The organism is Actinoplanes sp. NPDC051343, from assembly GCF_044455125.1.
Classification (GTDB): Bacteria; Actinomycetota; Actinomycetes; order Mycobacteriales; family Micromonosporaceae; genus Actinoplanes.
Map to the genome: position 1 here is coordinate 1 of NZ_JBITEL010000017.1, position 46487 is coordinate 46487.

Below are 46487 nucleotides of genomic sequence, written 5' to 3' on the forward strand. Positions count from 1 at the left end.
CCATGATCCGCCGCCTCGACCGCGGCGGACCCATCAAACGCCAGACCCGACGCCTGCTGAACGCGCCCGAATAGAAGCACTCTCAAACACTCACTCAGATTCCACAGGTAGAGCAGGGCGGTTCCGGCCAGCAACACCAGGACCGGCCATCGGCGCTGCCGTGCCGGGGCCGCCTCGTGCGGCATTTCGAGCGCCGCCGGCTGTTCCATCAACGTCGTCATGGCGCCAACCGTGGGGGAGCGGGCTACGGCCGCCTTGTGTGATGGCTGTCCGCAATCTGTGAGGCGACGAGAAACACAGTCGATCTTCTTCGGGCTTGATTCGGTACGCGTTCTGCGGGCAACCCATTCGTGCCAGGATGGGGATGAGAGTCCGGGTTCGAGCGAGAGACAAGGCTGATGAGCGAACACGTTTCCGACAGCGCCGAGTGGCAGACGCTGCAGGGCCACGCGGAGAAGTTCTCGGCGGTGCACCTGCGCGACCTGTTCGGCAGTGACCCCGGCCGCGGCGAGCGGCTGACCACGACCGTCGCCGACCTGACCGTCGACTACAGCAAGAACCTGGTGACCGACGAGGTCATGACCGCCCTGTTCGCGCTGGCCGAGAAGGCCGGGCTGCGCGATCGCATCGCCGCCATGTTCGAGGGCAAACACATCAACACCACCGAGGACCGCGCGGTGCTGCACACCGCGCTGCGCCTGCCCCGCGACGCCCAGCTGGTCGTCGACGGCCAGGACGTGGTGGCCGAGGTGCACGAGGTGCTCGACCGGATGGGCGCGTTCAGCGACCGCGTGCGCTCGGGGGAGTGGACGGGCCACACCGGTCAGCGCATCAAGACCGTGGTCAACATCGGCATCGGCGGCTCCGACCTGGGCCCGGTGATGGCGTACGAGGCGCTCAAGGCGTACAAGTCGCCCGAGATCGAATGCCGGTTCATCTCCAACATCGACCCGACCGATCTCTACGAGAAGACCCACGACCTCGACCCGGCGTCCACGCTGTTCGTGATCGTGTCGAAGACGTTCGGCACGCAGGAGACGCTGACCAACGCGACCGAGGCGCGGAAGTGGCTTCTGGCCGGGCTCGGAAATGATCAGGCGGCGGTCGCGAAGCACTTCGTCGCGGTTTCGACGAACGAAAAAAAGGTGTCCGACTTCGGCATCGACACCGCCAACATGTTCGGTTTCTGGGACTGGGTCGGCGGCCGCTACTCGCTGCCGTCCGCGGTCGGCCTGTCGGTCATGATCGCGATCGGCAAGGAGCAGTTCGCCGACATGCTCGCCGGCTACCACCAGGTCGACGAGCACTTCCGCACCCAGCCGCTCGAGAGCAACGTGCCGGCCCTGCTCGGCCTGATCAACGTCTGGTACGACACGTTCCTCGGCGCCCAGTCGCACGCCGTGCTGCCCTACTCGCAATACCTGCACCGCTTCGCGGCCTACCTCCAGCAGCTGACGATGGAGAGCAACGGCAAGTCGGTGCGCCTGGACGGCAGCCCGTTGTCGTACCAGAGCGGCGAGGTCTTCTGGGGCGAGCCCGGCACCAACGGTCAGCACGCCTTCTACCAGCTGATCCACCAGGGCACGAAGCTGATCCCGTCCGACTTCATCGGGTTCGTCGAGCCCAACCACGACATCGCCGAGATGCACGACCTGTTCATGTCCAACTTCTTCGCCCAGACCGGCGCGCTCGCCTTCGGCCGCACGCTGGAACAGGTCGAGGCCGAGGGCACCGATTCCAAGGTCGCGCCGCACCGGGTGATGCAGGGCAACCACCCGACCACGACGATCCTGGCCCAGAAGCTGACGCCGTCGATCCTCGGCCAGCTGATCGCCCTCTACGAGCACATCGTGTTCACTGAGGGCACGATCTGGCAGATCAACTCGTTCGACCAGTGGGGCGTCGAGCTGGGCAAGGTGATGGCCAACCAGCTGGCGCCGAAGCTCACCGGGTCGTCCGCGCCGGCAACCGACGACGACTCCTCGACCAACAACCTGATCAAGCTGTACCGAGCCGGCCGCGGTCGCTGAAAAACGTCACACCCCGGCTCTAGGGTCGTCGGCATGGACAAGTCGGCGGCCCTCGAGCTGCGCATGCGGAGCCTGCTCCTGCGAGGGAGCCCGGGCCGCGTCGCCGCGATCGTCGAATGGTTCGGCGCGATGCAGGCGCAGGACGTCAACAGCGGCCTCTGGTCGCTCGGCGCGCGGCTGCCCGGCGCCAAAATCGACGACATCAACGCGGCCCTCGAGCGCCGCGAGGCCATCCGCACGTGGCCGATGCGCGGCACGGTCCACTGGGTGCCGCCGGCCGACGCGCGCTGGATGCTCGAGCTCATGGGCGTGCGCTCGCTGGTGGGGTCCGAGCGCCGCCGCCAGCAGATCGGCCTCTCGGCGGCCGACGCCGACCGGGCGGTCGAGCTCCTCGGCTCCGCCCTGGCGGGCGGCAAAAGACTGACGCGAGCCGAGTGCCTGCGCACGCTCACCGAGGGCGGCATCGCGGTGGGCGGTCAGATCGGTTACCACCTTCTGTGGTACGCGTGTCAGCAAGGTGTAGCCGCGATCGCCCCGCACGTGGGCAAGGAGCAGACGTTCGTGCTCCTCGACGAGTGGGCGCCCGAGCCACGCCGACCGGACCGCGACGAGGCCCTCGGCATCATCGCGCTGCGCTACTTTCGCAGTCACGGCCCGACGACGCTCAAGGACTTCGCGGGCTGGACCGGTCTGACGATGACCGACTGCCGAACCGGCATCGCGGTCGCCGGAAAGGCCTTGGCGCCGGTCGACGTCGACGGCGTCGAGATGCTCATGGCCGCGGAGCCGCCCGCGGTGGGTGGCGCCGCGGCGGACAGCGTGGCGGTGGGCGGCGTGGCTTCGGCTGCGGCCGGGTCGGACGGCGGGGGCTGGCTGGCGCTGCCGGGCTTCGACGAATATCTGCTCGGCTACAAGGATCGGTCCATGATGGGCACTCCGGAACAGCTGGCGGCGGTCATTCCGGGCGGCAACGGCGTCTTCCAGTCCACGCTGGTGCGCGGGGGACGGGTGATGGCGACCTGGAAGCGCACGATCCGCCGCAACGGCGTCACCGTGACCGTCCAGCCATTGGCGAAGTTCACTTCACGAGATCGTCACAATGCCGAGGCCGCGCTGCAGCCGTTCGCCGACTATCTGGGCCTGCCGCTGACTGTTAAGAACCCTTGATATTTACGCATGTGAACGCCACTATGTGGGTGTCGCACGTCACGTACGTATCGAGGGAGTCGCCATGGGTGTCCGACGTCGTCTCTTAGCTCTGGCCGTCGGTCTGGGGGTGGCCGTCGGTGCGTTCGCCGTGGCGGTCGCCGGTCCGGGCGGCGCCGCGAATGCCGCCGTGACGTGCTCCGGCACGGTGTGGGCCGAGGGCAACACCTACACGGCCGGCCAGCAGGTCACCTACCAGGCTCATCTCTACCAGGCGCTGGTCACCCACACGGCGTGGCCGGGCGCGGGCTGGAACCCGGCCGCGACGCCGACCCTGTGGACGGACCTCGGCGCGTGCACCGGCGGCGGCACCACTCCGCCGACGACGAAGCCCACGACACCGCCGACGACACCGCCGACGACACCGCCGACGACACCGCCGACGACGAAGCCCACGACGCCGCCCACGACTCAACCCACGACGGCGCCGCCGACCACGACGCCGCCCGGCGGCTCGACCTGTGCCACCAAGGGCCGGCCGGCGAGCAAGGTGCTGCAGGGTTACTGGGAGAACTGGGACGGCTCGTCCAACGGCGTACACCCCGGCCTCGGCTGGATCCCGATGAACGACAGCCGGATCGCCCAGCATGGTTACAACGTGCTGATGGCGGCGTTCCCGGTGATCCTCTCCGACGGCACGGTGCTCTGGCGGGACGGCATGGACGCGGGCGTGAAGGTCGGCACCCCGGCCGACGTCTGCGCGGCCAAGGCGGCCGGCTCCACGGTGCTCATGTCGATCGGCGGTGCGGCGGCCGGCATCGACCTCAGCTCGTCCGCGGTCGCCGACCGGTTCGTCTCGTCGATCGTGCCGATCCTCAAGCAGTACAACTTCGACGGCATCGACATCGACATCGAGACCGGGCTGACCGGCAGCGGCAACATCAACACCCTGTCGACCTCGCAGGCCAACCTCGAGCGGATCATCGACGGCGTGCTCGGTCAGATGCCGTCCAACTTCGGCCTGACCATGGCGCCCGAGACGGCGTACGTGACCGGCGGCAGCGTCACCTACGGGTCCATCTGGGGCTCGTACCTGCCGATCATCAAGAAGTATCTGGACAACGGTCGGTTGTGGTGGCTCAACATGCAGTACTACAACGGGAGTATGTACGGCTGCTCCGGTGACTCCTATTCGGCGGGCACGGTTCAGGGCTTCACCGTGCAGACCCAATGCCTCAACAACGGCCTCACGGTCCAGGGCATGACGGTCAGGATCCCGTACGACAAGCAGGTCCCGGGCCTGCCCGCCCAGTCGGGCGCCGGCGGCGGCTACATGGCACCGTCCCTGGTGTCGCAGGCTTACTCCAGCGTCAGCGGCATCAAGGGCCTGATGACCTGGTCGATCAACTGGGACGGCTCCAAGGGCTGGACCTTCGGCGACAACGTGAAGCGGCTCGAGGGCCGCTGACCGGTCCGGCCGGCACCGACCCGCCAGTCGGTGCCGGCCCCCGAGTCATCGGGCGAGCTGCGCCAGGGCGGCCAGCACCACGCCGGGCTGCTCGATGTGCAGGTATTGGTGGGTCGCCCCCTCGACGAGGATGTGCCGTCCGCGCGACGACTGCCCGGCGATCGTGGCGTGCAGCTTGTGGATGCCGTCGAGGGCCTGCCGGACCAGGGCGGGCGGGGCCACCGTGGCCCACGCCGGGTTGCCGGCGCCCGCGGTCAGCACCGTGGTCGGCACGTCGGGAACCGGCCCACCGGACCGCACCTCGGGGTAGACATCGGACTCCAGGCCGGCCGACTCCCGCAGCGAGGTGCGCCATTGCGAGAGGTGATAGTCGACGAGCTCAGCGCGTACGTCCGGGGGCCAGGCGGCGAGAAGCCGCGAGTAGGCCTCCCGGGCCGCTCGGATCTGCTCGGCCGTCAGGTCGGGCAGATCCGCTTTCAAAGCCTGGTTGAGCTCGGCCGCCTCGGGCGGCAGGTAGTCGAAGAGATCCTCGTGGCCGGGGTCGAGCAGCAGCAGCGCCCGCACGTCCGCCGGGAAGAGCTGGGCGAACCGGCGTGCGTAGACCGCGCCGAGCGAGTGTCCGACCAGGATCCACGGGCCAGGCGGCAGTGCCTGCTTGAGTTCGATCGCCACGTCGCCGGCCGAACGGGGGAGTGGCACGTCGTCGCTCCACCCGGTGCCGCCCCGGTCATAGAGCACCGTGTCGCCGGTGGCGATCGACCAGAAATCGAGCCCGACCAGGCCGGCGCCCGGCAGCACGACGACCGGCGCCCCGACCCGCTCCGCATCGAAGCCCTGATAGAGCGCGATCTGCCGTCCGCCCACGTCCACGAATGTTCTCATGACTGCGAACATTAGCAGCTGTGCGAACATTGGGAAATGGACCCGGTCGAGCTTCTCCTGCATCCCGTACGGCTGCGCCTGGTGCACGCGTTCGGCGGCGGGCAGACACTGACAACCGCCCAGCTGGCGGCGCGGCTGCCCGACGTCTCCCAGGCGACCGTCTACCGGCACGTGGCGACGCTGGCCGAGGCAGGCATCCTCGAGGTCGAAGGGGAGCAGCGCGTGCGAGGGTTCGTCGAGCGGCGCTACCGGCTGCGGCGAGCGGCGGCGGCGGTGACACCGGCCCGGGCCGCGACGGCAACCAAGGACGAGCACCGGAGGGCCTTCGCGACGGCGATGGCAGTGCTGCTCGCCGAGTACGAGCAATATCTGGGCCGCGAGGACTCCGACCCGGCGGCCGATCAGGTCGGCTACCGGCAACACGCGATCTGGCTGACCGACGACGAACGGGCCAAGCTGATCGAAGGCATGCGGGCGGCGATCCTGCCGGTCATCGGCAACACCCCGGACGCGGGCCGTACCCCGTACCTGATCAGCCCGATCCTCTTCCCGGTGGCTGACAGCGGATCAGCGAAGCTAGCTTGAGACGCCTGCCCGACGACAAGGATCACAGGCCGACCCACGAGCTCTCGTCGATGATCTTTCTCGCCAGGTGCTCGAATGCGTTGACCGTGCGCTCGTTGGCCGTGCGGTGGAGCCACACGTCGTCGTTGGAGATCAATTGTTCCTGCCACTGCAGTACCGGGTCGAGAGGTACCTCGCCGAGCAGATGAGCCCGGCCGGCACCACGGCTGCTGGCCAGTTCATCAAGCCTCCGATTGCACACATCCAGCCATGCGAGCTGCTCCGTCCGCAGGCCGGTGTCGGGTTGGCTCGGGTCCAGCACCGCCGTTCGCACGAAGCCGATCGCCTCAGCCAGCGCGGTCCGATCGTGGCCGAACCGCACGCCGTTATCCACGATGCCCTGCGAGCCGTGCACCAGCCCGCCGGCCGCGACGATGTGCTGCCGGGTCCAGCGGTGAAAGACGACCCAACGGCTCGGCACGCCCTGCAGCTCCGGCCGGGCAGTCGCGGCGAGCACGATCTCCGTGGCATACGACCTGCCAGCGGTCAGATCGACGATGACGAGGCCGAACTCCTCATCCATCCGGACCAGCGTTCGGTGCAGGCGTCGACGATCTCCGCCGTCGACTGAAATTCGCGCTTTCCGCTGTAGCCGGGCAACAGCATGATCCGCCCCGCTCCGGCCGGATGATAGCGAAGCGCCTCGCGCTGAGTCTCGGCCCAGACGTCGACCCGGCGGGGCTCGGGAACGTGGCCGAGCAGATAGCTGTGCATGCCTCCGTCGTCGACACCGAACCTGATTTCCTCCGGAAGGTCGAAGATCGTGCCCGAGGTCGGAGAACCGAAGTTGAAGTCGAGATAGGCGGAGTCGCCTCCCTGCAACGAGTGCCGGTAGGCCAGGTTCGCACTGGTCACCGATCGGCCGGCGCCGTCCGCGTCGGATGTCGCGAAGATCAGCATGGTCAGCTCCCGATGTCCGCGTCCCGGGCTGCCGAGAGCCGGTCCAGCGCGCGCAACACTTCCTCGGTCATGGCGACCGCCGCACCCGGCCGTTCGCGGCACAGCGAGCGGGCGCGGCGAAGTACGGTTCCAAGACGCTCCAGCTCGATCCGCAGTGTCTCGCCGCGCGTGGTGGTGCCCTGGAGCAGCTCACGGTCGTAGAGGTGATCGGCCTCGTTGAGCAGATCGGCCGCGACCTGGGCCAGCAGATCGCTGTGCACCGGCGCCTCATTGATCACCCGAGCCGCGGTGACCAGGCAGTCGACCACACGCCTCGTGTAGGACCAGGAGACGTTGGTGTGATCGCGAGTGAGGTGGCTGAAGACACCGGCCGGTCGATCCCATAGACCGCGGTCGTCGCCATCGCGGATCATGCGGTCGTGCAAGTGATTCCAGACTGCATCCGACAGGTGCAGCAATCGGCTGCGCGTGGCGTTGTCGGTGGTCATGCCGGCGAGATCCAGCGTGCGGCGGAAGAGGACGGGGGAGAGGTCGGCGACGGTCCAGGTCAGTCGGGGACCGCCCGCGTCCTCGCTGCCTTCGAGCGGAAAGTGCAGTCCCGGATAGTGCGCGGCGACTGCGGCTCCGGGCTCGCTGGACCGGCGCGTGATCCGGCTGCGGGCGGCCAGCTCTTCCAGCACGTTGCCCACGCGCAGGATCTCCGCATTCGACGGGCGGACGCACTGCATGTTCTGCATGACCATCCCGGCGACCGACAGAGTGAAGTAGTCGGACATCCTGCCGTCGGTGGTACACCAGGGAATGTCTTCCATCGCCCACCGGCTGGAGCCGAAGGTCGCAATCGTCGCCCAGTACGATCGGGTGAGCTCGAAACGCAGCTGCAGCGACTGTGCCAAACGGGACTGCTCCGGGTCGAGAAGACCGAGGAGGCGCGTGCGCTCCGACGACAACGCCTGAATCGCATCGAGCGCGACAGTGGTGAAGTAGAGGTACGGCGCGTCCTGCGCCACGCCGTCACGCTGCCGCCCGATGTCGGCGATCGTCTCGATCTTCGGCGCGTCGCGGACGACGCCCCACGACCAGCCACACTCGAACAGCCGGTTGGCAATGTCGAGTTCGCTGCCCTCGGCGGCACCGGAACCGATGATGACGTCGCCACTGAGCCGGACCCTGATCTCCCGCAAAGCCTCCTGCAGTTCCTCGACCACAGCCTGCGTCGGACCGCGATCCTGATTGACCGCACGGATCAGCTCTCGGCCGGACGCGCTGTCGGCCGGGAAGGCATTGACGGTGAAGCTCCGTAGGAGTCCCGCCATAGCTGCCGACAGGCGCCGGCCGGCGAGCCGCTCCAGATTGTCGACGTGCTCCCGCAGCGTCGGCCGGGTCACCACGGACCGGAAGACCTTGGTGAAGCCGATCGTTGCCAGCATCAGCGTCACCGAGATGGAGAACGAGTCGACCACGTCCAGCTCACGCTGAGCCGGTGAGATCTCTTGCGCCTCCACATCGGAGTCGAAATAGGTCCCGCCGGAGAAGACCGGCGTGCCGTCCGGGTCGGTATAGCGGTCGATGTACTCAGTCAGGGCACGCAGCAGGCGGTGGGGAATCTGAAGGCTGTCCCCCAGTGCGCCGAGTGCCGCGATGACATCCTCGCTGACGTTGTCCGGCCGGTCGAGCCGGAACATCGGCACCTCGGTCGCCGGCGACATGATGCAGAGCAACTGCTCCGCATCACTGATCGAATTGCTGCCGCCGCGGCCACCCGGGTTCCAGGCGCCGTCGCGATAGGAGACCCTTGTGGTGGCCAGCCAGAGATCGAGAAGCTGCTGGCGTGGCTCAATCTGCATCGGACCAGCGCACCTACCGTCCGTGGGTTTGCTGTCACCTCTTGAAGGCGCTAGCCACCATCATCCCGCAGCTGTGCTCGCCGGCTCGGTCTTACGTGCCGAGAATGTCCAGGACCGAAGCGGTGACGTCGTCGGCGCAACCCCATGAAAGGCTCACGCCGGAACCGCCGTGCCCGTAATTGTGCAGAAGGTGCCGCCCGCCGCCGAGATTCACCTGCGCCAGCCGCACCTCGGGCCGCGTCGGGCGGATCCCGACACGATGGCCGAGGATCTCCGAGCCCGCGATGGCCGGGTAGATGCGGCTGCACCGCTCCACGATTGCCGCCGCGATGTCGGCCGCCGGCCGGAGATCGGCGTCGCCTGTCTGCGCGCTGCCGCCGAGCAGTAGCAGCTCGCCGTGCGGCAACAGGTAGGTCAACTCGCCCGGCACATCGGTGCGCTCGGCGACGAACTCGTTCAGGCCGGGATTGCGTACGGCGACGAGCTGGCCTCGAACCGGCACCACATCGGGATCGGGCACCAGGTCGCGAGCGCCGAATCCGCTGCAGTTGACCACTACGTCGGCGTCCGCGAACGCCTCCTGCAACGAACGCAGCCGAATACCGAACTGCAGTTCGCCGCCCGCTGCCACCACGCGGTCGGACAGCGTTCGAAGGTAAGGCACCATGTCGATGATCGGGGCGCGATAGCGGTATCCGCTGACGAACCCGTCCGGCAATGCTTCCCGATCGCACTCGCGATAGTGGGGCAGGTGAGAGGCGTACGGCGGCGGTGGGATCGGCCTGCGGGACGCTTCGAAGGCGGCGACCATGCGGATTCCCGGTAGGCCGGCGGCGGCGAGCGCGGCGAACACCTCGTACGTGCGGGTGGCCCAGAGATCCCGGCGGGAATGCCGGGCGTAGGTCGGATCCCAGATCGCTCCGGCCGCGGCCGAGCTGGTCGCGGCCGGCCGGTCCTGGGCCAATATTCGCGGGCGCAGGCCGCTCTCGGCGAGCCGGACCGCCGTCGTGAGGCCGGAGACGCCGGCCCCGACGACGACGACCCGGCTGGAGGCCGCCCTTCGTGGCATTACTCCACCTCGTCAATCGCCCGTGCTCCTCAGCCGGGGGAGGTCTTGTCATGGGCCGAGACTCGTGGTCGGATCGGACCGCAACGGGACCACGATGGACCCACTTATCGTAGCTGTCTCATTAAGGGGCGATGTTGAAATTTGCTGATTGGTTGCAGACGATTTCGCTGATTGCCGTCGTCGTCGCACTTCTGTTGAATTACCGGCAGGCTCGCGAAACGGCTAAGCAGGCCACCGAGGCATCCAAGCAGGTCGCGATTTCGGTTTCCGTGATGAGGCAGGACGCATATCGTGAGGTTACCAACTACGGAGCGAACTTCAATTCCATTCTCTTCCAGTCGGGCGATGACCTGCTGTCCTGGTTCCTGTCCTCTCGGGGCGTCCGGACCGGCTCCCATGAATACAACCTACGCGCGATGTTCATGTTCGTCAGAATGGACGTGCATGAATCACTGTTCCTCTCGAATCGGGGCACCCTACTCGACGAGGATGCCTGGAACGCCTGGAAAAACGTCATTGAGGCGGACGCTTCGACGCCGGAATTCCGCGCGGTATGGCAGGTGGTGGCCAACCATTACGTCGCGAGTTTCGGGGAGTTCGTGAATTCGGTGATCCGGGCACAGGACGCTCCCGCCGGCGCCTCAGCGGGCGGAGACCGGTAGTGAGTGCTCTGTGAACGTAACGATCTGCTCCTGAAGGTCCCGGGACGTCGCGGTGCCGAACCGATCCAGCTCGCCCTGCACGAGGTGCATCGTCCGGACGAGGTCGTGGATCCGGTCGTCTTCCGGCAAGGCGAATACCGGCGTGAGTGACTCCGTGACCCCGTCCAGTTCGCCCCGCGACACCCGGGCGAGCGCCACGCTGATCCGGGCGTCCGCCTCGCAGGCGAAATCCCATGTCGGCTGGTCGTGGTCGCGGTAGGCCCGGACGGCCTCGACGGACAACCGTTCCGCGGTCGCCGACTCTTCCGGCAAGGTCGCCAGCGCGCGGCCGGCGTAGTAGAGATAGCGCGGCCAGGCAAACGTGCAGAGGCCCCCGATCGCGTCGAGGTCATCCGGCTGGGCCTGCTCACACGCCGCCTCGGCCTTGCCGATCAGGTCCCTCGCTCGTCGCGCGTTTCCGAGCGCTGACCAGGCCCGCGCTTCTCCGGCAAAGAGCCATGCCGGGGCCGAGCCGGAAGCAGCGTCGGCCGAGGGGACACCGAGTTCCGCATAGCGGAGCGCTTCGCGAGGGCGGTCGGCCCAGAAACAGATGAACGACTGCAGGGCCCGAACCCAGACCTGCAAACCATGATGGTCGGTGTAGGTGGCCCACCGGAATGCCGTCCGGGCATGCGTCAGGGCCAGTTCGGGCCGTCCGAGGTCGTTCCCCGCGTACGCGAGCAGGCCGGCGACGACGGCGGCCAGAAAGTACAACGACCGCGCATTCGCGGGGGTTTGACGTCGTTTCAGCAGCGCCAGGATGGTCGATTGCGTGGTGACCAGCCGACCCAGCACGGTCGGCAACGGCCGCACCGGATAGAGCGTTGCGAGTTCCCGTACTTCGTCGTGCAGTTGTTCGATCGCTTCGGCGCTCATCGGCAATTCGCCACCGAACGCAGCCGCGCGGGATTGCTCGGCGGCCAGGTGTAACAACTGCTCCGCCTCGGCGCGTGACGGCAGGAACCCGTGGCCGGCAGACATCCCTGTCCCGGCGTTCCAGGGTCGTAACAGCTCGCTCGCCGGGATCTTGAACATTGCCTGCAACACCCGCCGGGTCGACGGCGTCGTGCCGGTCCGTTCCCCGGAGGCCAGCCGTCGCAGGTGTCGTGCGCTGATGCTCAGACCTCGCTCGCCCAGGGATACCGCCAGGCGCTCGTACTCGGCGGCGACCTCCTCGTAGGTCCGGTCTTCCTGGCGCAGCACGTGCTCGAGCACCGTCCGTGGTTCCTGAGAATCTCTACCGGCCATGACGAGGTTTTCCCTGCGTGCTCACGAGCTTCATGATGGGCGTGATGCGGGCCGGCGGAAAGACCGGCGGGCCGCTGGTCCGTGCATGGTCCTGCACGGGTCCGGCTGTGACCCATGCCGCAGTCAGGTTCCTACAAATTTGAAATACCCGAGCGAGCCAGGCGGTTGAGACAACCGTAAGCCACCATCGGTTGAAGGAGCGGTCATGCAGTTCGGGATCTTCACCGTCAGCGACGTCACCACGGACCCGACGACCGGGCGTACGCCGACCGACGCCGAGCGGATCAAGAATGTGGTCACCATTGCCAAGCACGCCGAGGAGGCCGGTCTCGACGTCTTCGCGCTCGGTGAGCACCACAACGAGCCGTTCTTCTCCTCGTCGCCGACCACGACGCTGGCGTACATCGCCGCGCAGACCGACAAGCTTCTGCTCAGCACCGCGACCACGCTCATCACCACCAACGACCCGGTGAAGATCGCCGAGGACTACGCGATGCTGCAGCACCTGTCGGACGGCCGGATCGACCTGATGATGGGCCGCGGCAACACCGGGCCGGTCTACCCCTGGTTCGGCAAGGACATCCGGGCCGGCATCCCGCTCGCGATCGAGAACTACGCCCTGCTGCACCAGCTGTGGCGTGAGCACGTCGTCGACTGGCAGGGCAAGTTCCGTACCCCGCTGCAGTCGTTCACGAGCACCCCGCGCCCGCTCGACGGCGTCCCCCCGTTCGTCTGGCACGGTTCGATCCGGTCGCCCGAGATCGCCGAGCAGGCCGCGTACTACGGTGACGGCTTCTTCGCCAACCACATCTTCTGGCCCAAGGAGCACACCCAGCGGATGGTTCAGCTCTACCGGCAGCGGTTCGCCCACTACGGCCACGGCGGCGAGGACCAGGCCATCGTCGGCCTCGGCGGTCAGGTTTTCATGCGCAAGAACAGCCAGGACGCGGTGAACGAGTTCCGGCCGTACTTCGACAACGCGCCGGTCTACGGCCATGGCCCCTCGATGGAGGAGTTCACCGCCGAGACCCCGCTGACCGTCGGCAGCCCGCAGCAGGTCATCGACCGCACGCTCGGCTTCCGTGACTACGTCGGCGACTACCAGCGCCAGCTGTTCCTGATGGACCACGCGGGCCTGCCCCTGAAGACGGTCCTCGAGCAGCTCGACCTCCTCGGCAGCGACGTCGTTCCGGTGCTCCGCAAGGAGTTCGCCGCCCTCAAGCCGGCCCACGTGCCGGACGCACCCACCCACGAGTCCCTGATGGCAGCGAAGAAGGTAGCGGCATGACCGGGCGTTCCCTCGTAGTGGTCTCGGCCGGCCTCAGCCAGCCGTCCTCGACCAGGCTGCTGGCGGACCAGCTTGCGGCGGCCACCGCCGCCGCAAGCGAAAACCCTTTGGGCGTACGCGTCGTCGAGCTTCGCGACCTCGCCCACGACATCGCCAACCACCTCCTGACCGGCTTCCCGCCGCCCGCGCTCAAGGACGCCCTGGAAGCGGTGGCGTCCGCCGACGCCCTGATCGCCGTGAGCCCCATCTTCAGCGGCAGCTACAGCGGCCTGTTCAAGTCGTTCTTCGACGTGCTGGACAAGGACGCCCTGGCCGGCAAGCCGGTGCTGATCGCCGCCACGGCCGGCACCGCCCGCCACTCGCTGGCCCTGGAGCACGCGCTGCGTCCGCTGTTCGCGTACTTCCGGGCGGTCGTGGTCCCGACCTCGGTCTTCGCGGCCGCCGACGACTGGGGCGCCGACTCCGCCGACGGCCTGCTGCAGTCCCGCATCACCCGCGCCGCCGGCGAGCTGGCCCGCGAGCTGCAGCACCGCGCGCCCGTGCAGGTCACCGATCCGTTCGCCCTCACCGTGAACTTCGAGGACCTTCTGCACAGCTGAGTGAGGACCGCCACCGCTCAGGGGAGTGGCGTCCGTGCCGAACTGGCACTTGTGAGCCCTGATTTTCTGGCCGCCTCGCTGATCGTGCGGGACGAGGAAGCCAACCTTCCGTCCTGCCTGGCGTCGCTGGCCGGCGTCGTCGACGCGATCCACGTGTACGACACCGGTTCCGCGGACGCGACGGTGTCGGTCGCCTCCGAGCTGGGCGCTCACGTGACCCGGGGCCGGTGGGACGACGACTTCGCGGCGGCGCGCAACACCGCCGAACAGGACGTCTCGTCCTCGTGGATCCTGTCGGTCGACGCCGACCATCGCTGTGTCGTCCCCGACCCGGCTCGGCTGCGCGCCGTGCTGGCCGCCTCCGACGCCGACGTCTGCCGGGTCCAGATCGACAACGCGCACGACGAACTGCCGTACACCCACAACGAGGCCCGCATCTACCGGGCCGGCCGGGTGCGCTGGCTGGGGCGCGTGCACGAGCGGCTCGTCACCCCGGCCGGCTCCCGGCCGCGGGCGGCCGACCTGCCCCGCGACGTGATCGTGCTCGACCACCGCGGCTACGCCGACCGGCGCCAGCGGGTGGCGAAGTCGGTGCGCAACGCCGACCTGGCCCGCCGCGCGCTCGCCGAGGCGACGTCACCGGCGCAGGTGGCCCGTACGATGCTCGACCTCGGCCGGAGCCTGGTCGGTGCCGGCCTGCTGCAGGACGCGGTGGACACGTTCGAGAGCTTGCGGGACCTGTTCCCGGGTACGCCGGAGTGGTTGCAGGCCACCGACTTCCTGGCGCGGGTCGTGCTCGCGGCCGGGATGGACGACATCTGCCTGGTCCTGACGTCGCAGTTGCGGGAGGCGGGCGCCCCGAAGCCCTACTGCGACTGGCTGGCGGCCCAGGCCCTGGCCCAGCTCGGCGACGTGACGTCGGCGGCGACGCTGCTGGACGGCGTCACCGAGGTGGTCGACACGGCCGGGCGTCGCCCGGCCCCGCGGGTGCTGGACGAGCTGCGCGAGCTGGTCGGCCGCCTCACCGTCGCCGCCTCGGGGGCCGAGGCCCGCCTGGGCGACCTGGCCGGGTCGGAACTGCAGCAGTCGGGCTGGGCCGGGTCCGAAGGCTGACCGCCGCAGAAATTCGATCGCACGACCGTGCAGCTCGTGTGAGGGTCCTCTCGTGCCGCAACCTGTGCTGCGTACCGATCGCCTCCTGCTCGTACCCCTGGCCGACCGCCACCTCGATCTGGAGGTCGCGCTCGACTCCGACCCCGAGGTGCTTCGCTTCCTGTACGGGCGGGCCCGCTCGCGGGCCGAGGTGACCGGGTCGCACGCCGAACGTATGGCGCTCGGACGCGAGGTGGACGGCCTCGGTTACTGGATCGCGTGGGGCACCGGCGGCGGCCGGCCCGGGTCGGCCGCGCCGGATCGCGAGGAGAACGGCGAGTTCGTCGGCCTGATGATGCTGCCGCCCGCGCACAGCCCGGATCAGCCGTACGACCCGGCCGTCGGCGAACTCGGCTACCGTCTCGTGCGCCGGTTCTGGCGTCGCGGACTCGCGACTGAGGCGTCGCGGGAGCTGCTGCGGCATGCCTTCGACACGCTGGGCCGGCATCGGGTGATCGCCCGGACCATGGCCGTCAACGCGGGTTCCCGCGGCGTGATGCGGGCCATCGGCATGCGCTACGTGCGCACCTGTCACGAGCAGTGGGACGACCCGCTGCCCGGCACGGAGCTGGGCGAGGTCGAATACGAGCTGACTCGCGAAATGTGGCTGTCGAGGTAGGTGCCCGCAAGGGGCTGTGGACAGCGGGTGGCCGCCCGGGGCCCTGTGGACGATCACGCGCGGCCGGCGCGGAACAAGGGCAAGCTGGGACCCGTTCGGAAGGTTCGCCCGGGGGAAGGCCCAGGCATGTCTGAGGGAGTGGGAACCATGGGCGAGATTGTGCTGATTCGGCACGGGCAGACCGAGTGGAGCGCGGCCGGGCGGCATACGTCGTACACGGACCTCGAGCTCACCCCGGAGGGTGAACGACAGGCTCGGGAAGCTGGGAAACGCCTGGCCGGACGCAAGTTCGCGGCCGTGATCTCGAGCCCGCGCCGGCGGGCCCTGCGGACGGCCGAGCTGGCCGGGCTGGCCGTAACCGAGGTGACCGACGACCTGGCCGAGTGGAACTACGGCGACTACGAGGGCCTGACCTCGGCCACGATCCGCGAGACCCGGCCGGACTGGTCGCTGTGGACCGACGGCGCGCCGGACGGTGAGACGCCGGAGCAGATCGCCGCGCGGCTCGACCGGGTGCTGGCCCGGGCCCGCGAGCCGCTCGATGAGGGTGACGTGGCGCTGGTGGCGCACGGGCATTCGCTGCGGGTGGCTGGTGCGCGCTGGATCGGGCTGCCCGCCAGCGGGGGTGGCCTGCTCAAACTGGGGACGGCGACCCTTTCCACGCTCGGCTTCGAGCACGACAATCCGGTCATCGACACCTGGAACGCGTGATGCACAGGCCCGGCTCAGCGCTGACGCCGGCCCAGCGCAGGCCGTGCGGGTTGCTGGTTCCTGATTACCGCGGTGTTGGCGCTCGCTGGAGCACGGACAATGACCCGGCGAAGTCGCGCCGCGGCGGCAGTGACCTGGCTCAGTTCGGGGCTGCCGTTCGCGTGAAGGTTGCTCCTGGCGCTCGGCACCGACCGTCGCCGCGGCGTGTTCGTCCCCGACGTGGTGGCCGGGCTGGTTGTGGTTCAGTCGGTGATCCGGGCCTCGGGCAGGCGGCTCAGGATGCGCTCCACGGTCTCGGCCGGAGACTCGTCGGAGGTGTCGAGCCACAGCCCGATCCGCGGGGTCTCGTCGCGGAGCACCGCGTCGAGTGCCTCGACGGTCCAGTCGCCATAGCCGGTGTTGGCGTGCCGGGCTTCGCGCGCGGCGACCGCCGCCCGGCTCGGCGCGAGCACGACCAGGTGCCGCGGGCGGGTGCGGAGAAGAGCGAGGTAGCGGGGGACATCGGTCCCGAGGATCACATCCTGCACGATGGTGGTGAAGCCGCTCCGGGCGTACGCGTCGGAAGCCGCCGCCGAAAGGCGATAGCGCAACCACAACTGGTCACCGGCCCCGGCCGGGTCGCCGGGAGCCATCTCGACCCGGCCCGAGACGATCATCCGCCGGAAGACGTCGCCCCGGACGTGGGCGGACCGCGGGAAGCCTCGGCGAGCCCTTGAGCGACGGTCGACTTGCCGGCCGCCATCACGCCGGTCACCACGATGACTGTCATGCCGCCATATCTTTGCGGCATGAGACTGGGGCTGGTCGGTGCGGGGGAGGTGGCGTGGCGGCACGCGGCGGCCGCCGCCGAGGTTGACGGCCTGACGCTGATAACGGTTTTCGACCCGGTGCCCGCGCGCGCGGCGCGGCTCGCGGAGACGTACGGGGCCCGCGCGGTCGCCGGTTTCGACGAGGTGCTCGACGCCGTGGACCTCGTCGCGCTCGCGGTGCCGCATGCGCTGCACGAGAGTCTGGCGCTCCGAGCGCTCGAGGCGGGTCGCAAGGTACTGGTCGAGAAGCCGCTGGCAACGACCGTCGAGTCCTGCGACCGGATGATCGGCTACCGGCCCGGCCGCGCTCTCGTGCGCGGCGACCGAAGTCCGGATCGACCCGGCGAGGCCCGCGACGGTCGCGACGGTCGCGACGGTCGCGACGGTCGCGACGGTCCCGACGGTCCCGACGGTCGCGACGGTCGCGACGGTCGCGACGGTCGCGACGGTCCCGACGGTCCCGACGGTCCCGACGGTCCCGACGGTCCCGACGGTCCCGACGGTCCCGACGGTCCCGAGGGTGGCCGCGGTGGTCCCGAGGGCGGCCGCAGGGATGCGCTGATCGGGTCCGCAGCGTCGGAGTCGCCGGTCGGCGGATGGGCGGAGGCAGGGGAGGCGGCGCAGGCGGGCGAGGTCGCGGCCGGTGTGGTGTCGGGAGCTGCGGGGGCGCCTGCGATCGGAGGGGCGCCGGTGGGTGAGCTCGTCGTCGGGCAGCAGGGGCGGTTCTTCGGGCAGGTGCAGGCTGCGCGCGACGAGCTGGCGCGGCTCGGGGAGCCGTTGCTCTACGTCGAACGGCGCTCGGCCGACTATCGGCGGCCCGACCGGCCGGCGTGGTTTGCCGATCCGGTGCTGGCCGGGGGCGGGATCGTGATGCTGGTCGGGGTACACAGCATCGATCGCGCGAGCTGGCTGCTCGGCTCCCCGCCGGTTGCGGTCGCCGGGTCGATCGCCACGCCGGCGGGCTGGTCCGTGGAGACGTCGGCGGCCGGGACCGTCCACCTCAGCGGCGGGCTGCGGGCCCATCTCGCGCTGATCGACTCGCCGGAGTTCTTCCACGAGACGACCGTCGTGTGCTCGCGCGGCACGCTCGTCATCGACCCGTCCGGGCTCAGTGTCGACGGCCGGCGCGTGCTGACCGTCGACGCCGACCGCGAATACACGGCGTCGTTCCGACGCCAATACCAGGCTCTTCTCCGCGGCGACCCGATGGCGACACTCGCCGAGGGGCGGCTTGCGGTTGCGACCGTACGCGCGTGGTACCGGTCCGCCGCCGGCCGGGGCGTCCCGGTCAGCGTGTGAGGCGGCCCGTGACCAGCACGGTGTGCTTGCGGATGCGGAAGGCGCCGTCGGCGTCGATGCGTTCCTGGATTCGCCGGGCGGCCGCCGCCCGCTCGGCGCCGGTCAGAGGTGTCCAGCTGTCGAGGTAGGCGAGAACCGGCTCGCTGGTCGGGACGGCCAGGTCGCCGGGGTAGCGCTCGACCGTGACGTCGTCGAAGACGTCGGCCATCGCGGGCGGGGCGGTCTCGGCCGAGAAGCCGTTCAGCCGGAGCGGCGCGCGTCCCGGCGTACCGAAATCCTCCAGGTCGGCCATGTGGTCGCGGCCGTTGACCGCCACCGCGACGCGGCCGCCCGGCGCGAGCACCCGCGCGAACTCCCGAAGGGCGAGGCCGGGGTCGTCGACGTGGTAGAGCATGTGGTTCGCGATCACCGTGTCGAAGGCGTCGCCGGTGAACGGCAGCGCGCCGGCGTCGGCCCGCAGCACCCGGGCCCCGGGCAACTGCCGCAGCCGGGCGCACATCGCGGGCGAGAAGTCGACCAGGGTGAGCGGGCCGTGGGGCAGGTGCTGCCACAGCTCGCCGGTGCCGGCACCGACCTCGAGGACCCGGCCGTCCCGGGGCAGGCGGGGGGTCACCCATTCCCACCAGGTCTCGGGGTTGGTTCCGTAGCTGTGCAGCGCCATCCGGGCGGTCAGGTTGGCGGTCGTGGTCGCGTACTGGCGGCGCGCATGCTCCGAAACGAAGGACACGCCGCCCAAGCTAGTCGGCCGGGGGAATCAGTCCTGCCGGGTCGGGCGGACGACGATGTCGCTGATCTCCACGTCGTCGGGTTGCTCGATGGCGAACGCGATCGTTCGCGCCACCGCCTCGGGCGGGATGGCGAAGTCGGCCATGTTCTGCCGGATCCGCTCCCGCAGCTCCAGGTCGTGGATCGATTCGGCGAGCTCGGTGCGAACGTAGCCCGGTGACACCGACGTCGTGCGGATGACGCCGTCGGTCGACTCCTGGCGGAGGCCCTCGAGGATGGTCCGTACGGCATTCTTGACGCCGCCGTAGACCGCCATGGTCGGCGTGATCTTGAGCCCGGCGGTCGACACCGTCGTGACGAAATGTCCCCGGCCCTGCCGCCGGAAGGCGGGCATCGCCGCGGCGATGCCGTTCAGTACGCCGCGCAGATTTGCATCGATCATCGCCGACCAGCCGTCGGTGTCGAGGGCCGACATGGGGCTGATCCGGCTGATCCCGGCGTTGTTGACCAGCACGTCGATGCGGCCGAACTCCGTCACCGTCCGCGTCACCAGCCGCTCGAGGTCCGCGCTGCGGGTGACGTCGGTGCGGCAGGTGATCGCCGCGAGACCCCGGTCGCGCAGCCGGCCGGCGATGACGTCGAGCCGGTCGAGGCGCCGGGCGCCCAGGGCGACGGACGCACCGCGCTCGGCCAGCAGCCGCGCCGTCGCCTCGCCGATGCCGCTGCTCGCCCCGGTGATGGCCACAACCTTGCCGTCGATGCCTGCCATGATCTTCCTCCCGATAACCGGACACGTGTCCGCACCGGGAAAGCTAGCGGACACGTGTCCGGTTAGCAAGCTGTGGTACGACGTAGCGGTGACATCAGCACCGCGCCGGGCCGACGCGACCGAAAACCGGGCCCGCATCGTCGAAGCCGCCCGCGCGGAGCTCACCGAGGACCCCGACTTCCGGCTGAACGCGGTCGCGCAGCGGGCGGGCGTCGGCCAGGGCACGCTCTACCGCCACTTCCCGACCCGGGCCGACCTGCTGGCCGAGGTCTACCGCGCCGACGTCGACGAACTGGTCGCCGCGGCCGGCGCCCTGCTCGAGGAGCACGCTCCGGCGGACGCCCTGCGGGCCTGGTTCGACCGGGTCGCGGAGTACGCCCGGGTCAAGCGGGGCGTGTACGCGGCGCTGGAGGTCGCCACCTGGGAAAACCTGTCCGCCAGCAGCCTGGGCCCGATCGGCGACGCGATCACGCTGCTGCTCGACGCCGGGCGGTCGGCCGGCGAGATCCGTGACGACGTCGACGCACGCGACGTCGTCATCCTGATCGGCTATCTGTCACGCATGGACGCGTCCGAGTTCGACAGCCGCGCCCGGCACCTGCTCGGCATCGTCCTCGACGGCCTGCGCACCCGCCCCTGAGAGGCAGGCGGGCCCTGCGCGCCCGCCCCTGAGCCGGGGGCTGGGGCCGCCTGGTCGAGGGGCCGCCCGGTCGAGGGGCCGCCCGGCCGAGGGGCCGCCCGGCCGGGGGGCGGCAGAAGGAGTCGCCGTCAGGAGACGGACGCTCGGATGTCGCCCAGGCCGCGGGCGACCAGGAACGTGCCGCCGTCGGCAATGCGGGTCCATGAGCCCGACTCGGTGTCCCACTTGCGCCACATGCGGCGGTCGGTGCGGACGGTGACCCGGACCGACTTGCCCGGCTCGACGGTGACCGGGGTCCAGCCGACCAGGCGGACCGGCTCGTCGTGTTCGGTCGGGCGCAAGTAGACCTGCACTACCTCGCGGCTGGTGCGCTTGCCGGTGTTCTTCACCGTGGCGTGGATGGCCGGGGCGTCGCCGAGCACCAGGCGGACGTCGCTGTATTCCCACGTCGTGTAGCCGAGGCCGTGGCCGAGCCAGAAGACCGGGTCGGGGGCCCGGCCGCCGAAGTGGCCGCGGTAGCCGACGAAGCGGCCCTCGTCGTAGACCAGCCTGCCGTCGACCGGGGTGACCGTCCAGGCCGGGGTCTTGCCGTCGTCGGTCGGGAAGGTGGTGACCAGGCGGCCGGCCGGTTCGATGTCGCCGAGCAGGGCCGCCGCGACCGCGTGGCCGCCCTCCTGGCCGGGCAGCCCGGCCCACAGCACGGCGTCCACGCGGGACAGCCACGGCATGATGACCGGGGTGGCGGCGTTGACGACCACGACCGTACGGCGTGCGGCGCCGGCCACGGCTTCGACCAGGGCGTTCTGGGCGCCCGGCAGGTGCAGGGTGGACTTGTCGACCGATTCGGTCTCCTGCTCCTCGGTCAGGCCGACCACGACGACCGCCACGTCGGCGGCGGCCGCGGCCCGCACCGCGTCGTCGATCACGTCGACCGTCTCGCGGGAGGCCGCGTGGCCGATCAGGCCGAAGCCGCCGATGGTGAAGGTGTCGTCCAGGGAGACGGTCGCCTCGAACACGTCGCCGGGCGACACCGTCGCCTCGAACGTGTGGGCCGGCGGCGCGAGGATCTCCTCGCCGAAGCCGTTCCCGCTCACCCTCAGTGACACCGAGGAGGAGTGGCCGCCGACCGACAACTTCCAGTCACCGACGCCGATCACGCCGAGTTCGACCTGGGCCGGGCCGGTGACGACGCCGGTGAACCGGGCCGTGGCGACCCGTCCGGCGAAGTCGTCGTCCATCCCGATGACCGTGCGGGCTCCGGCCAGCGGCCGCCGCTCCAGTTCGTGGCCGGCCGCGTCGCACAGGACGACCTGCGGGGACGAGAAGAAGCCGTCGCGGGCGGGCACCGGCCGGGTGCGCACGTCGACGCCGTCGACCACGGACACCCGGGAGCCGAGCAGCGCGGTGAGCCCGGACGCCACGCTCACCTGGTAGGGCGGGTTGACCTGGGCCGATCCGCCACCCATGTCGATCGTCTCGACGGCGTGGCGGCCGATCAGGGCGACCGTCGCCGAACGGTCCAGCGGCAGGACGGCGTCATTGTTCTGAAGGACCGTCATTCCGCGCGCCGCGATGCGTGTCAGTTGCTCACGGCGTACGGAGGAGGCCGGCGCCGGCAGGCCGTCCGGATAGTCCCGGGGGGTGCCCAGGGCGCCGGTGCGCTGCGCCAGCAGCAGCAGGCGCCCGAGGTGATCGTCGATCACCGCCTCGTCGACCTCGCCCGAGCGCACCGCCGCGACCAGCGCGTCCCCCCACGGGCCGTCCGGTCCGGGCATCACCAGGTCGAGGCCGCCGTTCGCGGCCGGGCCGGCCGTCCTGGTGGCGAACCAGTCCGACATGATCAGCCCGCGGTAGCCGAATTCGCCCTTCACGATGTCGTTGTTCACGACGGTCTGCTCGGTGGAGGGCAGGCCGTTGACGTCGTTGTAGGCCGCCATGATCGTCCACGGGTCCGCGGCGTCGATGGCGATCTCGAACGGCAGCAGATAGACCTCTCGGAGGGTGGCCTCGTCGACGACGCTGTTGACCGTGTTGCGGTCGGTTTCCGACTCGTTGGCGATCAGATGCTTCAGGCAGGCGCCCACGCCCAGCGACTGGACGCCGCGCACATAGGCCGCCGCAATCTTGCCGGTGAGCAGGGGATCCTCGGAGTAGGCCTCGAACAGCCGGCCGCCGAGCGGGGTGCGGTGGAGGTTGATCGTCGGCCCGAGCACGACGTGGATCTGCTGGGCCAGGGCCTCCTCGGCGAGGAGGCGGCCGAACTCGTACGCCCCGTCCTCGTCCCATTGGGAGGACAGCAGGGTCGCGTTGGGGAAGAGGGCGACGACCCGTCCGCCGCTGAACTTGAGGCCGCGCACGCCGGTCGGGCCGTCGGAGAAGCGCATCTCGCCGAGACCGATCGACGGCTGAGGATGCAGGGTGAACGCCGACGCGCCGGTGAGCAGGCGCACCTTGGTGGGAAGGTCGAGTGACGTGAGGATGGAGACGAGGTCGTCGGACGTCATGAGCTCATGGTTACACGTGTAAGTTACGATGTCACCATGCCGGAATCGGGCACCCGACGAGTGACCAGCGCCGACGTCGCGCGACTGGCCGGGGTGTCCCGGGCGACGGTCAGTTACGTCCTCAACGACACCCCACGGCAGACGATCTCGGCCGATACCCGCAGCCGGGTGCGCACCGCCGCCGCCACGCTGGGTTACGCGCCCTCGGCGGCCGCCCGCACGCTGCGCACCGGGCGGTCCGACGTCGTGCTCCTCCTGCTGCCGGACTGGCCGATCGGCCCCGAGGTCGGCACGATGCTGGCCAACCTCTCGACCGGGCTGGCGCGCATCGGACTCACCTTCGTCGTGCACCCGGGCAACCGGGAGGACCGGCCGATCTCCGAGATCTGGAAGGCGATCACGCCGGCCGCGGTGATCGCGTACGCCGACTTCTCGCCCGACGAGATGGCCGCCATGCGGTCGGCCGGCGTCGCCCTGGTCGTGGCCCTGTTCGGCCGCGAGCCGCTGCACGGCCGCGAGCTGGAGATCCCCCAGCAGCTGGTCGGGCGGCGCCAGGTCGAGCACCTCGCGGCCGCCGGGCACACCCGGCTCGGCTATGCCAGCCCGGACGACGAGCGCCTGCAGTTCTTCACCGAGCCGCGTCTCGACGGCGTGCGGTCGGCCTGCCGGGCCGGCGGCCTCCCGCCACCGGCGGTCGAGACGGTTGCGCTGAGTGCCGAGGCGGCGGCTGATTCCGTACGCCGTTGGCGCGCGAGCGGAGTCACCGGCGTCTGCGCGTACAACGACGAGGTCGCCCTGGCCGTTCTCGCCGGCGTACGTCTGCTCGGCCTGACCGTCCCGGCCGACCTGGCCGTCATCGGGGTCGACGACATCCCGCCGGCGCGGCTTGCCGCGCCCCCGCTGACCACGGTGACCACCGACCAGTCCGCCGTCGCCGCCCACCTGGTCGAGACCGTCCTCGCGGCGACCAAGGGCGAGCCCGGACCGGTCTTCCAGGCCGCTGAGCTGGTCGGGGTCGTGCGCCGCGAATCGGTCTGAGCACACTACGGTGGGCCCATGTCGGATGAGAAGCAGGCAACCATAACCTCAGGCGCCCAGATCCTTACCCTGATCAACACGTACACGTGCGCCGACGCGCGGCAGGGTGAGCTGATCGCGGCGCTCGAAAACCTGATCGCCGAGACGTCCACCCTGGTCGACGGGCTCATCTCGTCGAGCGTGCACGCGAGCCTCGACCGCACCCGGGTGATCAACTACATGCAGTGGCGCAGCACCCAGGACTTCGACCAGGCCGAGCTGCACCCGAAGGTCCGCGAGCACCTGGCCACGATCATGACGATCGCCGAGTCGGCCGACCCGCGGCTGTTCCACGTCGCGTCGGTCCACTCGGCCTGACACCGAACGGCCTGACACCGAACGCCCTGACATCAAATGCCCTGACATCAAATGCACAGGCATCGCACACGGGCCGCCAAGGCTGCAGGCGTTTCGTGAGGGGGTAACCGACGCCAGTAGGAGCCCCGCCATGCTCGTGCAACTGAACCAGGCAACCACGCCCCAGAACTTCTCGATCACCGCGACGGGCCTGCCGGTCAACCCGTCGACCGTCCCCGCGCAGTCCCGCGGCCCCCGCCCGGTGGTGGCCGTTCTCGGCCGCCCGGGCCGGGTCGCCGGACTGTCCGCCCATCTGCCCGGCGGCTGGTCGCTGCGTTGCCCGGACGGGCTCGACGACGTACGGCCGGGCGAGATCGTGCTGCTGGCCGGCACCAACGTCCGCGAGGTCGGCATGGCCCGGGCCGTGCTGCCCGCCCGCACCCGGGTGGTCGCGCTCGTCGACGACGAGGCGCCGCCCGAGGTGGTCGCCGGGGTGCTCACCGCGGGCGCCGACGTCTGCGTGCGGGGCGGGCAGCCGGCGATCCTGGCCAGTCACCTGGTCGCCTGCCGCCGGCGCGACCTGGCCGCACGCTGGGCCCGCATCGACGCCGACCGGACCCCGGTCTAGGGTTCGGTCGGCGTCGATGCGGCTTCTCAGGCCGAGGGCGTCGGCGACGCGCTCTGCCTGAGCACCGAGCAGGTCTTCAGCGCCTCCTGCGTCTTCGGGTCGGCGCTGGCCGGGCGGCCGCCGTTCATGGTGACCCCGTGCTGCTGGAGGCAGTTGCGGTAGGCCGAGTTCTGGCCGCCGCCGTTGCCGAAGCCGCCGCCACCCGGGCCGCGGCTCGGCAGCGACGAGGCGCACGCCTGCTGGGCCTTCTGCCAGGTCGCGTCGTCGACGCCGGCCGGCTTCTGGAGGAACCCGCCGGCACCGCCCGGGACTCCGCCGCGCCCGCCGCCGAAGCTGCCCGACGGCCGGGGCTCACCGGAGGGCCGCGTGTAGTTGCCGGGGCCGCGCGAGGCACCGTTGCGCCCGGCGAAGGAGGGCAGCGTGATCGTCACACCGTTCTTCTTCATGCAGTCGACATAGGCAGTGAGCGCCTGGTTCGTCCCGCCGCCGTTGCCGCCACCCGGGGTGGTGGCCTGGTCCGAGCTTCCGCCGCCACAGGCAGCCGCGAGCATCACGGCCGCGGACGCCACGAGCAGGGCCGCGGCCCGCCGGGGGCCCTGGGAACTCCTAATGCGCACGATCGCTGCCCTTCTCGAGTCACCCCAACGTGTCGGGTCACTGAAGCTCACCTATCTGCACGCAATGTCGGACGAGCCTCATAGTTCCCTCGGAACGCCGCTCCGAGGGAACTCCGAGGTAGGACCGAGCGGACGGCTAGATCGGCCCACCACACTTCGTCACCATGGGTGAAGTTCTGGCCGGTCGTCGGCGCTGGATCGCCGTCGCCGTCGCGGTCGTCGTGCTCGCGCTGATCGCGTACGGCGTGGTGCACGCGCTGACCGCGGACGCGTCCGAGAAGCCGAAGGCGGCCGCCACGGTCGCGGTGGACCGGGGCGCCGTGAGCACCGACGTCGGCACGACCGGCACGGTCGAGCCGGCGCAGACCCGCAGCCTCTCGTTCACGGTCGACGGCACGGTCGAGAGTGTCTCGGTGCGAGCCGGCAGTGAGGTGCAGGCCGGGCAGTCACTGGCCAAGGTCGACGACAGCGACGCCCAGCAGGCGGTCGACGACGCCCAGGACGCCCTCGACGAGGCTAACCAGCAGCTCACGGACGCCCGCAACAGCTCGGCCAAGCAGACCGAGGCCGCCAACACCGGCACCTCGACCGGATGCGTGGCGCCGGCGGCGTACACGGTGCCGGTCACCGCCTCGCCCACGCCGAGCACGTCGGCGAGCAGCCGGCCGACCACGAGCCCGAGCCGGTCGACGACGCCGACCCGCACCGGCTCGCCCGCACCCGCGACCTCGCACAGCACCGGCACCGGCACCGGGACCGGGACCGGGACCGGGACCGGCACCGGAGGCAACGGCAGCGGCGGAACCGGCTCGGGCACCCGCGGCGGCACCGGCGGAACGGCCGGCGGCACCTGCGGGGGGACGGGCAGCGGGGGTACCGGCAGCGGCGGCACCGGCAGCAGCGGCGGTCAAGGGCAGCAGGGCGGCGGCACGGACGCGGTGCTCAGCGCCCAGCAGCGCGTCGTCTCGGCCAACACCACCCTGGCGAACGCCGAGGACGCCCTCGAAGGCGCCACCATCACCGCCCCGATCGCCGGCCGCATCCTCACCATCGCCGGCAAGGTCGGCAGCCAGGTCAGCTCCGGCTCCGCCTTCATAACCCTGGCGGGCACCTCGAACATGCAGATCAACGCCCAGTTCCCGGAGGCCGACGCCGACAACCTCAAGGTCGGCCAGGCCGCCTCGGTCACGCTGGCCGACCAGGACGGCAAGACCTTCAAGGCGACGGTCGCCGAGGTCGATCCGACCGGCACCAGCGACGGCACGATGGTCCGGTACGGCGTGCAGCTGGCCTTCGAGGCGTCCGGCCAGCCGCCGAACCTGCTGGTCGGGCAGAGCGCCACGGTCGCCGTGACCACCGGAAGCAAGGCGGGGGTGCTGCGGGTGCCGAGCACCGCGGTGCACGACGTGGCCGGCACCACCGGCACGGTTCTCAAGGGCGGCGCCCAGGTGAAGGTCGGCATCGGCCTGCGCGGCGACCAGTACACCGAGATCACCAGCGGACTTTCGGAGGGTGACCAGGTCGTACGTTCGTGGTGACCGGGAGGGACTTTTAGCCGCTCTTGCGCTGGTCGCGCAAGGTGGCTCAGCCGACTCCGGCCATTTTCATAGGGAATTCCTAGGTGGCATTGATATCCCTTTCGGGTGCTCACCGATTCCCGTTCCTCCCTCACCCTGAGCGAGCCCCCGGCGCGGGCCGCCCGGGTCCTGGTCGTTGACGACGAGCCGAACATCTCGGCACTGCTCAGCGCCACCCTGCGCCTCGTCGAGTTCGACGTGCGGGTCGCCGAGTCCGGTCACGGCGCCCTGATCGCGGTCGAGGAGTTCGACCCCGACCTGGTGGTTCTCGACGTCATGCTGCCCGACCTCGACGGCCTCGCGGTCGCCCGCCGGCTGCGCTCGACCGGGCGCCGGGTGCCGGTGCTGTTCCTGACCGCGCGCGACGCGGTCGAGGACCGCATCTCGGGCCTCTCGGCCGGCGCCGACGACTACGTCACCAAGCCGTTCAGCCTCGAAGAGGTCGTGCTGCGCATCCGGGCGATCCTGCGGCGCACCCAGCCCGAACTGGACGCCCCGGCCGACTCCGGCACGCTGCGCTATGCCGACCTCGAGCTCGACGAGGACGCACACGAGGTGCGCCGGGCGGGCCGCCTGGTCGACCTGTCGCCGACCGAGTTCAACCTGCTCAAGTACCTGCTGATCAACGCCGGCCGGGTGGTCAGCAAGGCGCAGATCCTGGACCGGGTCTGGAAGTACGACTTCGGCGGCGACGGCCGCATCGTCGAGTCCTACGTCTACTACCTGCGCCGCAAGATCGACAAGACCGAGCCGCCGCTGATCCACACCGTCCGCGGCGTCGGCTACGCGCTGCGGCTGCCCCGCGGCGACGAGTGACCCCTTGCCCGGCCAGCTGAGGGCCGCCCGCCGAGCGGGACGCGCCGCCCGCCGCGCGGCGTACGCGCTGGGTGCCTGGCGCCCCCGGCGCTGGAGCCACTGGACGCTGCGGTCCCGCCTGGCCCTGGTGGTCGGCGCGCTCGCCGCGGTCGCGCTGATCGTTGCCAACGTCGCCGGCGTGCTGCTGATCCGCGGCTACCTGCGTGACCGGGTCGACGACCAGCTCCAGGGCATGACCCGGCCGCTCTCGTCGGCCCCGTTCCGCGGCACCGACCAGGGCGCCCCGCCGCGGGCCCGGGCGTGGCGCGGTCTCGGGCCCGACCAGGTCGCCTACTTCTACGGCCCCGACGGCACGCTCAACCCCACGCGCAGCTCGACCGCCGATGCCGGCCGCCCGTCGCCCGAGTCGTTCCCGGCCGCGACCTCCCGGGCCGTCACCGGCGGTCCCTACACGGTCGAGGCCCGTGACGGCAGCGCCTCGTGGCGGATGATCTCGGTGCGCAACGCCGACACCGGTGACGTGGCGGTCGTCGGCATCTCGCTGGCCGAGATCCAGGAGACCACCGACCGGCTCATCCTGATCGACCTCGCGGTGACCGTGTTCATGCTGGCCCTGCTCGGTGCCGGGGCCGCCTTCGTGGTGCGGCTCGGCCTGCGCCCGCTGACCGACATGGAGAGGCTGGCCACCGACATCTCGGCCGGCAACCTCTCCGAGCGGGTCGCCGACACCGATCCGCACACCGAACCGGGCCGTCTCGGGCTCGCGCTCAACTCGATGCTCACCCGCATCGAGGGCGAGGTCGACGCGCGTACGACGTCCGAGCGGCGGCTGCGCCAGTTCGTGGCCGACGCCTCGCACGAGCTGCGCACGCCGCTGACCTCGATCCGCGGGTTCGCCGAGCTGTACCGCCGGGGCGGCGTCCCGCCCGGGCCGGCCCTCGACGAGACGATGAGCCGCATCGAGGCGGAGGCCGGCCGGATGGGCGTGCTGGTCGAGGACCTGCTGATGCTGGCCCGGCTCGACCGGCAGCGGCCGCCCGCACTGCGCCGGGTCGACCTGCTGGAGATCGCCGCCGACACGATCCGCGACGCGCACGCTCGGGTGCCCGACCGGCCGGTCAAGCTGGCCGGGCTGAGCGACGACAGCGACACCTTCGAACCGGCGACGGTGCTCGGCGACGAGCACGGCCTGCGGCAGGTGGCGACCAACCTGGTCGCCAACGCGCTGCAGCACACCCCGCCGCAGGCCCGGGTCACGGTCCGGGTCGGACGGCTGCCGGCCCGGCCACCGCGGGCGGCCAGCGTGCAGTCCGGACCGGTCTCCCTGCAGCCGGGCACGAGCCTCGCCGTCTTCGAGGTCACCGACGACGGGCCGGGCGTGCCCTACACCCACGCGTCACGGGTCTTCGAACGGCTCTACCGGGCCGATTCGAGCCGCACGCGCGGCAAGGGCGGCGGATCCGGGCTCGGCCTGTCCATCGTCGCGGCCATCGTCCATGGTCACGGAGGGTGGGTGGAGCTCGACGAACCGCGCGGCGGCGGAGCGACGTTCCGGGTGCTGCTCCCGACCAGCGGTGACTCGCCGTGAGGTTCCGAGCTGGCTCCGAGGTTGCGCCGAAGATCCTCCAAGGCCTGACGACCACAGTGTCGGCATGCCAGCGCGCCTAAATCTGCGACGTCCCTCGACGGCGGTCAACGCCGTCCTCGTCGTCGCGCTCGTCGCCGGGGCCTTCTGGGCGTACGAGACCATCTCCGGACCGGACACCACCCAGGCCGCCGACGCCTCGGTCCGGACCGCGACCGTCCGCACCGGCACGGTCACCAAGACCGTGACCGCGGACGGCAGCGTGGCGTCCGCCAGCACGGCGTCCGCCAGCTTCATCACCGGCGGCACGGTCACCGCGATCGAGGCGCACGTCGGCCAGGTGGTCAAGAAGGGCCAGGTGCTGGCCAAGGTCGACCCGGCCGCCTCGGAGCGCAGCCTCGACGCCGCCCGGGCCGACCTCGACGCCGCGAACGACTCGCTGACCCGGGCCAAGGACGCCGCCTCGGACACCTCGACCGCCGAGAACGCGGTCGAGCAGGCCCAGCTCGCGGTCGACCAGGCGCAGGCCGCGGTGGACGGCTGCACGCTGAAGGCGCCGATGGCGGGCACGGTCACCGCGGTCAACGGCACGATCGGCAGCTCCTCCTCCGGCACCGGCTCGTCGTCGTCCTCCTCCTCGTCCTCCTCGTCCCGGTCCGGCAGCACCGGTTCCGGCAGCACCGGTTCCGGCAGCAGCGGTTCCGGCAGTACGGGCGGAAGCACCGGCAGCAGCTCGAGCTCCAGCAGCTCCAGCTCGTCCGGCTTCATCGAGATCGACGACCTCACCAAGCTGGAGGTCACCGCCGCCTTCGCCGAGGCCGACGCGACCAAGCTCAAGGAGAAGCAGGCGGCGACGGTCACCTGGAACGCGCTCAGCAATACCGCCGAGCAGGCCTTGGTCAGCGCCATCGACCCCTCCGCGACGACCTCCAACAACGTCGTCACCTACGGCGTCACGCTCACGCTCGACAAGATCCCGGCCGGGGCCAAGGTCGGCCAGACCGTCTCGGTCTCGGTCACCACCGGTACGGTCGACAACGCGCTCATGGTCACCTCGGCCGCGATCACGTCGGTCGGCAACCGGCACACCGTGACCGTGGTCAGCAACGGCCGGCAGCAGCTCACCCCGGTCGAGGTGGGCCTGGTCGGCGACACCGAAACGCAGCTCACCTCGGGCGTCCAGGAGGGCGCGCAGCTGCTGGTCAACACCGCCTCGACCAGCACCGGCTCGGGCGCCGGCGGTTTCGGGGGCGCGGGTGGCTTCGGCGGGGCCGGCGGGCTCGGCGGCGCGACCCGGGGCGGCGCGGGCGGCTTCGGCGGCGCGGGCGGCACGGGCACCCGGACCGGGAGCGGGCGATGAGCCGCCCGGTCCTCGACGTCCGCGAGCTCCGCAAGACGTACGGCATGGGCGAAGCGACCGTGCACGCGCTGGCCGGCGTCTCGCTGGCGGTCGAGCGTGGCGACTATGTGGCGATCATGGGCTCGTCGGGTTCCGGGAAGTCGACCCTGATGAACATCCTCGGTGCGCTCGACGTCCCCACCTCGGGCAGCTACCACCTCGACGGCGTCGACGTCAGCAAGCTCGGCGACCGGCAGCTCGCGCTGGCCCGGAACCGGTTGATCGGGTTCATCTTCCAGGCCTTCAACCTGATCCCGCGGACGACCGCCGTTGCGAATGTCGAGCTTCCCCTGGCGTACGCGGGAGTCAAGCCGAAGGAACGCCGGCAGCGGGCCATGGCCGCTCTCGAGGTGGTCGGGCTCGCGGATCGGGCCCGCCACGAGCCCAACCAGCTCTCCGGCGGTCAGCAGCAGCGGGTCGCGGTGGCCCGGGCCCTGGTCACCGAGCCGGCCCTGCTGCTCGCCGACGAGCCGACGGGCAACCTCGACAGCCATTCGACGCACGACGTGCTCAACGTCTTCGATCAGCTCAGCGCGTCCGGCCGGACGATCGTGCTGATCACCCACGAGCCGGAGGTCGGCGACCGGACGAAGCGGCTGATCCGGCTGGTCGACGGGCAGGTCGTTTCGGACGTCCGCCAGTCGCCGATCCGGCAGGCTCCGGTCGGACGGCACCACATGTGGGCCGGGGGACGCGCATGAGCCTCTACGAGGTGATCCGGTTCGCCCTGCGCGGGCTGTCGGCCAACAAGCTGCGCTCGGCGCTGACCATGCTGGGCATCCTGATCGGTGTCGCCGCGGTGATCCTGCTGGTCGCGGTCGGCAACGGTTCGGCCAAGGCGATCAGCGACCGCATCTCGGCACTCGGCACCAACACGATCACGGTGATGAGTGCCGGCCGGGGCGGCTCCTCCAACACCGCGCTGACCGTTCCGATCGCCGACGCGCTGGTCGACCCGGCGCTGGCGCCCGACGTGAAGTCGGTGTCGCCGGTGGTCAGCACCGAGGCCACGGTCACCTACGGCGGCAACGACGAGGACGTCAACTCCTTCGTCGGCACCACGCCGGCCTGGTTCGCCGCCTCCAACACCCCGGTCGCGACGGGGTCGTCGTTCACTCAGGACGACGTCAACCAGGGCCGGCGGGTGGTCGTGATCGGCCAGACCGTGGCCACCGACCTGTTCCCCGGGGTCGACCCGATCAACAAGCAGGTCACCGTCGGCGGGTCGCTGTTCACCGTGGTCGGCGTGCTGGCCGAGAAGAGCTCGACCGGCTTCCAGGACGCCAACGACACCGCCATCGCCCCGCTGACCGCGGTGCGGCAGGTGCTCGCCGGGTACGGCTCGCTGACCTCGATCCTGGTCGAGGCGAGCAGTCCCGGCAAGGTCGACGCCGTGCAGTCCGAGGTCGCGACCATCCTCGACCAGCGTCTCAACGTGTCGTCCTCCTCGTCGACAACCACGCCCTATCGGATCCAGAACGCGTCGCAGCTGCTGCAGACCCAGACCGACACCGCGAACACGTTCACCACTCTGCTCGGTGCGGTGGCCGCGATCAGTCTGCTCGTCGGCGGCATCGGCATCACCAACATCATGCTGGTCACGGTCACCGAGCGGACCCGCGAGATCGGCATCCGCAAGGCGCTGGGCGCTCCGCGCCGGGTGATCCTCACCCAGTTCCTCATCGAGGCGACCCTGCTCAGCGTCATCGGCGGCGCCCTGGGCGTCGCGGCGGCACTGATCGGCAGCAGCTTCGAGATCGTCGGAGTGAAGCCGGTCATCGTGCCCAGCTCCATCGGGCTCGCCCTGGGCGTGTCCATCGCCATCGGCCTGTTCTTCGGCGGACTGCCCGCCAGCCGCGCCGCCCGCCTGCGTCCGATCGACGCGCTGCGCTACGAGTGAGGACCGCTGTGACACCCATGAACGACGACACCGCCATCCTGTCGGCGCTGCCGGCCGGGCAGCTGCCGGACGCCGAGCCCGAGGACGAGAGCCGGGACGGTCTGGCCGAGGAGCTCGCGCACGCCGCACCGAAGCGCTGGTGGAACCGTGGCACCGTGGTGCTGGCCGGTCTGGTGCTGCTGGCCGGCGGTTTCGTCGGCGGCCTGCAGGTGCAGAAGAACTGGGGGAGCACCCAGTCGGGCAACACCGGCTTCCCGGCCGGCGGGTTCGGTGCCGGCGCCGGACGGTACGGGGGTGGGACCGGCCGGGCCGGCGCGGGAGCCTACGGCGGCGGCGGGGCGGTGGGCGGCGCTTCGGGCGGGGCTCAGCCCGGGGCGGCGACTGCCTCTTCGGGCACCATCGGCACGGTCAAGCTGGTCGACGGCTCAACAATTTACGTTCTGACACAGGACGGAAACCTGGTCACCGTCAACACCGACGGCAAGACCACCGTCTCGGCCGTGAGCAAGTCCACGCTCAAGAGCATCAAGGCTGGTCAGAAGGTCACCGTGCAGGGCGCGACCGGCTCCGACGGATCGGTGACGGCGACCTCGGTGACTACCCAGAAGTAGCTTCACATCTGACAAGATCGATAGCTTGTCATATGTGAACCCATTGATGGATGCCCCTTCGGGTTCTTAGGCTGAGCGCAGCTCGGACCTAGGGGGTGACTCGCGTGCAGTACGACGCGACCGCTCTTTGGGGCCGCGCCGCTGTCCTCGCGACGATCGAGCATCGTCTGTGCGCCGGGGGCGGCGTTGCTCTGCACGGTCCGGCCGGCATCGGCAAGACCGCGCTGCTCGACGCGGTGGCGGCGGCGGCCGGGGCCCGCGGCGAACTGGTGCTGCGCCTGCGTCCGGTGCCGACCGAACGCAGCCTGCCCTACGCGGGCATCGCCGACCTGGTCGGCCAGCTGCCACCGGGCCACGCCGCCGCCCTGCCGCCCGCCCAGCGCGCAGCCCTCGCCGCGCTGCGCCAGGGCCTGCCGCCCCGGGCCGGCACCCCGGCCCTCGCTCGCCGGCTGGTGCTGCCGCTGCTCCTCGCGCACTGCGTCCGCACCGCCCCGGTCCTGCTCGTGCTCGACGACGTGCAGTGGCTCGACCCGGAGTCGGCCGAGCTGATCGGGTTCGCCATGCGCCGGCGGCCCGGCCCGCGCGTACGCGTCGTGGCCGCCCAGCGCCGTCCCGACCCGGCCGGCCAGCGCCGCGCCGTACGCCTCTGCCCGGCCCCGGCCCTCGAGCTGGCCGTCCCGCCGCTCGAACCGGACGACCTCACCGCCCTGCTCGAGGCCCGCGGCCTGCCCTGCCGCACGGCCAGCCGCATGCACGAAGCGAGCGGCGGCAACCCGTTCCTGGCGCTCGCGCTGGGTGGCGCCGTCTCGCCCGGCCCGGCCTGGCGCCCGGCCCCGCCGCCGCTGCCCGAAGCGGCCCGCGAGCTGCTCCGGGACCGCCTCCGCGCCCTGTCGCCCGACGTGGCCGAGACGATCATCGTGGCCGCCCTGGCCACCGAGCCGACCGCCACCGTGCTGATCCGGGCCGGTCGCGAGGACGCCCTGCGCGACCTGCGGGTGGCCGCCGCCGCGGGCATCGTCGAGCTGGACGGCGACGCGATCCGCTTCACCCCGCCGCCGATCGGCCAGCTGCTGCGCGAGGAGACCGCGGCCGCCGACCGTTCGCGGGTGCACGCCGCGCTGGCGGCCGGAGCGGTCGACCCGATCGAGGCGCTTCGCCACAAGGCCCTGCAGACCGGCCGCCCGGACGCGGCGGTCGCCCGCGAGCTGGCCGGGGCGGCCGGACACTGCGCCGAGCGGGGCGCCGGCCGTACGGCGGCCGAGCTCTATCTGCTGGCCGCCGATCGCTGCCCGCACGAGCTGGCCGACGAGCGGCTCGACTGGCTGGCCACCGCCGCCCGCACCGGCCTGACCGGCGGCGCGTTCGCGCTGGCCGGCCGGGCCGCCGAGGCCGTACTGGCCGCCGACGCCCCGGCCGGGCACCGGTTGCGGGCCCGGCTCGTGCTGCTCGACCTGTCCGGGCAGGCGCTCTCCGACATGGGGGAGACGTTCGCGGCCGCGCTGGTCGAGGCGGGCGACGACCCGGCCCTGATCGCGCCGGTACGCCTGCGCCTGACCTGGGCCGCGATGATCGCCGGCGACCCGGACAAGTGGGCCGCCGAGGCCGCCCGCACGATCGACGCGGCGCGCCGGGCCGGCGACCCGACGATCGAGGCGATGGCGCTCGGGGCGCTGGCGCAATACCAGCGGGTCACCGGCGAGCCCCGCTGGTCGGACACCCTGGCCCAGGCCCTCGTGCTGCCCGCCACCCCGGCGCCGGACTGGCTGCACTACGCCCCGCACTACCTGGCGGCCCGGTTCGCGATGGTCGACGACCGGCTCGACGAGGCCCGGGCCGAACTGCTCAAGCTGCTGCCGCTGACCGAGCACGACCGGATCGGCGAGGCCCGGGTCGAGGTGCTGCGCAGCCTGTCCGAGGTGGCGACCCGGGCCGGCCGCTGCCGCGACGCCCTGCAGTACGCCCGCCGCGCGGTCACGGCGGCCCAGGAGGTCGGCCTGAGCCCCGGCCCGACCTGGTACACGGCCGCGGTCGCCGAACTGGCCGGTGGCAGCCTGACCGCGGCGGCCGGGTTCGCCCGCCGGGGCGTACGCGCGTCCGAACAGGAGGGTGACAGCCTCTACCTGCGTCGCAACCTGCACGCGCTGGGCCAGTCCGAGCTGCGGGCGGGGGAGACCCGGGAGGGGGTGGCGGCGCTGCGCCGGCTGCGTGACCTCGAGGCCGAACTGGGCGGTGCCGACCCGATGATCGTGCGCTGGCAGGGCGACCTGGCCGGTGGCCTGGCCGCGCTGGGCGAGCACGCCGAGGCCGCGTCGGTGCTGGCCGAGGCCCGGGCGGCGGCCCACCGGCTGGGCACCACCCCGGGTGTCACCGGCTATCTCGACCGGGCCACCGCGGTCGTGCTCTCGGAGAGCGGCCAGGCCGACTCGGCGGTCGTGCTGTCGGCCGCCGCGGCCCGCCACTTCGAGCAGCTGCACCAGCCGATCGAGCAGGCGCACGCCCTGCTGGTCCAGGGTGGAGCCGAACGTCGCCGCCGCCGCTACGCCGCCGCCCGCATGGCGATCACCGCCGCTCTGGCGATCTTCCTGGCGGCCGACGCCAAGCCGTGGGCCGAGCAGACCGAGCGCGCCCTGGCCCGCACCGAGGGCGGTAGCTCCGCCCCGGGCACCCTCCCGGTCGACCTCGGTCTCACCTCGACCGAGTTGAAGATCGCCGGTCTGGTCCGCGACGGCGCCAGCAACCGCGAGATCGCGAGCCGCCTCTATCTGAGCGTGAAGACCGTCGAGGCGACGCTGACCCGGGTCTACCGCAAGCTCGGTGTACGCTCCCGCACCCAGCTCTCGTCCCGCCTGCAGGCCGCCGATCCGGCCCCCGCGGTGTCCGAAGTCACCTCGACCGTCTGACCTGGAAGTCGACAGCGGAGAGTGACGCCGGTAACGGTCTGCGGGTGGCGCCGATCACTTTGGTATCCAGAGTTTTACCTGCGTGATTTGGGGATGAAAGACGGTCCCGGCATGGTTGTAGAGGAAGGAAACACCACTACTGAGAGTTCCGGGAGACAGGGCCACCATGCAGTTCACGATCAAGCTCCGCGACGCCCGTAAGGCGCTGGCCGACCGACGCGTCCAGCGCGTCGCTCACCGCCGGCTCGCCGACGAGCTCGCCGGGTTCCGCACCACTGCGGAACGGGCGGAGCTCGACGAGTTGATCAGCCGGCACAACCCTGAGGACACCGAGCACATCCGGGCGATCCTCTATCGCCAGGACATGCTGCGGCAGCAGTCGACCACCCGCCAGACCGCAGGTCTCGGCGGTTATCTCGGCTGACGTTCGCCCTCCGGAGCCCGGGCAGGTTCGCTGTCCGGGCTTCTTCGTGCCTTCATGAGGCTGGCCACGGTGGTGACGGCCAGGACGACCACGATGACGGCCAGCGAGAGCGGGGTGCCGATCTGGGGTACGCCGTGGCTGAGGTCGCTGTGCGCCCAGTGCAGCGCCAGCTTTACCCCGATGAACGCGAGGATCACCGACAGCCCCACCGACAGGTAGACGAGGCGGTCGAGGAGCCCCTTCACGAGGAAGAAGAGCGCCCGCAGGCCGAGCAGCGCGAACGCATTGGCCGCGAACACGAGGTACGCCTCGTCGGTCACGCCGAAGACGGCCGGGATCGAGTCGAGCGCGAACAGCACGTCGGTGCTCCCGATCGCGATCAGCGCGATGAGCAGCGGGGTGACCATGCGGCGGCCGCCGACCCGGGCGATCATCTTGCCGCCGACGTATTCGTCGGTCACCGGGCGGACCCGTTTGGCCGCCCGCACCAGGAAGTTTTCGTCGACCTCGCGCTTCTCGGCGCGGTGCCGGAACAGCTGGACCGCCGTCCAGATGAGGATCAGGCCGAAGATCAGGAACATGAACGAGAAGAGTGACAGCAGGGTGGCGCCGAGCGCGATGAAGACGACCCGCAGCACCAGCGCGATGACGATGCCGAAGGTCAGCACTTCCTGCTGATATTTCGACGGCACCGCGAACGTGCCCATGATGATCACGAAGACGAAGAGGTTGTCGACCGAGAGACTCTTCTCGACCAGGTAACCGGCGAAGTACTGGGTGCCGAACTCCCAGCCCGAGACGTGCGCGAGCACGAGGCCGAACGCGACGGCCACGGCGATGTAGAAGACCGACCAGACGGCTGCCTCACGGAAGCCGACGGCGTGCGGACGCAGCACACCCACGGTCAGATCGAGGGCGAGCAGGGCGACGATGACCGCGATGGTCAGCGTCCAGCCGAGCGCGGTGACCTCCATGAAAACGGGACCTCCCAGCGGTGGTTGTTTCGAAGATTGTCTCCGCTGCCCCTGGGAGGTCCCTGGTAGATCTTTGTTACCCGGCGACGAACGACCGCTTGGCGAGGCCGAGCCAGAACCCGTCGATCGGCTGCTCGGGGGCCCGCTCCGGGTCGTCGGAGGCGCCCAGCGCGAGGAACATCGGCGCGAAGTGCTCGATCGTCGGGTGCGCGTACGGCATGCCGGGCGCGCGGTCGCGGAAGCCGGCCAGTTCGTCGATCGCGCCGCGGGCCAGCGTCTCCCGGGTCCACGCGTCGAACTCGCGCGACCAGCCGGGCGCCGGCGCGCCGGGCCGCCAGTCGCGCAGGAACGGCAGGCCGTGGGTCGTGAACCCGGATCCGACGATCAGCACGCCCTCGTCGCGCAGCGGCGCCAGGCGCCGGCCGATCTCCAGCAGCCGGTCCGGCTCGAGGGTGGGCAGGGACATCTGGAGTACGGGGATGTCGGCGTCCGGGTACATCACGGTGAGCGGCACGTACGCCCCGTGGTCGAGGCCCCGGTTCGTCCGGGTGACGCGCTCGTCGTCCGGCATCAGCTTCTCGATCTGGGCGGCCAGCCCGGGTGCGCCGGGCGCCCGGTACTGCGTCTCGTAGTAGCGCTGTTCGAACCCGCCGAAGTCGTAGACCAGCGGGACCGTCTCGGTCGCGCCGAGCATGAGCGGCGCCGACTCCCAGTGGGCCGAGGCCATCAGGATCGCCGTGGGCCTGGGCAGCGTGGCGGTCAGCTCTTTCAGCTGGCCGACCCAGCGTTCGTCGTCGACCAGCGGCGGGGCGCCATGGCTGAGGAACAGGGCGGGCATGCGGGTCACGGCGACCTCCGTTGACGCTTCAACTAACTGCCGCCTACCTTACTGCGGGAAAGTTGCGCCGTCAACTAAATTTGAGGCGGCCCTTCCAACCGCCGAGCGCCCGGGCCGGGTCGCTGCCGAGCACGTCCTGCAGGAGCAAGGCGTACACGTCGCGGAAATCGACAGTGAACTTCAGGTCGCCGTCGTCGAGGTCGGTCAGGCTCGGCGCCTCGCCGTACAGGCCGCCCGGGATACCGTCGCCTGCCAGCAGTATGTTCGACGCCGTGCCGTGGTCGGTGCCCTCGGAGGCGTTCGCCCGCACCCGGCGGCCGAATTCGGAGTAGACCGCCACCACGACGCCCTTGCCGGCCATCCGCTCGACGAACGCCGACAGCGGCTTGTCGAGTCTGGCCAGCAGCGTCTCCTGCGCGCTCTTCTCGTCGGCGTGCAGATCGAAGCCGCCCAGCGACACCGAGAAGACGCGGGTGGCGGCGCCCGCCTCGACACATTTGGCGACCAGGGCCAGTTGCTGGTCGAGCGGGGGAGCGGCGCCGCCCGTCGCGGTCGCCGCCGCGTCTTGGTCATCGTCGGAGGAGGACAGCGAGACGTCGGCCATCAGATCCTGGACACGCATCAGGTCGGCGAAGCAGGTCGCCGCCCGCGCCAGGGCCGGTGACTCGCCGGCGACCGGGGTGCCGAGCTGCCTCAGCAGGGCGGGCGTCACCGACGCCGGCAGCTTCACCGCGCCGCCGGGCACGGTCGCCCCGGCGCTCTGCGCCCCGGTCAGCAGGGGCGGCAGCACGGGTTCGAAGCTCACCGCGAGACGAGGGTCGCCGCCGGCGGCATCCAGCCAGCGGCCGAGCCAGCCGGTGGTGCCGGGACGGTCGGGCTGGGCGGTCTGCCAGATGTCCATCGACCGGAAATGACTGTGATCCGGTTTCGGGTAGCCGACCCCGCGGACGATCGCCAGCTTCTTCTCGCCGTACAACTTGTGCAGCCCGGCCAGCCCCGGGTTCAGGCCGAAGTGGTCGTCCAGCTTCAGCACCTTGTCCGCGTCGTAGGCCAGCTGTGGGCGTGCTTTCGCGTACGCGTCATCGGCGTACGGAATCACGGTGTTGAGGCCGTCGTTGCCGCCGTAGAGGGTGACCAGCACGAGGGTTCTGGCGTCCGCAGGCCGCTCGCCGGCGGTGGCGAGCAGGTCCTTGATGCCGTACGCGGTGGCGCCGGCGGCGACCGTGACGCCGCTGGCGACCAGGAACCGTCGACGGGTGATCTTGTCCATGGCGAAATGCTCCTCAGTGGACGGCGTACTCGGGGCTGGCGAGACCGAGGGCGAGCAGCCGGCGTGGATCTTTGATGCCGGACAGCGCGGCCCGCGTGCGATCGCTCCAGCCGTCGACGACGAGAAGATCGGCCAGTGCGTCCAGGCGATCGCTTCCGGTCAGCCGGTCGGTCGCTTGTTCTGCTTGCGCGGCCAGCGCCTGACCGGTTCTGATCCGCGCCTCGGTCGACGAGGTGGTCAGCCAGGCGTCGCCGACCGGCCATCCGCCGACCGACGGCGGCCGGAACGGCACCTGACCGAGCGATCTCAGGACGGCCGGCGCCTTGACCTTGGACACGTCGATCCCGAGCTGCCGGACCGCGCCGATCAGCCACTCGATAGGCTGCTTGACCAGCTGCCCGTCGGTCGCCGGGAACTCCGGGTCGGTCAGCACCGCCCGGAGCAGCGCGCTGCCGGTGCGCCCGGCCGCGACGATGCGGCCGGTCGCCGCCGCCGACGGCGCGGCACCCGAGCCGTACCGGACCCAGTGCCGCTGCGCCAGGAACGGCAGGTGGTGCTCATTGCGGGTGAGAAGATCCGCGTACGCGTCGACGTCGAACGTTCCGGTCCGCCCGAGCAGGGTGACCGTCCCGTCGTCGTGCCGGGCCGGCTTGAGCGTGGCCTTCCCGGTCGCCTTGTCGACCACCCAGCCGGTGAGCACCCGGGCGCCCGCCTTCACGTCGTCCTCGGAGTAGTTGCCGACACCGAGCGTGAACAACTCCATCAGCTCGCGGGCCAGGTTCTCGTTCGGCGCCTTGCGGGTGTTCTTCTGCCCGTCGAGCCAGATGATCAGCGCCGGATCGCGCAACATCGCCCGGATCAGCGCGCCGGTGTCGCCGGGTCCGTAACGCCGGAACGTCTGCTGCTGGCCGAGCATGAGGTGGGCCGAGCGCACCTTCTGCGCGCTGGTGGCCCAGTGCCCGTGCCAGAAGAAGACCAGCTTCTCGGCGCCGGTCCGGTCGGCGGCCATCCGGCCCAGCCACCAGTCGAGCGCGGCGGTGACCTGCTTCTGCTGGGCCTGCCGGGCCTGCTGCCGGGCCGCCCGGTCGCCCCCGGCGGTCACCGATGGCTCCGGCCCGATGTCCGGCAGATTGATCGGCGTCGCTGGAGCGAGCAGCGTCGTCACTGTCTGTTCAACACCTGACCGCACCGCGGCGTCGACCTCGGCCGATGTCGGTCCGAACGTCACTCGGCGTAGAAGGTGAGACATCTCGCGACGGTCCGTCATGCGTCGAACGTAGATCCGCCACGTAAGAGAACGGTTAGGGCGACGTTCGGCGCAGGTACGCCAATCGGTGGAAATTGCTCGATGTCTTGCCCACCGTTTTTAGAAACTTGCTGGTAACACTGCCATGCAGAATGCATCCTAGGTGGACTGAAGGTTTGTCCGCACAGGACATTGCGCCGATCCCGTCACTTTGGCATGCTACGCGGGGTCGTGCGGGGGAACGCTCACAGTAACGCTCGGCTGTACCCCATTCGAGTGACCCTGCGTAATCACTTCGCGGGTCCCACCTTGAGGAGAGGAGGCCCGCCGTGGCGTCACCGCCGCAGCTGCCTCTCGCCGACGACCTCTTCCTCACCGCCCACGACACGGTTCGCGGCAAGTGTCTGCTCTCCCCGGCGACACTCGGTCTCGGCCTCTCCGCCGCCCTGCTCGCCGAACTCGTGCTCTGGCGCCGACTCGACGTCGTCGACAGCAAGATCGTGATCATCGACGATCACCCGACCGGTGATCCGGCCACCACCGCCGTCCTCGACCAGTTGCTGCGCGAGGGCAGCCACCGGGTGGTCCGCGACTGGATCTCCTTCCTGGCCACCGGGGTCGCGGTCGACCTGGTCGAGCGCCGCCTCGCCCGGGGCGGCCACGTCACCCGGCAGGAGAAGCGCAGCCTCCTCGGCGGCAACAAGGTCTACTTCGTGCCCGCCGACTCGATGACCGCCGGCTGGCCGGCCACCCGGGTACGCACCAGCGTGTCCCGCGGCGAGCTCCTCGACGTCTCCGACCTGGTCTTCTCGGGCCTCGTCCTGGCGACCGGGCTCGACCAGCAGGCCTTCGTCACCCTCGACCCACGCAGCCGCGCGGCGCTGTTCGACCAGCTCCGGCGACGCATGCCCGCGATGCTCCAGGAGCTCGTCGCGCACGCCGAAGCCGCGGTCGGCGATGCCGTGATGGCCCGGCGGGCCTGAACCACCCTTCCCCTCAACCAACCCCCTCTTGGAGAGAACTCGTGGCTACCACCACAAGCTCCGTTGCCGAAGAAAGCCAGTTATCCAACGCCCTAGCAAAAGACCGCCTCGGGGTCGCGGCGGTCGTGTTCTTCGTGATGTCGGCGGCCGCCCCGCTGACCGTCGTCGCCGGCGTGGTTCCCACCGGCCTCGCGGTCACCGGCCTGTCCGGCATCTCCATCGCGTTCGTCGCGGTCGCCGTCGTGCTCGCGATCTTCGCCGTCGGCTACGTCGCGATGGCCCGGCACATCGCCAACGCGGGCGCGTTCTACGCGTACATCTCGCGGGGCATCGGCAGACCGCTCGGCGTCGGCGGTGCCTGGGTCGCCCTGATCGCCTACAACATGTTCCAGTGCGCGTCGTACGGCGGCTTCGGCGCGATCGCCGCGCCGCTGTTCAAGGACTGGTTCGGCCTCGACATCAAATGGTGGGTGCTCGCACTCATCTGCTGGGCGCTGGTCGCGATCCTCGGCGTCCGCGACGTCGCGGTCAACGGCAAGGTGCTGGCGACACTGCTCGTCGCCGAGATCCTGCTGGTCGTGGTGTTCAGCTTCAGCGACATCCTGTCACCCAACTTCCACGCCTCGTCGGCCCCGATCAACCCGCACAGCCTCGTCGGTGCCGGTGCGGGCGCGCTGCTCGCGATGGCGGTCACCGGCTTCGTCGGCTTCGAGCAGTCGGTCGTCTTCAGCGAGGAGTCCCGCGACCCCCGGCGTACGGTGCCGCGCGCGACCTACATCGCGATCGCGCTGATCGCGCTGCTCTACGGCTTCGCCGCCTGGGCGATGATCTCGGCCGCCGGTGGCAACGTCGTCGACCGCGCGGGCAAGGAAGGCCCCGACCTGTTCTTCAACGTGGCCTCCGACCGGCTCGGCGGCGCCGCCCTGCACCTCGGCCACGCGCTGTTCCTGACCTCGCTGATCGCCGCGATGATCTCGTTCCACAACATCATCGCCCGCTACACGTTCTCGCTCGGCCGCGAGGGCGTGCTGCCCCGCGCGTTCGGCAAGACCGTGCCCGGCACCGGCGCGCCCAAGAACGGCTCGATCGCCCAGTCGGTCGTCGGCTTCGTCGTGATCGTGTTCTACGCGGTCATGGGGTGGGACCCCCTGGTCCAGCTCTTCTTCTGGGGCGGCACCGGCGGCGGCATCGGCGTGCTGCTGCTGATCACCGTGACCTCGATCGCGATCATCGGCTACTTCGCCAAGCACCGCGAGGGCGAGGACGCCTGGCACCGCATCGGCGCGCCGGTCCTCGGCACGATCCTGCTGCTCGTCATGTCGTACCTGACGCTGAGCAACATCGCGACGCTGTTCGGCGTCGATGCGGGCAGCAAGCCGACCTGGGTCGTGCCGACCGCCTTCGCGGTGGTCATGGTCGCCGGCATCATCTGGGCGCTCGTGCTGCGCGGCAGTCGCCCGCAGGTGTACGCGGGCATCGGCCTCGGCGCCCGCAGCGTCAGCTCCACCGGTGGTTTCGCCGCCGCGATGAACAATTCCCCGGAGGATCCCGCCGCATGACCGACCAGTTCATCATCCGGCCCGCGCGTGAGGACGAGATCCCGGCGGTCGGCTACCTCATCGCGGACTCCTTCAACGACCTCCTCGCCGACGCCTACCTGGTGCCGCCGCTGGAGGACCGGCTGACCGTGATGGCCGACTTCTTCACGCTGCTCACCGAGCACGCCCAGTCGTACGGCCGGATCGACGTGATCGACCGGCCGGGCGGCGGGCTGGCCGCCTGCGCGGTGTGGTTCGACTACACCCGGGAGGCGCCCGACCCGGACAACTACGAGGAGCGGCTGGCGAAGCTGGCCGGCAAGTACCTCGACCGGTTCCAGGCGCTCGACGAACTGTTCGCCGAGCACCACCCGCACGACGAGCACTGGCACCTCGCCTTCCTCGCCGTGCACCCGGAGGAACAGGCACACGGCCTGGGCAGCAAGCTGATGGAGCGCACCCACGAGGAGCTCGACAAGGCCGGCACGCCGGCCTACCTCGAGGCGACGAACGCCAACAACGTGCGGCTCTACCGCCGCCACGGCTACGTCGACATGAACCCGTTCGAGATGCTCCTGCCCGACGACACGCCCTTCTTCCGCATGTGGCGCAAACCGGCCTGACACCGAACCCGGCGGGAAGGTGCACGCGCCTTCCCGCCGGGTCTGGCCTCCGCCGGACGATCGCCGGACACTGGCCGGCATGACCGTATCGCTGCACCACATCGTGATCGACGCCCACGATCTGCCGGCTCAGGCCCGGTTCTGGACGCAGGTGCTGAACTGGACGATCCTGTCCGAGCGGGACCGCGAGATCGTCATCGGCGTCGACGAGAACGCGCCGGTGGGAATCTGCTTCATGCCCGGCTCGGCGGCCCGCAAGACCACCAAGAACCGGCTGCATCTGGACCTCACCCCCGGCCCCGACGGCCGCGACGCCGAGGTCGACCGGATCGTCGCACTCGGCGCCCGCCGGGTCGACATCGGACAGACAGGCACCGAGTCATGGACCGTGCTGGCCGACCCGGAGGGCAACGAGTTCTGCATTCTGCGCCCGAAGACAACGCTGATCGCCTGAGCGACCGGCGTCAGTTGTGAAGGTCGAGGGCGTCCTCCCGCCGGCTCTGATCTCTCGGCCGCATCCGAATTGCTTCATGATCGTTGTATGAGGCGATTCGACGCGAACATTGATTTTCTCCGGCACGTTTCTCGGCGAAAGTAGCCGAGAAGAGCCAGACATTTGGGCGATGCGTTCTCCCATCGAACGTCGATAACGTTCACGTCGCACCGGACCAAATGGGGGTTGATGTGGCACGACGTGGGTTCTTCGCCGAGCTGAACTATCAAGCGCAGCAGGCCGAAAAACGGCGCCGACAGCAGGTGGCAGCGGCATATCGCGCCCAGGCCGCCGCGCAGCGCGAAGCCGAGCGCGCGCGGAAAGCCTCCGACCGAGCCGTGGCGTCGGCTGCCCGGGCGAGTGCCGCGCAACGGGCGGAAGCGCAGAAGCTTGCCGCGCAGATGCAGCTCGAGGCCTGGGCCGCCGAGGTCAACGCGCTGAACGCCGACCTGGCCCAGGTGTACGCGGACGTGGACGGCCTGCTTGCCTCGACGCTGGAGGTCGACGACTATGTGGACCTGGAAGCCCTGAAGATCACGTCGGTGGAACATCCGCCTTTCGACCCCGGGCCGCTGTCGGTGCCGGTGCCCCCGATGCCGCAACTGGTCTACCCACCCGAGCCGGTGTACCAGGAGCCGGAAGCGCCCAAGGGGCTCTCGGCGACGTTCGGCGGCCGGAAGCGTCACGAAGAAGCGGTCCTGGCGACCCGCGCCGCTTTCGAGACGGCACACCGAGGCTGGCACGAGCACTGCACTCGCATGCATGCGGACCACATGGCGGAGTTCGAGCGGCGACGGCGAGCCGACCAGGACCGTCTTCAAAGGCTGAACGCGGCCCAGGCGGCCTACCAGCATCAGTGCCGGCAGCGGGAGACAGACGCGGAAGCTCACAATCAGAAGGTTTCACGCTTCATCAATGACTTGGCATTTGACGTGGAGTCCGCGATCCAGGACTACGTCGGGGTGGTGTTGTCGAATTCCGTCTACCCGGACGCGTTTCCGGTGTCCTTCGAGCACGGCTTCGATATCGGCTCCCGCGAGCTGGTCCTTCGTGTGACAGTTCCGGGGCCGGACGCCGTTCCCTCGGTCAAGGAATACCGGTACGTCAGGGCCAAGGACGAGATCGTGACGTCCGCATTGCCGCTGAAGCAGCAGAAGGACCGGTATGCCGGGGCGGTGTGGCAGGTGACGCTACGGACGCTGCACGAGATCTTCGAGTCCGACCGGGCCGGAAAGATCCGGTCGATCGCGCTCGTCGTCAGCGCCGGCCGAACGGCTCCGGCGACCGGTCTGCCGGAGGAAGTGCCGCTGGCGGTCGTGGCGGCCGACCGCGAGACGTTCCTGACGTTCGACCTGGCCAATGTCGTCCCGCACGCCACGCTCACCTACCTCGGTGCGGCCCTGTCCAAGTCTCCGTTCGATCTCGTGCCGGCCGACGGGGCGGGCGTGCGGGTCCGGGGGAGGTAGTCGTGCGGTTCAATGCGCCGCCCGGCTGGCCTCAGCCGCCGGCCGACTGGTCTCCGCCCGCCGGATGGCAGCCCGACCCGTCTTGGCCCCCGCCGCCGACCGGCTGGCAGTTCTGGTTGGCCGACGCTCCGCCTCCGGTGCCGGAGAAACCCCAAATCGCAGAAGGTCGTTCGTACTCTCCGCCGCCGTTTGCC

45 protein-coding genes are annotated in these 46487 nt (G+C 70.5%); 29 read left to right on the top strand and 16 right to left on the bottom strand.

All coding sequences use genetic code 11. From position 1 onward, the window contains the following. Positions 1–221, bottom strand: a 221-nt coding sequence (locus ACIA5C_RS41160; RefSeq protein WP_396065277.1) for a hypothetical protein, incomplete at its 3' end; no start/stop codon positions are given. 177 nt (positions 222–398) lie between these two features. On the opposite strand from ACIA5C_RS41160, the gene pgi reads away from it, so the two are divergent. From pgi to ACIA5C_RS41175, 3 genes are all read left to right on the top strand, one after another. Continuing rightward, positions 399–2030, top strand: coding sequence for a glucose-6-phosphate isomerase (gene pgi / locus ACIA5C_RS41165; RefSeq protein WP_396065279.1), 1632 nt, complete (start codon positions 399–401; stop codon positions 2028–2030). Positions 2031–2063: 33 nt separating this feature from the next. Continuing rightward, positions 2064–3197 carry a winged helix DNA-binding domain-containing protein gene (locus ACIA5C_RS41170; RefSeq protein WP_396065281.1) on the top strand — a complete coding sequence of 378 codons (1134 nt, stop codon included), beginning with the start codon at positions 2064–2066 and terminating at the stop codon, positions 3195–3197. Between the two features lie 64 nt (positions 3198–3261). After that, a complete protein-coding gene (locus ACIA5C_RS41175) occupies positions 3262–4644 on the top strand; it encodes a carbohydrate-binding protein (RefSeq protein ID WP_396065283.1) in 1383 nt (460 codons plus the stop codon). 45 nt (positions 4645–4689) lie between these two features. Here the strand turns inward: ACIA5C_RS41175 and ACIA5C_RS41180 are convergent, their stop codons facing one another. Next, complete coding sequence (locus tag ACIA5C_RS41180) at positions 4690–5526, bottom strand: alpha/beta fold hydrolase (protein WP_396065285.1); 837 nt, start codon at positions 5524–5526, stop codon at positions 4690–4692. Positions 5527–5562: 36 nt separating this feature from the next. Between ACIA5C_RS41180 and ACIA5C_RS41185 the strand changes: the two genes are divergently transcribed. Continuing rightward, positions 5563–6111, top strand: coding sequence for a helix-turn-helix domain-containing protein (locus ACIA5C_RS41185; RefSeq protein WP_396065287.1), 549 nt, complete (start codon positions 5563–5565; stop codon positions 6109–6111). Between the two features lie 22 nt (positions 6112–6133). Here the strand turns inward: ACIA5C_RS41185 and ACIA5C_RS41190 are convergent, their stop codons facing one another. From ACIA5C_RS41190 to ACIA5C_RS41205, 4 genes are all read right to left on the bottom strand, one after another. Further along, positions 6134–6673, bottom strand: a complete 540-nt coding sequence (locus ACIA5C_RS41190; protein WP_396065289.1) for an SCO2523 family variant P-loop protein — start codon at positions 6671–6673, stop codon at positions 6134–6136. Beyond that, positions 6637–7050, bottom strand: coding sequence for a hypothetical protein (locus tag ACIA5C_RS41195; RefSeq protein WP_396065291.1), 414 nt, complete (start codon positions 7048–7050; stop codon positions 6637–6639). Before ACIA5C_RS41195 ends, ACIA5C_RS41190 begins: the two co-directional genes overlap by 37 nt. 2 nt (positions 7051–7052) lie before the next feature. Then, complete coding sequence (locus tag ACIA5C_RS41200) at positions 7053–8897, bottom strand: SCO2524 family protein (protein ID WP_396065293.1); 1845 nt, start codon at positions 8895–8897, stop codon at positions 7053–7055. Positions 8898–8988: 91 nt separating this feature from the next. After that, positions 8989–9966 (bottom strand): FAD-dependent oxidoreductase, encoded by a 978-nt coding sequence (locus ACIA5C_RS41205; RefSeq protein ID WP_396065295.1) that lies wholly within the window; start codon positions 9964–9966, stop codon positions 8989–8991. 131 nt (positions 9967–10097) lie between these two features. Here ACIA5C_RS41205 and ACIA5C_RS41210 point away from each other — a divergent pair, with 131 nt between their 5' ends. Then, positions 10098–10628: a hypothetical protein gene (locus tag ACIA5C_RS41210; protein ID WP_396065297.1), complete on the top strand. Its 531-nt coding sequence runs from the start codon at positions 10098–10100 to the stop codon at positions 10626–10628. On the opposite strand, the gene ACIA5C_RS41215 is transcribed toward ACIA5C_RS41210, so the two are convergent. Next, positions 10608–11882 (bottom strand): hypothetical protein, encoded by a 1275-nt coding sequence (locus tag ACIA5C_RS41215; protein ID WP_396065299.1) that lies wholly within the window; start codon positions 11880–11882, stop codon positions 10608–10610. The genes ACIA5C_RS41210 and ACIA5C_RS41215 overlap by 21 nt on opposite strands. 238 nt (positions 11883–12120) lie before the next feature. Between ACIA5C_RS41215 and ACIA5C_RS41220 the strand changes: the two genes are divergently transcribed. The 5 genes from ACIA5C_RS41220 to ACIA5C_RS41240 all read left to right on the top strand — a co-directional run bounded on the left by ACIA5C_RS41220 (position 12121) and on the right by ACIA5C_RS41240 (position 16284). Then, positions 12121–13203, top strand: coding sequence for an LLM class flavin-dependent oxidoreductase (locus ACIA5C_RS41220; protein WP_396065301.1), 1083 nt, complete (start codon positions 12121–12123; stop codon positions 13201–13203). Then, positions 13200–13802: an FMN reductase gene (locus ACIA5C_RS41225; RefSeq protein WP_396065303.1), complete on the top strand. Its 603-nt coding sequence runs from the start codon at positions 13200–13202 to the stop codon at positions 13800–13802. Before ACIA5C_RS41220 ends, ACIA5C_RS41225 begins: the two co-directional genes overlap by 4 nt. A 51-nt stretch (positions 13803–13853) precedes the next feature. Then, complete coding sequence (locus tag ACIA5C_RS41230; protein WP_396065305.1) at positions 13854–14915, top strand: glycosyltransferase; 1062 nt, start codon at positions 13854–13856, stop codon at positions 14913–14915. A 52-nt stretch (positions 14916–14967) separates the two neighbouring features. Continuing rightward, positions 14968–15573: a GNAT family N-acetyltransferase gene (locus tag ACIA5C_RS41235; RefSeq protein WP_396065307.1), complete on the top strand. Its 606-nt coding sequence runs from the start codon at positions 14968–14970 to the stop codon at positions 15571–15573. Between the two features lie 147 nt (positions 15574–15720). Beyond that, the gene (locus ACIA5C_RS41240) at positions 15721–16284 is read left to right on the top strand and encodes a histidine phosphatase family protein (protein ID WP_396065309.1); all 564 of its coding nucleotides are present in this window, start codon (positions 15721–15723) and stop codon (positions 16282–16284) included. Positions 16285–16526: 242 nt separating this feature from the next. Here ACIA5C_RS41240 and ACIA5C_RS41245 read toward each other — a convergent pair whose 3' ends face one another. Beyond that, the gene (locus ACIA5C_RS41245) at positions 16527–16940 is read right to left on the bottom strand and encodes a phosphotransferase (protein ID WP_396065311.1); all 414 of its coding nucleotides are present in this window, start codon (positions 16938–16940) and stop codon (positions 16527–16529) included. A gap of 132 nt (positions 16941–17072) precedes the next feature. On the opposite strand from ACIA5C_RS41245, the gene ACIA5C_RS41250 reads away from it, so the two are divergent. Then, entirely contained in the window at positions 17073–18392 is a 1320-nt protein-coding gene (locus ACIA5C_RS41250) for a Gfo/Idh/MocA family protein (RefSeq protein ID WP_396065313.1), read from the top strand. Here ACIA5C_RS41250 and ACIA5C_RS41255 read toward each other — a convergent pair. Continuing rightward, on the bottom strand, positions 18382–19119 hold the full coding sequence (locus ACIA5C_RS41255; RefSeq protein ID WP_396065315.1) for a class I SAM-dependent methyltransferase: 738 nt from the start codon (positions 19117–19119) through the stop codon (positions 18382–18384). The two genes, ACIA5C_RS41250 and ACIA5C_RS41255, sit on opposite strands and share 11 nt — an antisense overlap. Positions 19120–19146: 27 nt before the next feature. Next, positions 19147–19887, bottom strand: a complete 741-nt coding sequence (locus ACIA5C_RS41260) for an SDR family oxidoreductase (protein ID WP_396065317.1) — start codon at positions 19885–19887, stop codon at positions 19147–19149. 88 nt (positions 19888–19975) lie between these two features. Here ACIA5C_RS41260 and ACIA5C_RS41265 point away from each other — a divergent pair, with 88 nt between their 5' ends. Further along, a complete protein-coding gene (locus tag ACIA5C_RS41265; RefSeq protein WP_396065319.1) occupies positions 19976–20527 on the top strand; it encodes a TetR/AcrR family transcriptional regulator in 552 nt (183 codons plus the stop codon). A gap of 128 nt (positions 20528–20655) precedes the next feature. Here the strand turns inward: ACIA5C_RS41265 and ACIA5C_RS41270 are convergent, their stop codons facing one another. Beyond that, positions 20656–23031, bottom strand: a complete 2376-nt coding sequence (locus ACIA5C_RS41270) for a glycoside hydrolase family 3 C-terminal domain-containing protein (protein ID WP_396065321.1) — start codon at positions 23029–23031, stop codon at positions 20656–20658. Between the two features lie 36 nt (positions 23032–23067). Here ACIA5C_RS41270 and ACIA5C_RS41275 point away from each other — a divergent pair, with 36 nt between their 5' ends. The 3 genes from ACIA5C_RS41275 (at position 23068) to ACIA5C_RS41285 (ending at position 25033) form a co-directional block, all read left to right on the top strand. Continuing rightward, on the top strand, positions 23068–24069 hold the full coding sequence (locus ACIA5C_RS41275; RefSeq protein ID WP_396065323.1) for a LacI family DNA-binding transcriptional regulator: 1002 nt from the start codon (positions 23068–23070) through the stop codon (positions 24067–24069). A gap of 18 nt (positions 24070–24087) precedes the next feature. Next, positions 24088–24426 carry an antibiotic biosynthesis monooxygenase family protein gene (locus tag ACIA5C_RS41280; protein ID WP_396065325.1) on the top strand — a complete coding sequence of 113 codons (339 nt, stop codon included), beginning with the start codon at positions 24088–24090 and terminating at the stop codon, positions 24424–24426. Between the two features lie 130 nt (positions 24427–24556). Further along, on the top strand, positions 24557–25033 hold the full coding sequence (locus ACIA5C_RS41285; RefSeq protein ID WP_396065327.1) for a hypothetical protein: 477 nt from the start codon (positions 24557–24559) through the stop codon (positions 25031–25033). A gap of 26 nt (positions 25034–25059) precedes the next feature. Here ACIA5C_RS41285 and ACIA5C_RS41290 read toward each other — a convergent pair whose 3' ends face one another. Then, positions 25060–25650 carry a hypothetical protein gene (locus ACIA5C_RS41290; protein ID WP_396065329.1) on the bottom strand — a complete coding sequence of 197 codons (591 nt, stop codon included), beginning with the start codon at positions 25648–25650 and terminating at the stop codon, positions 25060–25062. A gap of 164 nt (positions 25651–25814) precedes the next feature. Between ACIA5C_RS41290 and ACIA5C_RS41295 the strand changes: the two genes are divergently transcribed. The 9 genes from ACIA5C_RS41295 to ACIA5C_RS41335 all read left to right on the top strand — a co-directional run bounded on the left by ACIA5C_RS41295 (position 25815) and on the right by ACIA5C_RS41335 (position 36862). After that, complete coding sequence (locus ACIA5C_RS41295) at positions 25815–27188, top strand: efflux RND transporter periplasmic adaptor subunit (RefSeq protein WP_396065331.1); 1374 nt, start codon at positions 25815–25817, stop codon at positions 27186–27188. A gap of 105 nt (positions 27189–27293) precedes the next feature. Next, on the top strand, positions 27294–28043 hold the full coding sequence (locus ACIA5C_RS41300) for a response regulator transcription factor (protein WP_396065333.1): 750 nt from the start codon (positions 27294–27296) through the stop codon (positions 28041–28043). A gap of 4 nt (positions 28044–28047) precedes the next feature. Beyond that, the gene (locus ACIA5C_RS41305; protein ID WP_396065335.1) at positions 28048–29631 is read left to right on the top strand and encodes a sensor histidine kinase; all 1584 of its coding nucleotides are present in this window, start codon (positions 28048–28050) and stop codon (positions 29629–29631) included. Positions 29632–29695: 64 nt separating this feature from the next. Continuing rightward, a complete protein-coding gene (locus ACIA5C_RS41310) occupies positions 29696–30988 on the top strand; it encodes an efflux RND transporter periplasmic adaptor subunit (RefSeq protein WP_396065337.1) in 1293 nt (430 codons plus the stop codon). Then, on the top strand, positions 30985–31728 hold the full coding sequence (locus ACIA5C_RS41315; RefSeq protein WP_396065339.1) for an ABC transporter ATP-binding protein: 744 nt from the start codon (positions 30985–30987) through the stop codon (positions 31726–31728). The genes ACIA5C_RS41310 and ACIA5C_RS41315 overlap by 4 nt, the downstream gene beginning before the upstream one ends. Beyond that, entirely contained in the window at positions 31725–32927 is a 1203-nt protein-coding gene (locus tag ACIA5C_RS41320) for an ABC transporter permease (protein WP_396065341.1), read from the top strand. The genes ACIA5C_RS41315 and ACIA5C_RS41320 overlap by 4 nt, the downstream gene beginning before the upstream one ends. A gap of 17 nt (positions 32928–32944) precedes the next feature. After that, a complete protein-coding gene (locus ACIA5C_RS41325) occupies positions 32945–33538 on the top strand; it encodes a hypothetical protein (protein ID WP_396065343.1) in 594 nt (197 codons plus the stop codon). A gap of 104 nt (positions 33539–33642) precedes the next feature. After that, entirely contained in the window at positions 33643–36438 is a 2796-nt protein-coding gene (locus tag ACIA5C_RS41330; protein ID WP_396065345.1) for an AAA family ATPase, read from the top strand. A gap of 166 nt (positions 36439–36604) precedes the next feature. After that, complete coding sequence (locus ACIA5C_RS41335) at positions 36605–36862, top strand: hypothetical protein (protein WP_396065347.1); 258 nt, start codon at positions 36605–36607, stop codon at positions 36860–36862. Here ACIA5C_RS41335 and ACIA5C_RS41340 read toward each other — a convergent pair. From ACIA5C_RS41340 to ACIA5C_RS41355, 4 genes are all read right to left on the bottom strand, one after another. Next, positions 36850–37836, bottom strand: coding sequence for a TerC/Alx family metal homeostasis membrane protein (locus tag ACIA5C_RS41340; RefSeq protein ID WP_396065349.1), 987 nt, complete (start codon positions 37834–37836; stop codon positions 36850–36852). The two genes, ACIA5C_RS41335 and ACIA5C_RS41340, sit on opposite strands and share 13 nt — an antisense overlap. A 76-nt stretch (positions 37837–37912) precedes the next feature. Then, complete coding sequence (locus tag ACIA5C_RS41345) at positions 37913–38674, bottom strand: dioxygenase (RefSeq protein ID WP_396065597.1); 762 nt, start codon at positions 38672–38674, stop codon at positions 37913–37915. 70 nt (positions 38675–38744) lie between these two features. After that, complete coding sequence (locus ACIA5C_RS41350; RefSeq protein WP_396065351.1) at positions 38745–39944, bottom strand: DUF1501 domain-containing protein; 1200 nt, start codon at positions 39942–39944, stop codon at positions 38745–38747. Between the two features lie 13 nt (positions 39945–39957). Further along, on the bottom strand, positions 39958–41211 hold the full coding sequence (locus ACIA5C_RS41355; protein WP_396065353.1) for a DUF1800 domain-containing protein: 1254 nt from the start codon (positions 41209–41211) through the stop codon (positions 39958–39960). A 308-nt stretch (positions 41212–41519) separates the two neighbouring features. Here ACIA5C_RS41355 and ACIA5C_RS41360 point away from each other — a divergent pair, with 308 nt between their 5' ends. The 5 genes from ACIA5C_RS41360 to ACIA5C_RS41380 all read left to right on the top strand — a co-directional run bounded on the left by ACIA5C_RS41360 (position 41520) and on the right by ACIA5C_RS41380 (position 46293). Then, on the top strand, positions 41520–42173 hold the full coding sequence (locus ACIA5C_RS41360) for a GPP34 family phosphoprotein (RefSeq protein WP_396065355.1): 654 nt from the start codon (positions 41520–41522) through the stop codon (positions 42171–42173). Positions 42174–42310: 137 nt separating this feature from the next. After that, positions 42311–43732 carry an APC family permease gene (locus ACIA5C_RS41365; protein WP_396065599.1) on the top strand — a complete coding sequence of 474 codons (1422 nt, stop codon included), beginning with the start codon at positions 42311–42313 and terminating at the stop codon, positions 43730–43732. Then, complete coding sequence (locus ACIA5C_RS41370) at positions 43729–44334, top strand: GNAT family N-acetyltransferase (protein ID WP_396065357.1); 606 nt, start codon at positions 43729–43731, stop codon at positions 44332–44334. The genes ACIA5C_RS41365 and ACIA5C_RS41370 overlap by 4 nt, the downstream gene beginning before the upstream one ends. 79 nt (positions 44335–44413) lie before the next feature. Next, on the top strand, positions 44414–44788 hold the full coding sequence (locus tag ACIA5C_RS41375; protein ID WP_396065359.1) for a VOC family protein: 375 nt from the start codon (positions 44414–44416) through the stop codon (positions 44786–44788). A gap of 218 nt (positions 44789–45006) precedes the next feature. Beyond that, positions 45007–46293 (top strand): hypothetical protein, encoded by a 1287-nt coding sequence (locus tag ACIA5C_RS41380; RefSeq protein ID WP_396065361.1) that lies wholly within the window; start codon positions 45007–45009, stop codon positions 46291–46293. The last annotated feature ends 194 nt before the right edge of the window (positions 46294–46487 follow it).

Coding starts and splice junctions, on each gene's coding strand:
- pgi (WP_396065279.1), top strand. CDS start 399: ATGAGCGAACACGTTTCCGACAGCGCCGAGTGGCAGACGCTGCAGGGC.
- ACIA5C_RS41170 (WP_396065281.1), top strand. CDS start 2,064: ATGGACAAGTCGGCGGCCCTCGAGCTGCGCATGCGGAGCCTGCTCCTG.
- ACIA5C_RS41175 (WP_396065283.1), top strand. CDS start 3,262: ATGGGTGTCCGACGTCGTCTCTTAGCTCTGGCCGTCGGTCTGGGGGTG.
- ACIA5C_RS41180 (WP_396065285.1), bottom strand. CDS start 5,526: ATGAGAACATTCGTGGACGTGGGCGGACGGCAGATCGCGCTCTATCAG.
- ACIA5C_RS41185 (WP_396065287.1), top strand. CDS start 5,563: ATGGACCCGGTCGAGCTTCTCCTGCATCCCGTACGGCTGCGCCTGGTG.
- ACIA5C_RS41190 (WP_396065289.1), bottom strand. CDS start 6,673: ATGGATGAGGAGTTCGGCCTCGTCATCGTCGATCTGACCGCTGGCAGG.
- ACIA5C_RS41195 (WP_396065291.1), bottom strand. CDS start 7,050: ATGCTGATCTTCGCGACATCCGACGCGGACGGCGCCGGCCGATCGGTG.
- ACIA5C_RS41200 (WP_396065293.1), bottom strand. CDS start 8,897: ATGCAGATTGAGCCACGCCAGCAGCTTCTCGATCTCTGGCTGGCCACC.
- ACIA5C_RS41205 (WP_396065295.1), bottom strand. CDS start 9,966: ATGCCACGAAGGGCGGCCTCCAGCCGGGTCGTCGTCGTCGGGGCCGGC.
- ACIA5C_RS41210 (WP_396065297.1), top strand. CDS start 10,098: ATGTTGAAATTTGCTGATTGGTTGCAGACGATTTCGCTGATTGCCGTC.
- ACIA5C_RS41220 (WP_396065301.1), top strand. CDS start 12,121: ATGCAGTTCGGGATCTTCACCGTCAGCGACGTCACCACGGACCCGACG.
- ACIA5C_RS41225 (WP_396065303.1), top strand. CDS start 13,200: ATGACCGGGCGTTCCCTCGTAGTGGTCTCGGCCGGCCTCAGCCAGCCG.
- ACIA5C_RS41240 (WP_396065309.1), top strand. CDS start 15,721: ATGGGCGAGATTGTGCTGATTCGGCACGGGCAGACCGAGTGGAGCGCG.
- ACIA5C_RS41245 (WP_396065311.1), bottom strand. CDS start 16,940: ATGATCGTCTCGGGCCGGGTCGAGATGGCTCCCGGCGACCCGGCCGGG.
- ACIA5C_RS41250 (WP_396065313.1), top strand. CDS start 17,073: ATGAGACTGGGGCTGGTCGGTGCGGGGGAGGTGGCGTGGCGGCACGCG.
- ACIA5C_RS41260 (WP_396065317.1), bottom strand. CDS start 19,887: ATGGCAGGCATCGACGGCAAGGTTGTGGCCATCACCGGGGCGAGCAGC.
- ACIA5C_RS41270 (WP_396065321.1), bottom strand. CDS start 23,031: ATGACGTCCGACGACCTCGTCTCCATCCTCACGTCACTCGACCTTCCC.
- ACIA5C_RS41275 (WP_396065323.1), top strand. CDS start 23,068: ATGCCGGAATCGGGCACCCGACGAGTGACCAGCGCCGACGTCGCGCGA.
- ACIA5C_RS41280 (WP_396065325.1), top strand. CDS start 24,088: ATGTCGGATGAGAAGCAGGCAACCATAACCTCAGGCGCCCAGATCCTT.
- ACIA5C_RS41285 (WP_396065327.1), top strand. CDS start 24,557: ATGCTCGTGCAACTGAACCAGGCAACCACGCCCCAGAACTTCTCGATC.
- ACIA5C_RS41295 (WP_396065331.1), top strand. CDS start 25,815: ATGGGTGAAGTTCTGGCCGGTCGTCGGCGCTGGATCGCCGTCGCCGTC.
- ACIA5C_RS41310 (WP_396065337.1), top strand. CDS start 29,696: ATGCCAGCGCGCCTAAATCTGCGACGTCCCTCGACGGCGGTCAACGCC.
- ACIA5C_RS41315 (WP_396065339.1), top strand. CDS start 30,985: ATGAGCCGCCCGGTCCTCGACGTCCGCGAGCTCCGCAAGACGTACGGC.
- ACIA5C_RS41320 (WP_396065341.1), top strand. CDS start 31,725: ATGAGCCTCTACGAGGTGATCCGGTTCGCCCTGCGCGGGCTGTCGGCC.
- ACIA5C_RS41325 (WP_396065343.1), top strand. CDS start 32,945: ATGAACGACGACACCGCCATCCTGTCGGCGCTGCCGGCCGGGCAGCTG.
- ACIA5C_RS41335 (WP_396065347.1), top strand. CDS start 36,605: ATGCAGTTCACGATCAAGCTCCGCGACGCCCGTAAGGCGCTGGCCGAC.
- ACIA5C_RS41340 (WP_396065349.1), bottom strand. CDS start 37,836: ATGGAGGTCACCGCGCTCGGCTGGACGCTGACCATCGCGGTCATCGTC.
- ACIA5C_RS41345 (WP_396065597.1), bottom strand. CDS start 38,674: ATGCCCGCCCTGTTCCTCAGCCATGGCGCCCCGCCGCTGGTCGACGAC.
- ACIA5C_RS41350 (WP_396065351.1), bottom strand. CDS start 39,944: ATGGACAAGATCACCCGTCGACGGTTCCTGGTCGCCAGCGGCGTCACG.
- ACIA5C_RS41355 (WP_396065353.1), bottom strand. CDS start 41,211: ATGACGGACCGTCGCGAGATGTCTCACCTTCTACGCCGAGTGACGTTC.
- ACIA5C_RS41365 (WP_396065599.1), top strand. CDS start 42,311: ATGTCGGCGGCCGCCCCGCTGACCGTCGTCGCCGGCGTGGTTCCCACC.
- ACIA5C_RS41370 (WP_396065357.1), top strand. CDS start 43,729: ATGACCGACCAGTTCATCATCCGGCCCGCGCGTGAGGACGAGATCCCG.
- ACIA5C_RS41375 (WP_396065359.1), top strand. CDS start 44,414: ATGACCGTATCGCTGCACCACATCGTGATCGACGCCCACGATCTGCCG.
- ACIA5C_RS41380 (WP_396065361.1), top strand. CDS start 45,007: ATGGGGGTTGATGTGGCACGACGTGGGTTCTTCGCCGAGCTGAACTAT.